The 56,534-nt window shown below is 58.0% G+C and carries 61 protein-coding genes (1 of these 61 cut by a window edge); 43 read left to right on the forward strand and 18 right to left on the reverse strand.

All coding sequences use genetic code 11. The annotated features are described in order from the left end of the window. The 8 genes from ACTF5F_RS05410 to ACTF5F_RS05445 form a co-directional block, all read left to right on the forward strand. Positions 1–494 (forward strand): undecaprenyl-diphosphate phosphatase (locus ACTF5F_RS05410; RefSeq protein ID WP_438955857.1); only part of this gene is annotated, 494 nt, incomplete at its 5' end. A gap of 148 nt (positions 495–642) precedes the next feature. Beyond that, positions 643–2,070: an NAD(P)-dependent oxidoreductase gene (locus ACTF5F_RS05415; RefSeq protein ID WP_438955858.1), complete on the forward strand. Its 1,428-nt coding sequence runs from the start codon at positions 643–645 to the stop codon at positions 2,068–2,070. A gap of 74 nt (positions 2,071–2,144) precedes the next feature. Beyond that, the gene (locus ACTF5F_RS05420) at positions 2,145–2,861 is read left to right on the forward strand and encodes a hypothetical protein (protein ID WP_438955859.1); all 717 of its coding nucleotides are present in this window, start codon (positions 2,145–2,147) and stop codon (positions 2,859–2,861) included. Next, positions 2,848–7,368: a glutamate synthase large subunit gene (gene gltB, locus ACTF5F_RS05425; protein WP_438955860.1), complete on the forward strand. Its 4,521-nt coding sequence runs from the start codon at positions 2,848–2,850 to the stop codon at positions 7,366–7,368. Before ACTF5F_RS05420 ends, gltB begins: the two co-directional genes overlap by 14 nt. 44 nt (positions 7,369–7,412) lie before the next feature. Further along, positions 7,413–8,150 (forward strand): monofunctional biosynthetic peptidoglycan transglycosylase, encoded by a 738-nt coding sequence (gene mtgA / locus ACTF5F_RS05430; RefSeq protein WP_438955861.1) that lies wholly within the window; start codon positions 7,413–7,415, stop codon positions 8,148–8,150. Between the two features lie 63 nt (positions 8,151–8,213). Then, on the forward strand, positions 8,214–8,879 hold the full coding sequence (gene fzlA / locus ACTF5F_RS05435; protein WP_438955862.1) for an FtsZ-binding protein FzlA: 666 nt from the start codon (positions 8,214–8,216) through the stop codon (positions 8,877–8,879). 63 nt (positions 8,880–8,942) lie between these two features. After that, positions 8,943–9,974: a tRNA epoxyqueuosine(34) reductase QueG gene (gene queG / locus ACTF5F_RS05440; protein WP_438955863.1), complete on the forward strand. Its 1,032-nt coding sequence runs from the start codon at positions 8,943–8,945 to the stop codon at positions 9,972–9,974. Further along, a complete protein-coding gene (locus tag ACTF5F_RS05445) occupies positions 9,971–10,909 on the forward strand; it encodes a PQQ-dependent sugar dehydrogenase (RefSeq protein WP_438955864.1) in 939 nt (312 codons plus the stop codon). Before queG ends, ACTF5F_RS05445 begins: the two co-directional genes overlap by 4 nt. 332 nt (positions 10,910–11,241) lie before the next feature. On the opposite strand, the gene ACTF5F_RS05450 is transcribed toward ACTF5F_RS05445, so the two are convergent. Next, positions 11,242–12,108, reverse strand: a complete 867-nt coding sequence (locus ACTF5F_RS05450; protein WP_438955865.1) for a branched-chain amino acid aminotransferase — start codon at positions 12,106–12,108, stop codon at positions 11,242–11,244. 142 nt (positions 12,109–12,250) lie between these two features. Here ACTF5F_RS05450 and ACTF5F_RS05455 point away from each other — a divergent pair, with 142 nt between their 5' ends. The 6 genes from ACTF5F_RS05455 to dxs all read left to right on the forward strand — a co-directional run bounded on the left by ACTF5F_RS05455 (position 12,251) and on the right by dxs (position 17,432). Further along, positions 12,251–12,757, forward strand: a complete 507-nt coding sequence (locus tag ACTF5F_RS05455) for a MarR family winged helix-turn-helix transcriptional regulator (RefSeq protein WP_438955866.1) — start codon at positions 12,251–12,253, stop codon at positions 12,755–12,757. After that, complete coding sequence (locus ACTF5F_RS05460; protein WP_438955867.1) at positions 12,754–13,455, forward strand: response regulator; 702 nt, start codon at positions 12,754–12,756, stop codon at positions 13,453–13,455. Before ACTF5F_RS05455 ends, ACTF5F_RS05460 begins: the two co-directional genes overlap by 4 nt. Positions 13,456–13,567: 112 nt before the next feature. Next, the gene (locus tag ACTF5F_RS05465) at positions 13,568–14,494 is read left to right on the forward strand and encodes a histone deacetylase family protein (RefSeq protein ID WP_438955868.1); all 927 of its coding nucleotides are present in this window, start codon (positions 13,568–13,570) and stop codon (positions 14,492–14,494) included. Beyond that, a complete protein-coding gene (locus tag ACTF5F_RS05470) occupies positions 14,491–14,730 on the forward strand; it encodes an exodeoxyribonuclease VII small subunit (protein WP_438955869.1) in 240 nt (79 codons plus the stop codon). Before ACTF5F_RS05465 ends, ACTF5F_RS05470 begins: the two co-directional genes overlap by 4 nt. Then, on the forward strand, positions 14,723–15,625 hold the full coding sequence (locus ACTF5F_RS05475) for a polyprenyl synthetase family protein (protein WP_438955870.1): 903 nt from the start codon (positions 14,723–14,725) through the stop codon (positions 15,623–15,625). Before ACTF5F_RS05470 ends, ACTF5F_RS05475 begins: the two co-directional genes overlap by 8 nt. Before the next feature lie 4 nt (positions 15,626–15,629). Then, positions 15,630–17,432: a 1-deoxy-D-xylulose-5-phosphate synthase gene (gene dxs / locus ACTF5F_RS05480; protein ID WP_438955871.1), complete on the forward strand. Its 1,803-nt coding sequence runs from the start codon at positions 15,630–15,632 to the stop codon at positions 17,430–17,432. Here the strand turns inward: dxs and ACTF5F_RS05485 are convergent. The 4 genes from ACTF5F_RS05485 to ACTF5F_RS05500 all read right to left on the reverse strand — a co-directional run bounded on the left by ACTF5F_RS05485 (position 17,419) and on the right by ACTF5F_RS05500 (position 19,470). Beyond that, positions 17,419–17,862 (reverse strand): hypothetical protein, encoded by a 444-nt coding sequence (locus ACTF5F_RS05485; RefSeq protein ID WP_438955872.1) that lies wholly within the window; start codon positions 17,860–17,862, stop codon positions 17,419–17,421. The genes dxs and ACTF5F_RS05485 overlap by 14 nt on opposite strands. Then, positions 17,859–18,266: a hypothetical protein gene (locus tag ACTF5F_RS05490; RefSeq protein WP_438955873.1), complete on the reverse strand. Its 408-nt coding sequence runs from the start codon at positions 18,264–18,266 to the stop codon at positions 17,859–17,861. Before ACTF5F_RS05490 ends, ACTF5F_RS05485 begins: the two co-directional genes overlap by 4 nt. Before the next feature lie 60 nt (positions 18,267–18,326). Then, entirely contained in the window at positions 18,327–18,644 is a 318-nt protein-coding gene (locus tag ACTF5F_RS05495; protein WP_438955874.1) for a hypothetical protein, read from the reverse strand. An 82-nt stretch (positions 18,645–18,726) separates the two neighbouring features. After that, on the reverse strand, positions 18,727–19,470 hold the full coding sequence (locus tag ACTF5F_RS05500) for an ion transporter (protein WP_438955942.1): 744 nt from the start codon (positions 19,468–19,470) through the stop codon (positions 18,727–18,729). A 336-nt stretch (positions 19,471–19,806) separates the two neighbouring features. On the opposite strand from ACTF5F_RS05500, the gene ACTF5F_RS05505 reads away from it, so the two are divergent. Continuing rightward, positions 19,807–20,289 carry a hypothetical protein gene (locus ACTF5F_RS05505; RefSeq protein WP_438955875.1) on the forward strand — a complete coding sequence of 161 codons (483 nt, stop codon included), beginning with the start codon at positions 19,807–19,809 and terminating at the stop codon, positions 20,287–20,289. On the opposite strand, the gene ACTF5F_RS05510 is transcribed toward ACTF5F_RS05505, so the two are convergent. Further along, positions 20,255–21,115, reverse strand: coding sequence for an SDR family oxidoreductase (locus tag ACTF5F_RS05510; RefSeq protein ID WP_438955876.1), 861 nt, complete (start codon positions 21,113–21,115; stop codon positions 20,255–20,257). The two genes, ACTF5F_RS05505 and ACTF5F_RS05510, sit on opposite strands and share 35 nt — an antisense overlap. Positions 21,116–21,306: 191 nt before the next feature. Here ACTF5F_RS05510 and ACTF5F_RS05515 point away from each other — a divergent pair, with 191 nt between their 5' ends. Then, entirely contained in the window at positions 21,307–21,798 is a 492-nt protein-coding gene (locus ACTF5F_RS05515; protein ID WP_438955877.1) for a class I SAM-dependent DNA methyltransferase, read from the forward strand. Between the two features lie 2 nt (positions 21,799–21,800). Here ACTF5F_RS05515 and ACTF5F_RS05520 read toward each other — a convergent pair whose 3' ends face one another. Then, the gene (locus ACTF5F_RS05520) at positions 21,801–22,550 is read right to left on the reverse strand and encodes a class II aldolase and adducin N-terminal domain-containing protein (RefSeq protein ID WP_438955878.1); all 750 of its coding nucleotides are present in this window, start codon (positions 22,548–22,550) and stop codon (positions 21,801–21,803) included. Positions 22,551–22,703: 153 nt separating this feature from the next. Between ACTF5F_RS05520 and ACTF5F_RS05525 the strand changes: the two genes are divergently transcribed. After that, positions 22,704–23,615: a Gfo/Idh/MocA family protein gene (locus ACTF5F_RS05525; protein ID WP_438955879.1), complete on the forward strand. Its 912-nt coding sequence runs from the start codon at positions 22,704–22,706 to the stop codon at positions 23,613–23,615. Here the strand turns inward: ACTF5F_RS05525 and ACTF5F_RS05530 are convergent. From ACTF5F_RS05530 to ACTF5F_RS05540, 3 genes are read right to left on the reverse strand one after another with little or no spacing between them, the layout of a single operon-like run. Then, a complete protein-coding gene (locus tag ACTF5F_RS05530; RefSeq protein WP_438955880.1) occupies positions 23,612–23,767 on the reverse strand; it encodes a hypothetical protein in 156 nt (51 codons plus the stop codon). The genes ACTF5F_RS05525 and ACTF5F_RS05530 overlap by 4 nt on opposite strands. 12 nt (positions 23,768–23,779) lie before the next feature. Then, positions 23,780–24,142, reverse strand: coding sequence for a hypothetical protein (locus ACTF5F_RS05535; protein ID WP_438955881.1), 363 nt, complete (start codon positions 24,140–24,142; stop codon positions 23,780–23,782). Continuing rightward, complete coding sequence (locus ACTF5F_RS05540) at positions 24,139–24,351, reverse strand: hypothetical protein (RefSeq protein ID WP_438955882.1); 213 nt, start codon at positions 24,349–24,351, stop codon at positions 24,139–24,141. Before ACTF5F_RS05540 ends, ACTF5F_RS05535 begins: the two co-directional genes overlap by 4 nt. Positions 24,352–24,511: 160 nt before the next feature. On the opposite strand from ACTF5F_RS05540, the gene ACTF5F_RS05545 reads away from it, so the two are divergent. From ACTF5F_RS05545 to ACTF5F_RS05565, 5 genes are all read left to right on the forward strand, one after another. Next, positions 24,512–26,518 carry a hydantoinase/oxoprolinase N-terminal domain-containing protein gene (locus ACTF5F_RS05545; protein WP_438955883.1) on the forward strand — a complete coding sequence of 669 codons (2,007 nt, stop codon included), beginning with the start codon at positions 24,512–24,514 and terminating at the stop codon, positions 26,516–26,518. Positions 26,519–26,600: 82 nt separating this feature from the next. Beyond that, entirely contained in the window at positions 26,601–27,209 is a 609-nt protein-coding gene (locus ACTF5F_RS05550; protein WP_438955884.1) for a CDP-alcohol phosphatidyltransferase family protein, read from the forward strand. A gap of 12 nt (positions 27,210–27,221) precedes the next feature. Continuing rightward, the gene (locus ACTF5F_RS05555) at positions 27,222–28,421 is read left to right on the forward strand and encodes an ABC transporter substrate-binding protein (RefSeq protein WP_438955885.1); all 1,200 of its coding nucleotides are present in this window, start codon (positions 27,222–27,224) and stop codon (positions 28,419–28,421) included. A 39-nt stretch (positions 28,422–28,460) separates the two neighbouring features. After that, positions 28,461–30,155 carry an ABC transporter permease gene (locus ACTF5F_RS05560; RefSeq protein ID WP_438955886.1) on the forward strand — a complete coding sequence of 565 codons (1,695 nt, stop codon included), beginning with the start codon at positions 28,461–28,463 and terminating at the stop codon, positions 30,153–30,155. Continuing rightward, entirely contained in the window at positions 30,148–30,807 is a 660-nt protein-coding gene (locus ACTF5F_RS05565; RefSeq protein WP_438955887.1) for an ATP-binding cassette domain-containing protein, read from the forward strand. The genes ACTF5F_RS05560 and ACTF5F_RS05565 overlap by 8 nt, the downstream gene beginning before the upstream one ends. Here the strand turns inward: ACTF5F_RS05565 and crtC are convergent. Beyond that, positions 30,767–31,642, reverse strand: a complete 876-nt coding sequence (gene crtC / locus ACTF5F_RS05570) for a carotenoid 1,2-hydratase (RefSeq protein ID WP_438955943.1) — start codon at positions 31,640–31,642, stop codon at positions 30,767–30,769. The genes ACTF5F_RS05565 and crtC overlap by 41 nt on opposite strands. Further along, on the reverse strand, positions 31,606–33,156 hold the full coding sequence (gene crtD, locus ACTF5F_RS05575) for a 1-hydroxycarotenoid 3,4-desaturase CrtD (protein ID WP_438955888.1): 1,551 nt from the start codon (positions 33,154–33,156) through the stop codon (positions 31,606–31,608). Before crtD ends, crtC begins: the two co-directional genes overlap by 37 nt. A gap of 105 nt (positions 33,157–33,261) precedes the next feature. Here crtD and ACTF5F_RS05580 point away from each other — a divergent pair, with 105 nt between their 5' ends. The 15 genes from ACTF5F_RS05580 (at position 33,262) to ACTF5F_RS05650 (ending at position 44,716) form a co-directional block, all read left to right on the forward strand. Next, complete coding sequence (locus tag ACTF5F_RS05580) at positions 33,262–34,143, forward strand: polyprenyl synthetase family protein (RefSeq protein WP_438955889.1); 882 nt, start codon at positions 33,262–33,264, stop codon at positions 34,141–34,143. Further along, complete coding sequence (locus ACTF5F_RS05585) at positions 34,143–35,273, forward strand: methyltransferase (RefSeq protein WP_438955890.1); 1,131 nt, start codon at positions 34,143–34,145, stop codon at positions 35,271–35,273. The genes ACTF5F_RS05580 and ACTF5F_RS05585 overlap by 1 nt, the downstream gene beginning before the upstream one ends. A gap of 113 nt (positions 35,274–35,386) precedes the next feature. Next, complete coding sequence (gene bchC, locus ACTF5F_RS05590) at positions 35,387–36,325, forward strand: chlorophyll synthesis pathway protein BchC (protein WP_438955891.1); 939 nt, start codon at positions 35,387–35,389, stop codon at positions 36,323–36,325. Continuing rightward, positions 36,322–37,329, forward strand: coding sequence for a chlorophyllide a reductase iron protein subunit X (locus tag ACTF5F_RS05595; RefSeq protein WP_438955892.1), 1,008 nt, complete (start codon positions 36,322–36,324; stop codon positions 37,327–37,329). The genes bchC and ACTF5F_RS05595 overlap by 4 nt, the downstream gene beginning before the upstream one ends. Beyond that, positions 37,316–38,896 (forward strand): chlorophyllide a reductase subunit Y, encoded by a 1,581-nt coding sequence (gene bchY, locus ACTF5F_RS05600; protein WP_438955893.1) that lies wholly within the window; start codon positions 37,316–37,318, stop codon positions 38,894–38,896. Before ACTF5F_RS05595 ends, bchY begins: the two co-directional genes overlap by 14 nt. Continuing rightward, on the forward strand, positions 38,896–40,356 hold the full coding sequence (gene bchZ, locus ACTF5F_RS05605; protein WP_438955894.1) for a chlorophyllide a reductase subunit Z: 1,461 nt from the start codon (positions 38,896–38,898) through the stop codon (positions 40,354–40,356). The genes bchY and bchZ overlap by 1 nt, the downstream gene beginning before the upstream one ends. Further along, positions 40,353–40,577 (forward strand): cytochrome PufQ, encoded by a 225-nt coding sequence (gene pufQ, locus ACTF5F_RS05610; RefSeq protein ID WP_438955895.1) that lies wholly within the window; start codon positions 40,353–40,355, stop codon positions 40,575–40,577. Before bchZ ends, pufQ begins: the two co-directional genes overlap by 4 nt. Positions 40,578–40,699: 122 nt before the next feature. Then, the gene (gene pufB, locus ACTF5F_RS05615) at positions 40,700–40,855 is read left to right on the forward strand and encodes a light-harvesting antenna LH1, beta subunit (RefSeq protein WP_438955896.1); all 156 of its coding nucleotides are present in this window, start codon (positions 40,700–40,702) and stop codon (positions 40,853–40,855) included. Between the two features lie 15 nt (positions 40,856–40,870). After that, positions 40,871–41,029, forward strand: coding sequence for a light-harvesting antenna LH1, alpha subunit (pufA, locus tag ACTF5F_RS05620; protein WP_438955897.1), 159 nt, complete (start codon positions 40,871–40,873; stop codon positions 41,027–41,029). A 106-nt stretch (positions 41,030–41,135) separates the two neighbouring features. Further along, positions 41,136–41,966 (forward strand): photosynthetic reaction center subunit L, encoded by an 831-nt coding sequence (gene pufL, locus ACTF5F_RS05625; protein WP_438955898.1) that lies wholly within the window; start codon positions 41,136–41,138, stop codon positions 41,964–41,966. A 14-nt stretch (positions 41,967–41,980) separates the two neighbouring features. Further along, the gene (gene pufM, locus ACTF5F_RS05630; protein ID WP_438955899.1) at positions 41,981–42,892 is read left to right on the forward strand and encodes a photosynthetic reaction center subunit M; all 912 of its coding nucleotides are present in this window, start codon (positions 41,981–41,983) and stop codon (positions 42,890–42,892) included. A 15-nt stretch (positions 42,893–42,907) separates the two neighbouring features. Continuing rightward, positions 42,908–43,144 carry an RC-LH1 core complex protein PufX gene (gene pufX / locus ACTF5F_RS05635; protein WP_438955900.1) on the forward strand — a complete coding sequence of 79 codons (237 nt, stop codon included), beginning with the start codon at positions 42,908–42,910 and terminating at the stop codon, positions 43,142–43,144. Positions 43,145–43,424: 280 nt separating this feature from the next. Then, positions 43,425–43,676, forward strand: a complete 252-nt coding sequence (locus tag ACTF5F_RS05640; protein WP_438955901.1) for a hypothetical protein — start codon at positions 43,425–43,427, stop codon at positions 43,674–43,676. Between the two features lie 275 nt (positions 43,677–43,951). After that, positions 43,952–44,278 (forward strand): hypothetical protein, encoded by a 327-nt coding sequence (locus tag ACTF5F_RS05645; protein WP_438955902.1) that lies wholly within the window; start codon positions 43,952–43,954, stop codon positions 44,276–44,278. Between the two features lie 123 nt (positions 44,279–44,401). Further along, positions 44,402–44,716, forward strand: coding sequence for a hypothetical protein (locus tag ACTF5F_RS05650; RefSeq protein WP_438955903.1), 315 nt, complete (start codon positions 44,402–44,404; stop codon positions 44,714–44,716). A 3-nt stretch (positions 44,717–44,719) separates the two neighbouring features. Here the strand turns inward: ACTF5F_RS05650 and idi are convergent, their stop codons facing one another. From idi to ubiE, 6 genes are all read right to left on the reverse strand, one after another. Next, entirely contained in the window at positions 44,720–45,256 is a 537-nt protein-coding gene (gene idi / locus ACTF5F_RS05655) for an isopentenyl-diphosphate Delta-isomerase (RefSeq protein ID WP_438955904.1), read from the reverse strand. Continuing rightward, entirely contained in the window at positions 45,253–46,434 is a 1,182-nt protein-coding gene (locus ACTF5F_RS05660; protein ID WP_438955905.1) for a geranylgeranyl diphosphate reductase, read from the reverse strand. Before ACTF5F_RS05660 ends, idi begins: the two co-directional genes overlap by 4 nt. A 3-nt stretch (positions 46,435–46,437) precedes the next feature. Beyond that, complete coding sequence (locus ACTF5F_RS05665; RefSeq protein ID WP_438955906.1) at positions 46,438–47,718, reverse strand: BCD family MFS transporter; 1,281 nt, start codon at positions 47,716–47,718, stop codon at positions 46,438–46,440. Position 47,719: 1 nt separating this feature from the next. After that, entirely contained in the window at positions 47,720–48,628 is a 909-nt protein-coding gene (gene chlG / locus ACTF5F_RS05670; RefSeq protein ID WP_438955907.1) for a chlorophyll synthase ChlG, read from the reverse strand. Positions 48,629–48,758: 130 nt separating this feature from the next. After that, entirely contained in the window at positions 48,759–50,291 is a 1,533-nt protein-coding gene (gene ubiB / locus ACTF5F_RS05675) for a 2-polyprenylphenol 6-hydroxylase (RefSeq protein ID WP_438955908.1), read from the reverse strand. 3 nt (positions 50,292–50,294) lie between these two features. After that, positions 50,295–51,044 (reverse strand): bifunctional demethylmenaquinone methyltransferase/2-methoxy-6-polyprenyl-1,4-benzoquinol methylase UbiE, encoded by a 750-nt coding sequence (gene ubiE, locus ACTF5F_RS05680; RefSeq protein WP_438955909.1) that lies wholly within the window; start codon positions 51,042–51,044, stop codon positions 50,295–50,297. 138 nt (positions 51,045–51,182) lie between these two features. Here ubiE and mutM point away from each other — a divergent pair, with 138 nt between their 5' ends. The 6 genes from mutM to recF all read left to right on the forward strand — a co-directional run. Continuing rightward, complete coding sequence (gene mutM / locus ACTF5F_RS05685; RefSeq protein ID WP_438955910.1) at positions 51,183–52,034, forward strand: bifunctional DNA-formamidopyrimidine glycosylase/DNA-(apurinic or apyrimidinic site) lyase; 852 nt, start codon at positions 51,183–51,185, stop codon at positions 52,032–52,034. Positions 52,035–52,096: 62 nt separating this feature from the next. After that, a complete protein-coding gene (locus ACTF5F_RS05690) occupies positions 52,097–52,873 on the forward strand; it encodes an enoyl-CoA hydratase (protein WP_438955911.1) in 777 nt (258 codons plus the stop codon). A gap of 147 nt (positions 52,874–53,020) precedes the next feature. Beyond that, complete coding sequence (gene rpsT / locus ACTF5F_RS05695) at positions 53,021–53,284, forward strand: 30S ribosomal protein S20 (protein ID WP_438955912.1); 264 nt, start codon at positions 53,021–53,023, stop codon at positions 53,282–53,284. 551 nt (positions 53,285–53,835) lie between these two features. Continuing rightward, positions 53,836–55,176 carry a chromosomal replication initiator protein DnaA gene (gene dnaA, locus ACTF5F_RS05700; protein ID WP_438955913.1) on the forward strand — a complete coding sequence of 447 codons (1,341 nt, stop codon included), beginning with the start codon at positions 53,836–53,838 and terminating at the stop codon, positions 55,174–55,176. A 130-nt stretch (positions 55,177–55,306) separates the two neighbouring features. Then, positions 55,307–56,425, forward strand: a complete 1,119-nt coding sequence (gene dnaN, locus ACTF5F_RS05705; RefSeq protein ID WP_438955914.1) for a DNA polymerase III subunit beta — start codon at positions 55,307–55,309, stop codon at positions 56,423–56,425. 71 nt (positions 56,426–56,496) lie between these two features. Beyond that, positions 56,497–56,534: the start of a DNA replication/repair protein RecF gene (gene recF / locus ACTF5F_RS05710; protein WP_438955915.1), read on the forward strand. It continues 1,078 nt past the right edge of the window; the window shows 38 of its 1,116 coding nt (coding positions 1–38); it begins with the start codon at positions 56,497–56,499; its stop codon lies beyond the right edge, outside the window.

A 56,534-nucleotide genomic window follows, 5' to 3' on the forward strand; every position in this document is an offset into this window, starting at 1 on the left:
TTATCAAAGAGACATTGTTCAACAGTCTGACCGCCATCGCGATTGTGCTGATTGTGGGTGGGGTGATCCTCTTGTTTATTGATCGGTTGAAGCTGACTGTCCGGCATGAGGATGCGATGCGGGTTCCTTTGAAAACGGCGTTCGCGATTGGCCTGTTTCAGTGTCTGGCATTGATGCCCGGCACGTCGCGCAGCGGGGCGACGATTGTGGGCGGAATGTTGATGGGGGTTAGCAAACGGGCGGCGGCAGAATTTTCGTTCTTCTTGACCATGCCGGTGATGTTTGGCGCCACGCTGATTGATCTGCTGAAGAATTGGGATGCGCTTAATTCATCCGCCCTTTGGTTGATCGCGGTTGGATTTTCCACGGCGTTTGTGACTGCGGTGATCGTTGTGCGCGCGGTTGTGGGCTTCATTTCGCAGAATGGCTACGCGCTCTTTGGCTGGTGGCGAATCGTGGCAGGCCTTGCAGCATTGGGGTATTTGCACTTATAAGTCAGCAATACTGACATAAAAATCGGTAAAATTTTGCTTTCTGTTTGTTGATAAATTGTATTTTTCATTAATAAGTCAGTATTACTGACTTTTCATCCCGAAGCCTTGCCGCTAGAAGGGGCGCTCACATCCAAAGCGGGGTCTGACTATGGCTGGTCAAAAAATGCTGAAGTTCACATCTGTTGGTCGCGACATGCCCGAAAAACGTGTGCCTGATCTACGCAAACAGGATTTCAACGAGATTTATGCCGAGTACGCCCGCGAAAAGGCAGCAGAGCAGGCCAGCCGCTGTTCGCAATGTGGCGTACCTTATTGCCAGTCGCATTGCCCGCTGCACAATAACATCCCCGACTGGCTGCGCCTGACCGCAGAGGGGCGTCTGCGCGAAGCCTATGAAGTCAGCCAAGCGACGAACACATTCCCAGAGATTTGTGGCCGTATCTGTCCGCAGGACCGCCTTTGCGAAGGCAACTGCGTGATCGAACAATCCGGCCACGGTACAGTCACCATCGGCTCCGTGGAGAAGTACATCACCGACACAGCGTTTGAGGAAGGCTGGGTTCAGCCCATCGCGCCTGGGGTTGAGCGTGCTGAAAGCGTTGGCATCATTGGCGCAGGTCCTGGCGGTTTGGCCGCAGCGGATCGTCTGCGTCGCCAAGGCGTCCAAGTCACGGTATATGATCGTTATGACCGCGGCGGCGGATTGCTGACCTACGGAATCCCGGGCTTCAAGCTGGAAAAAGACACTGTCATGCAGCGGATGCAGCAGTTGGAAGACGGAGGCGTGCAATTCGTTCTGAACTGTAACGTGGGCAAAGACCTGTCCTTTGACGCTATCCGTGGCAAGCATGATGCTGTTCTGATTTCCACTGGCGTCTACAAGTCCCGTGACCTGCCGGACGCGGATGCGGATGGGATCGTGCGCGCGATTGATTATCTGACCGCCAGCAACCGCAAGAGCTTTGGTGACGATGTGGAAGAGTTCGACAACGGCATGTTGAACGCTGAAGGCAAGCGTGTCGTCGTAATCGGTGGTGGCGACACCGCGATGGACTGCGTACGCACCGCGATCCGCCAAGGTGCGGAAAGTGTGAAGTGCTTGTATCGCCGCGACAAAGAGAACATGCCGGGCTCCCAGCGTGAGGTTGCCAACGCCGAAGAGGAAGGTGTCGAGTTCGTTTGGCTTACCGCCCCTGCTGGATTTGAAGGCGACCCTGTGACCGGTGTGACCGTCCAAAAGATGCGCTTGGGCCAACCAGACGCCACAGGCCGTCAGGCCCCAGAAGTCATCCCTGGTGCGGACTATGTTGAGGACGCGGACCTTGTGGTCAAAGCACTTGGGTTCGAGCCAGAAGACCTACCTGCGCTTTGGGGCGTCGAAGGTTTGGAAGTGACCCGCTGGGGTACGGTCAAAGCTGATTTCACCACCGGCCAGACAAGTCTCGACGGGGTGTTTGCGGCGGGTGATATCGTCCGCGGCGCGTCATTGGTTGTTTGGGCAATCAAAGATGGGCGCGACTGCGCAGACGCAATTATAGACTATTTAAGCAGCGCAAATGCGGTGGCTGCAGAATGAGTCGCAGAGCGTGCACAAAGCGTAAACCCAGCGTACATACGCATGTCATACAGCAATCTGCCGCTGGGGCAGTGATGCTGACCCTTTTGATGGCCATTGGCCTGACAGCGAAACCAGTCTTTGGTCAGTCCGCTGACACCTTCACACTGCCGTCTGGATGTTGGGCGTGGGTCACGGTTCAGGCCGCTGATTGCACTGTCGAGCATAACTTCGTCTGTGAAGGCGATCCTGACGGCCACAAGCAGCGGGTCATCCTTGATGAAGAAGGGATGGTCTATCTCGGCACGACGGACGACGAATCCCAGTGGCTCAACAGCTTTCACCCACGCTCCGCCCATTCTGAGCAACTGGAGCCGGAGCCGCGCGACCGTGCGTCTTTTACTGAGCTGTTGGAGAACGGTGTCGATACCTACGACTTCCGCACAATCTCCCCCGAGCTTGGCGTGACCCGCTTTGTGGGTCAGGACACGCTGACAGGCCGCACCGTTGTGATTGACGGGGTGGCGCTTGAAGAAACACAGTTCAACATCACCGCTTACAATCAAGATGGTGATGAGATTTGGTCGTCAGAAGGCAATGAATACATCCACCGCGACTGGCGGATTTTTCAAGCGGGGCCGAGCACGGTCACCTTGCCTGACGAGTCCTATCAAGAAGATGACAGCCCGGTGGAATATATGTTCCCCGGCGATCCCGGCTTTTTGTCGGTCAATCCAAAACATGGCTGCGGACTGACAATGTCCAACAGCCCCGTGACTGCCCTAGAGGAGTTTTTGAATGTCGATCTTTGATAACGCTTGGGTAGCTGCCGAACAGGCAAAACGCGACTGGATGGCTGAGAATAGCCTTTATCGCGATGAGGATGAGCATGCGTCCTGCGGTGTCGGTCTTGTGGTGTCCATTGATGGTACGCCGTCCCGTGCCGTGGTTGAAAATGGGATCGACGCGCTCAAGGCCGTTTGGCACCGTGGCGCGGTTGATGCCGATGGCAAAACAGGTGATGGCGCGGGTATCCACGTCCAAATTCCTGTGCCGTTCTTTTATGACCAAGTGCGCCGCACAGGGCATGAACCTGATGATGATAAGCTGATCGCGGTCGGTCAGATCTTCCTGCCGCGCATCGACTTTGGCGCGCAAGAGCAGAGTCGCACGATTGTGGAAACCGAAGTTCTCCGCATGGGGCACTACATCTACGGCTGGCGCCACGTGCCGGTTGAGAATGAGTGTCTTGGCGAAAAGGCCAATGCGACACGGCCAGAGATTGAGCAAATCCTGATCCGCTGTGAAAAGGATATGACCGAGGAAGAGTTTGAGCGTGAGCTTTACATCATTCGTCGCCGTATTGAGAAAGCGGCCGGTCGTGATCTTTATATTTGCTCTCTGTCTTGCCGGTCGATCATCTACAAAGGCATGATGCTGGCGGAGCAAGTGGCGATTTTCTATCCTGACCTGATGGACAAGCGCTTTGAAAGTGCGTTTGCGATTTACCACCAGCGCTATTCCACCAACACCTTCCCGCAGTGGTCGCTGGCGCAGCCTTTTCGCATGTTGGCCCACAATGGTGAAATCAACACGCTGAAAGGCAACGTCAACTGGATGCGCAGCCATGAAATCCGCATGGCATCTGGTGCATTTGGTGATGCGGCAGAAGATATCAAGCCGATCATTCCGGCTGGGGCGTCTGACTCGTCTGCTTTGGATTCCGTTTTCGAGGTGCTGGTCCGCGCAGGCCGCAGTGCGCCCATGGCAAAAACCATGATGGTGCCAGAGGCATGGTCCAAGCAAGGGTCTGACATGCCGCAGGCGTGGCATGACATGTACGGCTACTGCAACGCAGTGATGGAGCCGTGGGACGGTCCCGCTGCCTTGGCGATGACGGATGGTCGTTGGGTCTGCGGTGGTCTGGATCGGAACGGTCTGCGTCCGTTGCGCTACGTCGTGACAGGCGATGGCCTTTTGATCGCAGGGTCAGAGGTTGGCATGGTGCCGATTGACGAGGCGATTGCAGTTGAAAAGGGTGCCTTGGGTCCGGGTCAGCTGATCGCGGTTGATATGGAAGAGGGGAAGCTCTTCCACGATGAGGAACTCAAAGACAAGCTGGCCGCGTCGCAGCCGTTTGGTGAATGGGTGGGGCTGGTCACAGACCTAAACACGGTGCTGGATGATACGACAGAAGCAGCGGTATTCAGCGGTGTGGAACTGCGCAAGCGGCAGATCGCGGCGGGCTATTCCATGGAAGAGCTTGAACAGGTTCTGGCCCCAATGGCCGAGGACGGGAAAGAGATGATCGCGTCCATGGGCGACGACACGCCATCGGCCGTACTGTCCAAGACCTATCGCCCGCTAAGCCATTTCTTCCGCCAGAATTTCTCTCAGGTCACGAACCCGCCGATCGACAGCCTGCGCGAAAGCCGCGTGATGTCGCTGAAGACACGCTTTGGTAACTTGAAGAACGTGCTCGATGAAAGCAGCAGCCAGACGGAGATTCTGGTGCTCGACAGCCCGTTCGTGGGCAACGCCGAATTTGACGCGATGGTTGAGCAGTTCGGCGGCAGCGTTACTGTGATCGACTGTACTTTTGAAACCGGTGTAGGCGCGTTGAATGCTGGCTTGCAGCGGATCATGTCTGAGGCGGAAGATGCCGTACGGTCTGGCGCTGGGCATATTGTTCTGACCGATCAAGGTCAGTCTGAAATCCGGATCGCGATGCCAATGATCCTTGCGACCTCTGCGGTGCATTCTGGTCTGACGAAGAACGGTCTGCGAACCTTCTGTTCAATTAATGTACGGTCTGCGGAGTGTATTGATCCGCATTACTTTGCGGTTTTGATCGGCTGTGGTGCAACCACGGTGAACGCCTACCTCGCGCTCGATTCCATCGCAGATCGGGTGGAGCGTGGCTTGATAGATGGCACGCTCACCGATGCGATGCGTCGCTATCGGGCTGCCGTTGATGCGGGTCTGCTCAAGATCATGTCGAAGATGGGGATTTCGGTTCTGTCGTCCTATCGTGGAGGCCTGAACTTTGAAGCTGTCGGCCTGTCCCGCGCGATGGTGGCGGAATATTTCCCAGGCATGCAAAGCCGAATTTCCGGCATTGGTGTGAGCGGTATTCAGTCAAAGCTGGAAGACGTTCACGCACAAGGCTGGAAGAGTGGCACAGACATTCTGCCCATCGGCGGCTTTTACAAAGCGCGTCGATCTGGCGAAAAGCACGCTTGGGAAGCGCAGACCATGCATTTGATGCAAGCGGCCTGTAACAATGCGTCTTATGGGCTGTGGCAGCAGTATTCAAGAAAGATGCAAAACAACCCGCCGATCCACCTTCGGGACTTGTTGGCAATCAAACCCCTTGGCGTGCCTGTGCCGATTGAAGAGGTGGAAAGCATCACGTCGATCCGCAAGCGCTTCGTCACACCGGGCATGTCGCTGGGTGCATTGAGCCCTGAGGCGCATAAGACACTGAATGTCGCGATGAACCGCATTGGGGCGAAGTCTGATTCCGGCGAGGGTGGCGAAGATCCGGCGCACTTCCATCCAGAGCCAAACGGTGACAACCCATCTGCGAAGATCAAGCAGGTCGCCTCTGGCCGGTTTGGTGTGACCGCCGAATACCTCAACCAATGTGAAGAGCTTGAGATCAAAGTCGCCCAAGGTGCCAAGCCCGGTGAGGGCGGTCAGTTGCCCGGAATGAAGGTCACGGACCTCATTGCCCGCCTGCGTCATTCAACGAAAGGTGTAACGCTGATCTCACCACCGCCACACCACGATATCTATTCGATCGAGGATTTGGCGCAGCTCATCTACGATCTGAAGCAGATCAATCCGCGCTGTAAGGTGACGGTGAAGCTTGTTGCCTCCTCCGGCGTTGGCACAATTGCAGCTGGCGTGGCCAAGGCGAAAGCGGATGTGATCCTGATCTCCGGCCACAATGGTGGTACGGGTGCGTCCCCTGCGACGTCGATCAAATATGCGGGCCTGCCGTGGGAGATGGGACTGACAGAGGCGCATCAGGTTCTGGCAATGAACAACCTGCGGGAGCGTGTAACGCTTCGTACCGACGGTGGTTTGCGCACCGGTCGAGATATTGTCATGGCAGCGATGATGGGGGCCGAGGAATACGGCATCGGCACCGCTGCCCTGATTGCGATGGGCTGCATCATGGTGCGCCAGTGTCAATCGAACACATGCCCTGTTGGTGTCTGCACGCAAGACGAAAGCCTGCGGGCAAAGTTTGCTGGCAACGCCGACAAGGTTGTAAACCTCATCACCTTCTATGCCACCGAGGTACGTGAAATCCTTGCCGAACTCGGCGCGCGGTCGTTGGATGAGGTGATCGGCCGTGCTGATCTGTTGGCGCAGGTCAGCCGTGGCTCCGCCCATCTGGATGACCTCGACCTAAATCCGCTGCTTATCACGGTCGATGGTGCGTCCAAGATCAAATACGACCGTGACCGCCCACGCAACCCGGTGGATGACACTCTCGATGCGCAGATCGTCAAGGATGCGGAGCGCTTCCTGAAAGACGGCGAGAAGATGCAGTTGGATTATGCAGTGCAAAACACGCTGCGCACCATCGGCACACGTACGTCCAGCCATATCGTGCGCGAGCATGGGATGCGCAACGATCTCCAGCCCGATCACCTCACGGTCAAGCTGCGCGGGTCAGCCGGTCAGTCGCTTGGTGCCTTTGCGGTGCCGGGTCTGAAGCTGGAAGTGTCCGGTGATGCCAACGACTACGTCGGTAAGGGTTTGTCTGGCGGCATGATCGTTGTGCGCCCGCCAATGGCGAGCCCGCTTGTCGCGTCAGACAACACAATCATCGGCAACACCGTGCTTTACGGTGCGACGGATGGCTATCTCTTCGCGGCGGGTCGCGCGGGGGAGCGGTTCGCCGTTCGCAACTCAGGCGCGAAGGTTGTGATCGAAGGCTGCGGCACCAACGGCTGTGAATACATGACCGGCGGTGTGGCGGTGATCCTTGGCTCTATCGGGGCCAACTTTGGCGCAGGCATGACCGGCGGCATGGCGTATCTTTATGAACCAGAAGGCGCATCAGCTGAAATGGTGAATATGGAAACGCTCGTCATTTACCCAGTGACCGTAGATTACTGGATGGACCAGATGCGCGGCCTGATCGAGATGCATGCCAAGGAAACGGGTAGCCGCAAGGCCGGACGGATCCTACAGGATTGGGACATTGAAAAGCATAACTTCCTTCAGGTCTGCCCGAAGGAAATGCTGGCTCACATCCCGCATCCACTGAGCATTGAGGATGCAGCGATCCCTGCGGAATAATGTCGATGCTTGACCCCTTGATCGGTACGGCGGATTAAGGGGTCATGGCACGCAAGAAGACCTCAGCGAAGAAAACCAAGAAAAAACAGCCGCAACGCAGTCGCTTGAATGAAGCGATCCTGCGCGTGCGCCGTTGGTTTTGGCGGATCCTCTTTGGTGTGTTGGCGGTGGTCGTGCTGATCACTTTGGCCTACCGTTTCATCAACCCGCCCATCACACCTTATGCCTTTTCCGAAAGCCGCCGTTTGGGCGGGATCGAACATGAGTGGGTCGCGATGGAGGAGATTGCCCTCGTCATGGCTCGTTCTGCCGTCGCTGCAGAGGATGCAAATTTCTGTTTGCATTGGGGGCTGGATGTGACGGCGATTCAAGAGGCGCTGGATCAACGGGGATCACGCGGTGCGTCGACCATAAGTCAGCAAGTCGTCAAGAACGTTTACCTCTGGCATGGGCGGTCTTGGGTTCGCAAATCGATAGAAGCGATGTGGACCCCGCTGATGGAAGCGCTGTGGACCAAGCGCCGTATTCTAGAGGTGTATCTCAACGTTGCAGAGTTTGATGAAGGCGTATTTGGGGTTCAGGCCGCATCGCGACATTATTTTGGCGTGGACGCGGTGGATTTGTCCCCCACGCAAGCCGCGCGGTTGGCCGCACTCCTTCCATCGCCCAAAACGCGGTCTGCCTCCAACCCCTCTGCCGCAATTCGGCGACGTGCGGCCGCGATCGTAGATGGGGCGGCAACGATCCACTCAGATGGGCGGGTCGGCTGCTTTGAACGCTGATCCGAGGTTGAACCGCGCCCCGCTGAATGGCATTCAGGAGGCAACCACAGATCAGGTTTGCCGATGAATCGCCTTTTTCATTACCCGCTGTCCCCGTTTTCCCGCAAAGTGCGCCTGACCCTTGCGGAGAAGAAGATTGAGGTAGAGCTGGTGGAAGAACGGTACTGGGAAAAAGACGGCGATTTCCTGCTGCGCAATCCAGCAGGCAAGGTACCTGTCTTGCGAATGGGGTCGCGTACGATGTCCGACAGCACCGCGATTTGTGAGTATCTGGAGGAGGCACATCCAACACCCGCTCTCTTCCCACATGGGCCAGAGGCGCGGTACGAAGTGCGCCGTTTGGTCGGCTGGTTTGACGACAAGTTTTACCACGAAGTGACATCGAAGCTGTTGGGCGAACGGATGTTCCGCAAGGTGATGGGCACCGGCTATCCCGACAGCGCGAACGTGAAATCAGGGGCCAAGGCGATCAAGGCGCATCTGGATTACATGACGCAGCTCTTGGACCAGCGGCGGTGGCTGGCGGGCAATGACATGTCGATGGCTGATTTTGCTGCCGCGGCGCAGCTGTCCTGTCTTGATTACATTTCTGACGTGGATTGGAACCGGTCCGAGGTGGTCAAGGAATGGTACGCCAAGATCAAATCGCGCCCTGCGTTTCGGTCGCTTTTGGCCGATCAAGTGCCTGGCTTTCCGCAGCCGTCGCATTATGCTGATCTGGATTTCTAATCTGGCGCTCTGCCCCCGCAGCTGCGCCGCTCCCCCGGGATATTTTTGGCAAGAGAAAAGCCTTTGAAGGCGGCTTTGGTCGCGTACGCCCGTGAGGCTGGCTTTGCCAAAGTAGGTGTCTGTCGGCCGGATGCAGTGCCGCAAATTGCCGGGCGATTGCAGGCCTTCGTAGACGAAGGTCGACATGGTCAGATGGGCTGGATGGCGGAGCGGATGGCGTGGCGCGGTGATCCTGCAGCACTTTGGCCAAAGGCGCGATCGGTCATCATGCTGGCGGAACCCTATACCCCCGATCAAGACCCCATGGAGATTTTGGGCCATCCTGCAAAGGCTGCGATCAGTGTCTATGCGCAGGGCCGCGACTATCATGATGTGGTGAAAAAGCGCCTGAAAAACGTGGGGCGCTGGCTGATCGAGCAACGTCCGGGTGCGGAGATCAAGGTCTTTGTCGATACAGCACCTGTGATGGAGAAGCCCTTAGCGCAAGCAGCGGGGTTGGGCTGGCAAGGCAAGCACACTAACCTGTTGTCGCGCGATTTGGGGAATTGGTTTTTTCTAGGGGCGATCTTCACAACCGTCGAGTTGGAGCCGGATGCGCCGGAGGCAGAGCATTGTGGTTCGTGCCGCGCCTGTCTGGATATTTGTCCGACGGATGCGTTTCCGGCCCCGTTTCAATTGGATGCGCGTCGGTGCATTTCTTACCTGACGATCGAGCATAAGGGCCCCATTGATCAGGCGTTGCGCAAGGGTTTGGGCAACCGGATTTATGGCTGTGATGATTGTCTGGCCGTTTGTCCATGGAACAAGTTCGCTAAGGCGGGGCGCGATGCGAAACTGGTGGCGCGTGAGGACTTGCGCGCGCCGGATTTGCTGGAATTGGCCGCGCTTGATGATGCCGCGTTTCGGCGGTTTTTCTCCGGCAGTCCGATCAAACGGATCGGGCGGGATCGCTTTGTGCGCAATGTGGCCTATGCCTTGGGCAACTCAGGATTGGCGCAGGCGGGCCCCGTGTTGCAGCGGTTGATGGATGATCCGGACCCTGCCGTCGCCGAAGGTGCACGCTGGGCGTTGGAGCAATTGGAGGGCATGACATGAGATTTGCAACGGTGATCGCGGTGGCCCTGATGCCGCTCAGCACAATCGCGCAGGTGCAGCAAGGTGCGCCTAACGCGGACTTTGCGCCTGCCTTTGAAAACCAGACCCGCGCGCCCGCTTTGGCGGAGACGCCTTTGGACGTGACGGTTTTTGCCAAAGGTTTGCGGCGGCCTTGGGGGATTGCGCCTCTGCCCAGCGGACAGTTTCTGGTGACGGAGCGCGGCGGCGCGCTGCGTGTGTTGTCGGCGGATGGGTCGGTATCGGGGCCAATCTCTGGTATGCTAGATGTATTTGCCGATGGGCAGGGTGGGTTATTGGATGTGGCGATCTCCCCGCGGTTTTCGCAAGATCGGACGGTTTTCTGGACCTACTCCAAACCTGTGCGCGGGGGCGCGGTGACTGCGGCCGCGCGAGGGGCGCTCAGCAATGAAGGGCGGTTGACGGCGGTGCGCGATATCTTTGTGCAGTCAGACCCCAATCGGGGCGGGCAGCATTTTGGCAGCCGGATCATTCCAATGCGCGATGGTACCGTCTGGATCACCACCGGTGATCGGGGTGAAGGGGACAGTGGAACGATGCCGCAACAGTTGGACAGCATCGTTGGCAAGGTGATCCGCGTCACGGCTGACGGCGGTGTGCCGCAGGGTAACCGGTTTGTCGGGCAAGCGGGGGCGGAGGCGATCTGGTCCCTCGGTCATCGCAATATGCAGGGCGCTGCGATTGATGATCGTGGGCAGCTCTGGACGATCGAACATGGCCCGCGCGGTGGGGATGAGTTGAACCTGCCGCTGGCGGGGCGGAACTATGGCTGGCCGATTGTGTCATACGGCATCAATTACTCGGGCGATCCTTTGGGGTCGGGGGTTGCGGTGCTGTCGGGGACAGAGCAGCCGGTTTACTACTGGGACCCCGTGATCGCGCCTGCGGGACGTTGAGGTTTTGGCTGATGGGCGGGTTTTGCTGTTGGTGGACAGTGGGGAGATTCTGGCAATGAGGCCCGGGGGCTAGTTGAGGCTGGTTTTTAAGCAAGGCAGTGCACAGATCGAATTCAAGCTGAAGACGCCGGTCTAACACCTGCCCGACCCGGCGGGCTGGTGTTTTGGTCTCTGTTGATTTCCGAAATTCTATGGAGCGTGCTTTGCTGCCTTTCAGCTCCGTCGCATCTTTGTTGAGGCACCAGCCCACGGGCAGGGGTTAGACTGTCTGATGGTGTTATATTAGCTGAGGCTTGTGTATCTAACAAAAGCCGTCAGCCTCCTCCAAACCGCTAAGACCGCACCAACTTCTCATAGTCGTCCGCCACGTCCAGAACCATCTGGCCAACCTCGAAGTTGTAGTCGCCGATCTGGCCGACGGGGGTGACTTCGGCGGCGGTGCCGGTGAGCCAGCATTGCTGGAAGCTTTCCAGCTCTTCCGGCATGATGACCCGCTCGTGGACTTTGACCTGTTTGTCTTGCAGGCGGCTGATGACAGTTTGGCGGGTGAGGCCGTTGAGGAAGCAGTCGGCCTTGGGCGTGTGTACTTCACCGTCTTTGACAAAGAAGATGTTGGCGCCCGTGCATTCTGCAACATAGCCGCGCCAATCCATGAAGAGCGCGTCGGAGCAGCCTTTCGCTTCTGCCGCGTGTTTTGACGTGGTGCAGATCATATAAAGACCGGCAGCCTTGGCGTGCACAGGGATAGTTTCTGGCGACGGGCGTTTCCATTTGGCAATGTCGATCTTGGCGCCTTTGGTCTTGGCATCGCCATAGTAGTTGCCCCATTCCCACGCCGCGATGGCGAGGTGGACAGGGTTACGGGCGGAGGCGACACCCATGTCTTCGCCAGCGCCGCGCCAAGCAACCGCGCGCACATAGGCGTCGGTCAGGCCGTTGACTTGCAGAACCTCAGCTTTGGCGGCTTCAATCTCATCTACGGTGAAAGGAATCGCAAAATCCAACTCACCGGCAGAGAAGTGCAGACGTTCGGAGTGTTCGCGGCTCAAGAAGATCTTTCCGTTGTAGGCACGTTCGCCTTCAAACACGGAGGAGGCATAGTGCATCGCATGGCTCAACACATGCACGTTTGCCGATCTCCAATCGACCATTTGGCCGTCGAACCAAATCTTTCCATCGCGATCATCATATGCAGCCATCGGGCCTCTCCCATTCCATTTATTACTCATTTAGGTCCGAACCGGACATAAAATTACGCAAATCATCAGAATTGGTACCAATTCGATCTTGGAATGTCAACAACACTGACATATTCTTACGTCAATTATCGAAGAGACTTTCATGAACCAACCGACGGCCAAAACCTCCCCGCAAGCGTTGTTGTTTCTCACTGACGAGCAGTTGCGCATCGGTATCGAGGCGATGTTCTTTGCCTATCGGGGGTTTACCTCTGATCCGGACCGGATTTTGGCAGAGCAAGGCTATGGCCGTGCACATCACCGCGCCATTCATTTCATTCAGCGCAGCCCGGGGACGACAGTGAATAACCTGCTGACGATCTTGGGTGTGACAAAGCAATCGCTGAATCGTGTGTTGCGCACTTTGATCGAAGACGGTTTGGTGTCGAGCACTGTCGGGACGGTGGACCGGCGGGAGCGTCATTTGCATCTCACCGATGCAGGCGTGGCCTTGGAACGGCAGCTGTCGAATGCGCAGAGCGCGCGGATGCGCGATGCGTTCAGGCGGGCGGGGCCGGAAGCCGTTGCAGGATTTCGCACGGTGCTTGAGGCGATGATGGATGAGGATATTCGCGGCAGTTATGCGGCGCTGAGAGACAAAACAGAATGAATTCTGACGACGCACATTTGTTGATTGTGGATGATGATGAGCGCATTCGCAGGCTCTTACAAAAGTTTCTGATCCGCAGCGGGTTTTTGGTCAGCAGCGCACGGGATGCCGCCCATGCGCGGCGGATTTTGAGCGGTTTGGAGTTCGACCTCATCGTGCTCGATGTGATGATGCCGGGGGAGGATGGTCTGTCGCTCTGCCGTGATCTGCGCAGCAAGATGGAGACGCCGATCCTTTTGTTGACCGCAAAGGGGGAGACGGGCGACCGTATTCACGGTTTGGAGTCGGGGGCAGACGATTACCTCGCCAAGCCGTTTGAGCCGAAGGAGCTGTTGTTGCGGATCAATGCGATCCTGCGTCGCGTGCCGACGTCTGAACCAGCTGTCGTAGCACCCACTGTTCTGAACATGGGCGATATTCGCTATGACATTGCGCGGGGGGAGTTGTGGCAGGGCGATGATCTGGTCCGGCTCACTGCGACCGAAAGCCAGTTGATGCGCATCTTCTCCTCCGCCCCCGGGGAGGCGATGACACGCGCGCGCTTGGTTGAGGAGTTGGGCCGTTCCGGTGGGCAAACGCAGGAGCGGGCGGTCGACGTGCAGATCACCCGCCTCAGACGCAAGATCGAAGCAGACCCTAAGCAACCCCGCTATTTGCAGACCGTGCGCGGTGCGGGCTATATGCTCGCCCCTGATTGATCTGCCAAAAGGCGCGGCTACGCCGCACACCATTCATTTAGAGTGCCTTCGGCGAAGGTATTTTTTCGCGAAAGAGATTGTGTTTTGGCCTGCGTTCGGGCTTTGGTGAGGCATGTCTGTTTTACTAATCACCCATCCAGAGTGTTATGATCATGTGACCCCGCCGGGCCATCCTGAACAGGTGGCGCGGTTGGATGCTGTGTTGGGGTCTTTGAAGGACCTAGGCTTGCTGGAGGCGAAAGCACCGATGGTGGCGGAGGATGATCTTTTGCGGGTCCATACCGCCGCGCACATCAAGGCAATCCGCGATGCAGCGCCAGAGAGCGGCTGGCGGTCGCTTGATACGGACACTCACATGTCGGCCGGGACTTTGGCGGCTGCCTATCGTGCCGCCGGTGGCGTGATCCGCGCGGTGGATGCGGTCCTGGGTGGGGAGGCTGGCGCGGCCTTTGTGGCGATGCGGCCCCCGGGCCATCATGCCGAACAAGAGACCCCGATGGGGTTTTGCTTTTTTGGCAATGTCGCGCTTGGGGCGAAATATGCGCTCGACCATCATGGGTTAAAGCGCGTCGCGATTGTCGATTTTGATGTGCATCACGGGAACGGGACTCAAGCACTGGTCGAGGATGATCCTCGTATTCTGTTCTGTTCGTCGCATCAGTCCCCGCTTTGGCCAGGTAGCGGGGCGGCGCATGAGACGGGGCCACATGACACGATCCTGAATGTGCCCTTGCCGGGGGGTACGGCGTCGAAAGGGTTTCGCGATGCGATGGAGCGGTTTGTGTTGCCCCGTGTGGAGGCCTTCGCGCCAGAGCTCATCATGATTTCGGCTGGATTTGACGCCCACGCCGCCGATCCCTTAGCGGGGCTCAATCTAGTGGAGAGCGATTTTGCTTGGATCACGGGGCGCTTGTGTGATCTGGCGGAGAAAGACTGCGACGGGCGCGTGGTATCTGCGCTGGAAGGTGGCTATGATTTGGAAGCCTTGGGCGCGTCTACCCGAGCGCATGTGGAGATTCTGAAGGAGCGGAGCGGATGAGCGACACGAACGTGGATGAAATGAGTTTCGAAGATGCGATGCGCGAGCTTGAAGCGGTGGTGAGCCAGCTGGAGCGTGGCGATGTCGCCTTGGACCAGTCGATCGCGCTCTATGAGCGTGGCGCGGCTTTGAAAGCGCGCTGTGAGACGCAGTTGAAAGAAGCCGAGGAAAAGGTCGCCAAGATCACATTGGATGGTGAGGGGCAGCCAACCGGAACCGCCGCGCTTGATGGCTGACACGGCCCATCTTGAGACCCAGCTAGAGCGCGTGGGGCTGAGAGACGGCCGCACCCGTGTTGCCCGATTAGTGGAGGTGCGGGTCACAGCTTATACCGATGGGTTGCGCAACGGTTTGGGTGCGCCGATGAAACATGCGGTGGTGGGCGGCAAGATGCTGCGCGGGTTCTTTGTGTGTGAGACGGCGCGGCTGCACGGGATTGGTTATGGGCAGGCGGTCCCTGCTGCTGTGGCGATTGAATGCATCCACGCCTACAGCCTGGTGCATGACGATTTGCCCTGCATGGATGATGATGATCTGCGCCGTGGGTCACCGACCGTTCATGTGAAATGGGATGAGGCGACAGCGGTGCTGGTGGGCGATGCATTGCAGGCCTTTGCCTTTGAAGAAGTGGTGCGGTTTGACGGATCGGCGGAGGCGCGGCTGGCGTTAAGCCAATCCTTGGCGCAGGCCGCAGGTGCGGAAGGTATGGTGGGGGGGCAAGTGCTCGACATCGCGGCGGAAACGGCAGCGGTGCCATTGACGCTGGACCAGATCACGGAATTGCAGGCTGGTAAGACGGGGGCGTTGCTGACGTGGTCCTGTATGGCGGGCGCGCGGATGGCCGGGGCCGACGTGGCACCGTTTCAGACCTATGGCGATAAGATCGGCTTGGCCTTTCAGATCGCCGATGACGTTTTGGATGTTGTAGGGGATGCGGCAGAGGTGGGCAAGGCCACGCAGAAGGACGCGGATGCGGGCAAGGCCACGTTCGTATCGCTTCTTGGTTTGGCGGAGGCGAAGCGCCGTGCGCAGGCCCTTGTCGATGACGCCTGTGACGCTTTGGCGCCCTTTGGCGCGGATGCCAACACCTTGCGGGAGGCGGCGCAGTTTGTTGTAAGCCGCAGCAATTAAGAGGTTGTCCGCTGTGAACCGACCAGAGACCCGACATCTAGAGACAATTACCAGCCCTTCGGATTTGAAAGGGCTGACCGATACGCAATTGACGGAGCTTGCCAATGAGGTGCGGGCTGAAACGATTTCCATTGTGTCGGAAACAGGGGGCCACCTTGGGGCCGGGCTTGGGGTGGTGGAGCTGACCGTTGCACTTCATGCTGTGTTTGATGCGCCGGAGGACAAGATCATCTGGGATGTGTCCCACCAAAGCTATCCGCATAAGATCCTGACTGGACGCCGTGATCAGATGCGCAGCTTGCGCCAGAAGGACGGGATTAGCGGGTTTACGAAACGGGCGGAGTCCGTGTTTGACCCGTTTGGCGCTGCGCATTCCAGCACGTCGATTTCTGCTGCTTTGGGCTTTGCGATAGCGCGGAAGCTGGGCGGCGATGCGGGCGACGCGATTGCCGTCATAGGTGACGGCGCGATGAGCGCAGGGATGGCTTATGAAGCCTTCAATAATGCGGGCCATTTGAAGGAACGTCTGATCGTCATCCTCAACGACAACTCCATGTCGATTGCCCCGCCTGTGGGGGCAATGTCGGCCTATCTGGCAAAGTTGAGTGATGGCGAAACGGTTGACACGATCTTTGGTGCGCTAGGCTTTACCTACTACGGACCTGTGGACGGCCATGATCTGGGGCAGCTTCTGCCGCTCTTGCGCGACGTGAAAGCGGGCGCGGATGGGCCTGTCTTGATCCACGCGATCACTAGAAAGGGCAAAGGCTATCCACCGGCGGAGGCGGCGCAGGACAAGCTGCACGGTGTCGGGCAGTTTGATGTGCCAACGGGCAAGCAGCGGAAGGCTACGCCGAATGCGCCGAGCTATTCGTCGGTGTTTGCCGATGCGCTAATTGGGTTGGCGGAGGATGATGTCAAAATTTGTGCTGTGACCGCTGCGATGCCAGAGGGCACGGGCCTCGATCGGTTTATGGTGCGGTTTGCGGATCGGTGCTTTGATGTGGGGATTGCGGAACAGCACGCGGTGACATTCTCCGCCGCTTTGGCGGCAGGCGGTATGAAACCCTTTTGCGCAATCTATTCGACGTTCTTGCAGCGCGGGTTTGATCAGGTGGTGCATGATGTGGCGATCCAAGGATTGCCGGTGCGGTTTGCGATTGATCGTGCCGGGCTCGTTGGGGCCGATGGCGCGACTCATGCGGGCGCTTTTGACATCGCGTTTCTCTCTAACCTGCCTGGCATGGTGGTGATGGCCGCCGCAGATGAGGCGGAGTTGGTGCGCATGGTCGCAACAGCAGTGGCCCATGACGCTGGGCCGTCCGCCTTCCGGTTCCCCCGTGGTGAGGGGGTGGACGTAGAGATGCCAGAAATGGCTGAACCCTTGGAAATTGGCAAAGGCCGCATGATCCGAAAGGGGTCGCGGGTCGCGATCCTGTCGTTTGGCACGCGGTTGCAGGAGGTAGAAGCGGCTTGTGAGGCGCTGGCGGATCAGGGGATTATGCCGACCGTTGCCGACGCACGTTTCGCCAAGCCACTGGATCGGGACCTGATCCTTGCTCTCGCAGCGGACCACGAGGTGCTGATCACCGTGGAAGAAGGTGCTGTCGGTGGCTTCGGAAGCCACGTCGCGCAACTCCTGTCAGACGAAGGCGTGTTTGATACGGGTCTCAAGTTCCGCTCCATGGTCCTCCCCGACACCTTCATCGACCAAGCCAGCCCCCGAGACATGTACGCAGAGGCGGGGCTGACTGCGGCAGACATCGCTGCGAAAGTTTTGAAAGTCTTGGGCGCTACTTCTTGGTAAACACAGCGATGCGCCGGCACTTCATCGGTGACTTACGGATATCGACGTTGAAGTCGCCATACTCCGACATAAGGCGGATGAGTGCTGCGTCCGAGAAGACAAAGGTCTGATCGAACTTGGAGGTGCTTACGCCAATCAAAGCGTATCGGTTCAAGTCCGACGGGATGCGCTCCAGCCGAAGAAATTTTCGACCATAGAGCTTGGGATATTCAATGATGACCCGCTTCTTTGCCAACTGTGTTGAGCGTTCCAAGAAGCCGCGAATATCGGGCACGTGGTGCAAGACATTCAGCGCCAGCACATCGTCATGGGTGTCGATGTCGTCGCGTTCCAGAAAATTTCCGTATATGAACTCAGCCTTACTGTTCAGCAATTCGCCAAACTTCCGCGCAGTACTGAGCCGCCCTTCGCGGATGTCGATGCCAGTCATTTTTGCAGCGCCAAAACGTTCATACCAAAACAGCATGCCCCCTTCGCCCATCCGATATCGAGGACGGATGGTCCCTCCAAGGACTGGTCCCGAAAGATGTCAGAGCTCTGCCGTCGTGTGCCTTTGGTGTGCGCATAGTTGCCAGAGCTCTGCGAACCACGTGGCAAAAGAACGGACTGATACTCCGCCTCTGGCAGCGCGCAGGCCGCATCAATTTCCTCCTCCGACGGGATTGGAACGTATGTACCACGCAACGCCGCATAAACATAGCAACGGTCTGTTTTTGGCATCTCATCGGACGGATTGTCGTCGGAGTTGTATAGGATTTGGTAGGGTACCTTATAGCGTTCCAGCGCATCGAACAGTCGCTGATACATCGCGAAGAGGTTGACACTATCAAGCACCGTCGCCCAGAATTCCGACTTGTAGTTACCAGTCTGACTTAGCTCCTTCTCAGAGTCTGTTCATATGCTCGCACGGGACTTCAGCTGCGCAATTGATGCGATGATAACGATGGCCTGTTCAACCTGCCCTGACTTCAAACAGCGGGCCAACAATGTGTCGTCTAGAACATCCCACTCATTCAACGACTCCTTGCGATTTCGGCGGGCGCCGGCGAGGAACAGTAAGTTGTACTGTAGCAATGTCCCCTTTTCGGGAATGTTGCTTTTTCCAAGGAGCCAGTTTTTGGCGAATTGGAAGGCGGAACCCACCTCTCCATCATGGTTGCGGTCGATCCAAGTGGATTTGCCTGAGTTCGTCGGGTCGATGACTAACGTCACTAGATGACCAACCAGTAATTAAGGATGTCGTTCATGTTCCTTTAATAGGTGCAAGGTCTTGTCACGCGGTAACGGCACAAGGTTACTCTTGATCATCCAAACGCTTCTCAATCGCCTCCAGCTTCGCCAAAACCTCATCGCGGTAGGCGTCTGTGGCGGCGTTGTCCTCTTCGTGGTGGGCGTCTTGCATAGAGTTGACGATGAGACCGACGAGGAGGTTCACTACTGCGAAGGTCGTGACCATGATGAAGGGGACAAAAAAGGCCCAGGCGTAGGGGTAGACTTCCATCACGGGGCGGACGATGCCCATCGACCAGCTTTCCAGCGTCATGATCTGGAACAGCGAATAGGCAGAGCGGCCTAGGTCGCCGAACCAGTCCGGGAAATTTGCGCCGAAGAGCTTGGTCGCGATGACAGCACCGATATAGAAGATGATGCCCATCAGCATAAAGACGGACCCCATGCCGGGGAGGGCGGTGATGAAGCCTTCAACGACGCGGCGTAGGGACGGGGCCGCCGACATCACGCGCAGCACCCGCAGGATACGCAGTGCGCGGAGGACAGCAAAGCCTTCGCTCGTTGGAGCCAGCGCGATCCCGATGATCAGGAAATCAAAGATGTTCCAGCCATCGTGGAAAAATCTCAGCCGGTGCGCGTAGAGTTTGAGCGCAATCTCCACCACGAAGATCGTGAGGCAGATGGAGTCCAGTACTGTCAACAGGCCACCAATCCGCGACGTGATTGCGGGGGAGGTTTCCATCCCCAGAATGATCGCGTTGAAGATGATGACGCCGATGATGAAATTGCGCACTGCAGCGCGCGCCATAAACTCTTCAATGCGTGATTGCACGAGGGGCTCCTTCGGGTGACTGCTATGGGTGTCATATGCGAAGAGACGGACATCAAAGCAAGCGTTGATGTTAGTTAATGTTAGACGGACGGGGGTCTTCGGGCTAGCTTCCGCTCAAGGGATGAGGGAGCGAGGCAGAATGAGTTTAATCTTGTATAGATTTACCGCTGGATCGTGTTCCGGCTGGCGGCGGGCTATTGCCTGCGGACGATTATCTTTTCGGACTTTTCAAACTTTGGCGGCCCATTTCGGTTCCTGACCATTTGAGCGCTGTTCCTGTCGTTCTTCTGCGCCAGCCGAATGATGGCCTCGATGGAGGGGCGAAGCAGTCATAGGTCAGACGGGCTTGTCTCCGCCACGACGGTGATCAACGCGATGGTTGTTTTCCTTTATTGGCGACCGTTCTTGGACGATCCCAAATCTGTCACACGTGACGGCCAGATCGGGGAGCTTTATCTGGAGATTTGCCTGCACGGTGTCGGACCGCTTTTGCAGTGGATCGATGCGCTTTCTATCCATCGGTCTTATTGCAATCTGGTTTTGGCGGCGGCATGGCTTGTCGGACCGATCGCGCTCTACCTCACGTGGGGGGAGACGCTGGTGCAATGGAATAGCGGCTCACCCGTGGGCAGTGTCACCACTGGCATCCCCTATCCGTTCCTCAACAACATGGAACTGCCGGAGCGTTTGACGTTCTACGGTGTGAACATCGTGACGGCCTTGGTGTTGCTGTTGGTTTTCGCCGCGCTTGCGTGGCTGATTAAGCGCTTTCTTCCAGCGCCAGCAATGCCTTAAGCCCACTCCGATAGTCAGGGTATTTCAACACAACACCTAGCTCGTCTTTGATCTTGTCGTTCCGCACCTTTTTGCTTTCGGCGTAAAAGCTCTGGGCCATTGGTGTCATCTCTGCCGTTTCGAAATCCACCGCTTCGGGGAGGGGTAGGCCCAAAAGCTCTGCCGCGTATCCGATAACCTCTTGCGGTGGGGCAGGATCATCGTCGCAGAGGTTATACGCCGCACCCGGGTTCGGTTTGGCGATAGAGGCGGCGAGCACTTGCGCGATGTCATCGACATGGATGCGGCTAAAGACCTGTCCCTTCTTGATGATACGGCGGGCTGTGCCGGCGCGAACTTTGGAAAATGGCCCACGGCCTGGCCCATAGATCCCAGCCAGTCGGAAGATGTGTAGTGGCAGGTCAGGGATAGCGGCCCACTCTGCCTCTGCTTTCACCCGCGCAATGCCGCGTTTGGTGGCTGGCGTCAGGGGTGTGTCTTCATCCACCCAACCGCCGTTGTGATCACCGTAGACCCCAGTGGTCGACAGATAGCCCACCCATTCGAATTGCTTGGCGCGCTTCGTGATTTCGTCGCGTAGCTCTGCCAGAACGGGATCGCCCGCCTCTGTCGGAGCGGTTGAAATCAGAAGATGCGTCGCGGCATTAAGCGCAGGTGTCATATCGGCCCCGGGCCACACGCGCGGCTTCACCCCCGCCTGCATCAAACGGGGTAATTTTTCTTCTGACCGTGAGGTGCCGATGATCCGCCAGCCTTGCGGTTCCAATATCTTTGCCAATGCGGCGGCAGAGTAACCATGACCGAACGAAAGCAGTGTCTTTTCCATGCGCAACTTGGTGCCTGAGTGCTTGCCAAGGTGCAAGGGCGTGATACCGTCACCGTATGATCGACACACCTGACGTCAATTCTGCCTATCGGCTGTCCTCAAAGGAGGAGATCGAAGCGCTCTATTAGGAGTGGGCGACGAGCTATGACACGGCCTTTGGGCACGCGCAGGGCTATCAATCCCCGCGTGAGGTGGCGCTGGGCTTTGTGGCGTTGGGCGGTGCGGGTCCGGTGCTTGACGTGGGCGCAGGGACCGGGTTGGTGGCGGAGTTTTTGACCCGCGTTGTGATCGGCCCAATTGATGCGATTGATCTGTCGGCAGGAATGCTCGACGTTGCGCGCGACAAGTGCGTGTGCCGCGATCTGGTCGTGGCGGATGTGACGCAACCTTTGGACGCACCACTTGATCGTTACAATGGCGTCGTCAGTGCTGGCACTTTCACCTTGGGCCATGTTGGACCAGAGGGGTTGCAGCCATTGCTTGATGTGGCGGCGAAAGGGGCTGTCTTCGCGCTTTCTATTCAAAAGGCGCATTTTGAGACAGCGGGCTTTGAAGGCGCTCTGGATGCCTTGTCAGATCAGATCACGGACCTGAAACTGTGGGAATTTCGCATTTACGATGATCGCGCGGACGATGATCACCGCGATGATATCGCGTTCTTGCTGTCGTTCCGCAAAGTCTAAGGCTAATGCGCGTAATCTGAGCCTTCGGCGTCCAAGATGGCGCGCAGTTCGGCCAGATGCCGCTCGTCTTGGTCAGGATAGTCGTCCAATTCCTTAGCGGTCTTTTCGGCGATATCATCAGGGATCAAGCGCAGGGGTTGGCCGGTTTGCAAGGCACGGATGTAGGTCTCGCACGCGCGCTCGAAATAATAGAGCCTGTTGAACGTCTCCGCGATGGTTTTACCGATGATCAGGATGCCATGGTTGCCCATGATCATCACTCGCTTTTTGGGGTCGGCGAAGAGTGTGGCGCAGCGTTCGCCTTCTTCCTCAAACGCCAATCCACCGTAGTCGTCATCGATTACATAGCGGTTAAAAAAGGTGCAGCAATTTTGGTCGATCGGCGGCAGGCGGCTGTCTTTAAGGCTCGCCAGAACAGTGGCAAAGATTGAATGGACATGCATCGCGCAACGGGCATGCGGGACGAGCCGGTGCACCCCACCGTGCAGACCCCAAGCGGTGGGGTCAGGGGCGTCTGGTCCTTGTAGGGCGTCAGGATCATTGGCATCGACGGTGATCAGATCACTGGCTTTGATGCGGGCGAAATGCATCTGGTTGGGGTTCATCAAGAACCGCGTGCCGTCGTCGTTGATGGCAAAGCTGAAGTGATTGGCGACGCTTTCGTGGAGGTTCATCCGCGCGGTCCACCGAAAGGCGGCGGCAAGGTCTGCGCGTTCTTCCAGATGGGTCAAATTGTGCCGTGCCATGTTCATGTCAGGTCTCCAGTTTGTTTGCCCTCAGTCTGTGCTCTGATTGCGGCATCGTCTATCGCGTTTTGTCTAAGTGTTTCATTTTCTTGATGCTCCATTTGAGTTTGATGATCGCGATTGGGCGGTCTATGGATTTTGCAAGTGAGGGAGAGTGTCATGAGCACACCGATTTGTCTGGTTGGGATTGGTAAAATCGCCAAGGATCAGCATGTGCCAGCGTTGCAGGCCAGTGCCGATTGGACCTTGGCCGCGACGGTCAGTCGCGCCAGAACTGTGGATGGCGTGCCGTCCTACACCGACTTTGATGCGATGTTGGCGGAGCGGCCGGAGATCAAGGTGATCTCCCTCTGTTTGCCGCCAGTGCCGCGGTTTGAGTATGCGCGAAAAGCGCTGGCAGCGGGCCGTCATGTGATGCTGGAAAAGCCGCCTGGTGCGACTTTAGCAGAAGTTCAGACCTTGGAGCGGTTGGCCGAAGAGGCGGGTGTGACGCTGTTTGCGACGTGGCACAGCCGGATGGCCTGCGGTGTGGAAGATGCACGGTCTTGGCTGTCAAAGAAGACGGTCACGTCAGCCCACATCACGTGGAAAGAGGACGTGCGCCGCTGGCATCCCGGTCAGGATTGGGTGTTTGAACCGGGCGGGATGGGCGTGTTTGACCCAGGTATCAATGCATTGTCCATTTTGACGGAAATTTTACCCGATCCCGTGTTCATCCGCTCCGCCAAGTTGATGTTCCCTGCGAACCGACAAACCCCGATCGCCGCCAACCTCACGTTCAGCGACAATGTCACGGCGGAGTTTGATTGGCGTCAGGAAGGGCCGCAGACGTGGCAGATCAAGGTCACGACGGAGGAGGGGGAGATCATTCTTGACGATGGCGGCAGCACACTCACCATCGCCGGGGAGGCGATCGAAGTCGGCCCGAACCGCGAATATCCCGCGCTCTATGACCGGATGGCGAGCTTGGCGGCCTCGCAAACCAGCGATGTCGACCTCTCCCCCATGATCCATGTGTCGGATGCCTTCACCCTTGGCCATCGCACGACGGTTGAAGCATTTGAGTTCTAGCCATTTTCCGCATTGGCGGTTTGGTAGTCCGCGATGAATTTCTTCGCCACATCGCGAAGCGCCGCACCTGCAAGGTAGTTGGTGTTGGTGAAGTTCTGATTGATGCTCCCGCTCCACGTGGTGAGCTCCAGCTTGATCGACGGATCACGCACCAGCACCTCTTGTTACTTGAGGGAGATATTGGCGCGGAATGGCAGGATGCACCCTGCGTTGTCGCGGGTGAGGGACAGGCTGACGCTCAGCCGTCCGGCACCGGGTATCGCCAAGGCCTCCTCCTCTGTCAGAACGGGCATTACGTTGTTGGTCAGAAGATCGGTGAAACAGGCGGTGAAAGCCTCGCCAGCACTGTCGCCTGACACGCGGCTTGCGTCGAAATAAACACCCGGCAAACCCCGCAGCGCACCAACCTTATCCTGCACCTCCAGCACCTGGAGCTGAGGGATGACCGTTTCCGATGGCAGCTCCGACACGTCAGGACCGTCGAGCACATCGCGAACATTTTTGAGACGCGCCAGATCGCCGATCACCCCAAAAAGGCCGTCGTCTCATCGGCGTCCATCGCCATCAGATCCCACCGCTGGTCGATGGACCGTTCAATGCAATCGGACGCTGTTGCGCAGCCAGAGGGGACGATGTTGGTTTCCACCAGCAGCCACGTCTCTGCCCGCAGAGCGGCCAAGTTGGCGGATAGCGCCCAAAACCTAAATGCCAGTAACAACGTCCGCAGTTGAAGCATCCCATTCCCTCAGAGGTGACAGCACGGGGATAGGGGCAAATCCTTAATTTGGCGCAATCGGTGCCAGCGACGGCGGGATGATATGCGATGTCGGTTTTTGGTGTGACAGGGGCTGACAAGTTTGTAGGGTCGCCGCGAAACGCAAACGCGAAGGACGACTATGGCCATTCTTCTTGGTGTCGATACGGGCGGAACCTATACCGATGCCGTTCTGATCGACGATACGTCCGATACAGTCATCTCCAAAAGCAAATCCCTCACAACGCGCCCTAACCTTGCGCTGGGCGTGGGTCGCGTGATTGATGCGGTTCTGGCGGGGTCAAAGGTTGATGTCGCAGACATCGGCCTCGTCTCCCTCTCCACCACACTTGCCACAAACGCTTTGGTCGAAGGGCAGGGCGGTAAGGTGGCTTTGGTCTTTGTGGGGTTTGAAGAGGCGGAGCTTGATCGCGATGGCCTGCGGGAGGCTTTGGCCGGCGATCCGGTGATTTTCATGGCTGGCGGGCACGATCATTCGGGGACGGAAAAGGCATCGCCAGATCTGGACTCGTTGCGGCAGCAGTTGACGGGCTGGCCTGCGGGTATCACGGGGTTCGCAGTTGCGGCCCGTTTCGCCACCCGCAATCCTAGCCACGAAAAGGCGATCCGCGATGTTATCAGGGAGGCGACGGGAAAGCCGGTGACCTGTTCACACGAACTATCTTCCGCCCTTGGGGGGCCGAAGCGGGCGCTCACGGCGGTTTTGAATGCCCGCCTCATTGGGATGATCGACCGGTTGATCCAAGCCTGTGAGACGCACCTGTCCGGCATCGGCATCACCGCGCGGTTGATGGTGGTACGGGGCGATGGGGCGCTTATTTCGGCGGAACTGGCCAAGAAAAGGCCGATTGAGACTATCCTGAGTGGACCCGCCGCCTCGATCGAAGGCGCGCGGTGGCTGACGCAGGAAACGGATGCTTTGGTCAGCGATATTGGCGGCACAACGACGGACATTTGCTTGCTTAGGGACGGGCGTCCTCAGATTGATTCTAAGGGGGCACGTGTCGGCAAGTTTCGCACGATGATCGAAGCGGTCGCGATGCGGACGCATGGGCTTGGTGGCGACAGTGAGGTGCATGTGGAGCAGGGTCTGCGCCTTGGGCTGCGCCTCGGCCCGCGCCGGATCATGCCCATCTCCCTTCTGGCGCTGGATCACCCGGAGTTGGTGCATCAGCCATTGTCGAACGCGGTGAATACAGAACAGCCCTTGGTGGATGGTGGGCGGTTTGTTGTGCCGGTTTGGGCGGGGCCGGTGCCAGAGGGGCTCAACAAGCGCGAAGCGGCGATTGCCGAGCGGTTGCTGAACGGTCCGCAACGGTTGGCCCATGCCGCACCCTCACGGGTGGAGGCTCCGGCGCTTCGCCGTTTGGTGACACGCGGGTTGGTTATTGAAGCCGGAGTGACGACGTCTGATGCCGCGCATGTTTTGGGGTTGGTTGACACATGGGATGCGGCGGCGGCGCGGCTTGCTTTGACGATTTTTGCGCGGCAGCGAACGGGTGGTGGTGATCGTCTGGCAGAAACGCCAGAGGCAATGGCGCAGATGATCATTGATCAACTGGCGACACAGACGGTCGATTGTCTGCTGCAATCTGCTTTTGCTGAAGATCCATTCGACTTTAAGTTGCCGGTCGAGGATCTGTCTAACCACCCGCTGATTCATGCGGGACTGCGCGGGCACAAAGGGGTGGTAGAGACAAAGCTGAACCTCGCCGTGCCCGTCATTGGATTGGGGGCCTCGGCAGGCTCATATTATGGCGCGGTCGGTGATGCGCTGGGCACGCGGACGATTTTGCCTGAGCACTCTGACGTGGCGAACGCGATTGGGGCGGTTGTGGGCCATGTGACCATTCAAGCCAAAGGCAATCTGGAATCTGCTGGGGCGGGTCGGATCAACGCACACTTGAGCGCCGGTCCCAAAGGGTTCGCGGATGAAGCGACCGCCGTCGCTGCACTTGAGGCGGAGCTAAAGTCCAAAGCCTTGGCGGATGCCGAAGCCTCCGGCGTCGACGCCCCGCAGATCGTGGTGGAGATCGACCGCCAGACTGCCATGGTTGAGAATGCCGAGATGTTCATCAGCGCGACGGTCAGCGTCACCGCTCGTGGCCGTCCGCGCATCGCGAATTGACACAGGTCTCACGATCGCGTCATCCCGATTGCATGAAACGGGGCGCATCTGTCACAAGCCTGCAAAGACCAAAGGACCCGACGTGCTCGACAAACACGCCAGAAAGTTGATCGACCCACCGCTGAACCGCCTTGGACAGTGGATTGCAGGGGCTGGCTTGTCGGCAAATGATGTAACTTTGATTGGCTTGGGGCTTGGACTGTTCTCCGCTGCGCTGATTGCCTTGGGCCTCACAGGATTGGCGCTTGTCGTGCTTCTCCTCAGCCGCTTGGCTGATGGCCTTGATGGGGCGGTGGCCCGCGTGATGCAAAAGACTGACTTCGGCGGCTACCTCGATATCACGTGCGACTTTCTATTCTATGGCGCGATCCCGCTGGGGTTTGTCATCATGGACCCAGACAGCAACGCCATCGCGGGGGCTTTTTTGCTGCTGTCGTTTTACTTCAACGGCGCAAGCTTCCTCGGCTTTGCGATACTGGCCGAAATGTACGAGATGGACTCGATCGAACAGGGCCAAAAATCGCTCTACTATTCAAACGGGCTTCTGGAAGGGACGGAGACGATCGGCTTCTTTGTTCTGCTCTGCCTACTCCCTACACTTTTCGCACCGCTGGCATGGCTCTTTGGCGCGCTTTGCTTTGCGACCGCAATTCTGCGCATTTACGCTGCGCGGGACATTTTCACTGACTAAGGACATGAACATATGAAATATCTTGCCATTCTTGCGGCCTTTTTGACGCCTCTTCCCACACTGGCCGAAACCGATCCAGCGGATTGGGACGCTGTGACCGAAGCGGCCAAAGGCCAGACGGTGTATTGGAACGCTTGGGGCGGCTCTACCACGACCAACGACTTCATCGCATGGATCGGCAGCCGCGTGGCAGAAGACTATGGCGTGACGCTGGAACATGTGAAGCTATCCTCTACCGCTGACGCCGTGACCCGCGTGATCGCGGAAAAGGACTCGGGCGAGAATGACGATGGTGCCATCGACATGATCTGGATCAACGGTGCGAACTTCGCCGCCATGAAAGAGGCGGATTTGCTGTTTGGTCCCTTTGCTGAGCAGTTGCCGAATTGGCAGTTCGTGGATGTGGACGGCAAGACCGTTCAGACCGATTTCACCGTGCCGGTCGAGGGCTATGAAAGCCCTTGGGCGATGGCGCAGGTAGTTTTTGTTCATGACACGGCAGACATGCCGGAGCGTTTGGGCGACATGGTAGCCTTACAAGAGTGGGCCGCCAACAACCCAGGTCGGTTCACATATCCACAGCCGCCGGACTTCCTAGGCACGACATTTCTGAAGCAGGTTTTGGTCGATATTTTGCCTGACCCTTCTGTTCTGTCGCTGCCAGTGTCAGAAAACATCTATGCCGACGTCACAGCTCCGCTTTGGGCTTATCTTGATGAACTGACACCGAACCTGTGGCGTCAGGGCCGCTCTTATCCGGCCACTGGCACGGCGCAATTCCAATTGATTGCAGATGGCGAAGTTGATCTGGCGATTTCGTTTAGCCCGGGTGCAGCCTCCACCGCGATTTCAAATGATGAACTGCCACCGACCGTGCGCACTTTCGTTCTGGACAAAGGCACGATTGGAAACGCTTCCTTTGTGGCGATCCCCTATAACTCCGGCTCCAAAGAAGCGGCGATGGTTGTCGCCAACTTCCTGATGTCGCCAAAGGCGCAGGCCCGCGCTCAAGACCCAGGGGTTTTGGGCTATGGTACCGTGTTGAATATGGACGCCTTGAGCGCCGAAGACCGCGCCGCTTTTGACGCGCTAGAACTTGGCATCGCGACCCTGTCGCCTGCCGAACTCGGCACAGCACAGCCTGAGCCGCACCCAAGCTGGATGACCCGCGTCGCGGATGACTGGGTAGAGCGCTACGGCGTCGCGCAATAAAACATTGCCCCTGCCGGCGACGGTGGGGACTTTTCTGTTATGTTCCATCGCAAGGCCCTTCCCCTTCTGCCCGTCTTGACGGTGCTTGTGATGCTTGGCCCGCTGATTGCGGGGCTATGGGGCACGATCTTGCCAGCTTTTGGGCATTTGCCGTCGGCTGGATTGACCGGACCGAATGGCAGCGGATTCACGGCGCTTATGGACTGGCCCGGCTTTGGCAAAAGCGTGCAGTTGTCGGTTGTAACAGGCTTCGCCTCAACCCTCATCGCATTGGCCATTGTCATGCTTGTGGTCGCTGGTTGGTCCGGCACGCGGCCGTTCACGGCGCTGGAGCGGTTGTTGTCGCCGCTTCTGTCTGTTCCGCACGCAGCAGCCGCTTTTGGTCTGGCGTTCCTAATCGCCCCCTCCGGCTGGCTGTCGCGGCTCTTCTCCCCTTGGCTGACGGGGTGGGAGCGTCCGCCTGATTTGTTGATCCTTAACGACAGTCTTGGCCTCACGATGATCGCAGGTTTGGTCATCAAAGAGGTGCCTTTTCTTTTGCTAATGACCTTGGCCGCACTCGGACAAGCGCAATCGGCACAATCGCGGGGTGTCGCGGCAGCTTTGGGATATGGGCGCGTGACAGGGTGGTTGAAAACGGTCTTCCCGCGCATTTATGCGCAGATCAAACTGCCCGTCTACGTCGTCTTGGCCTACTCCATGTCTGTTGTAGATGTGGCGATCATTTTGGGGCCGAACACGCCAAGCACCCTGTCGGTTCAAATCGTCCGCTGGATGGCTGACCCTGACATTGCGATGCGGGTGCAATCGGCCTCTGCCGCATTGGTGCAACTGGCACTGGTGATTGGCGCGCTGCTCCTTTGGAGACTGGGGGAGCGGGCGGTCGCCGCCCTCGGCCACCGCTGGGTGATGAGAGGGCGACGCGGTAAGGCAGATCGTGTGGTTGCGGGGTTGGCTTTGGGCGCGGGTATGACCGCGGCGCTGGCGGTACTTTTGGGCCTCGTCGTTTTGCTGGTCTGGTCTTTCGCAGGCTTCTGGGGATTCCCCGATGCCTTGCCGCAAGCCTTCACGCTCAAAAGCTGGATGCGGCACAGCATGGGTGTGCTCGACGCGCTTTGGGAAACGGCGGTGATCGCGGTGCCGGTCACACTCGCGGCGTTGATGCTAACCATCGGGTGTTTGGAGGCCGAGTATCGCTATGGTCTGCGCCTTTCCCAGCGGGGGATATGGTTGCTTTATCTGCCGCTCTTGATGCCGCAAACCGCGTTCTTGCCCGGGCTTCAAACCTTCATGTTGTCACTTGGCGCGGACGTGGGCCGTGTGCCAGTGATGTTGGCGCATCTGGTATTTGTCCTGCCTTATGTCTTCCTTTCCTTGGCTGACCCGTTCCGCGCGTGGGACAGCCGGTTTGGAACCACTGCGGCCGCATTGTCGGCAAGCCCTGCCGGCGTCCTTTGGCGCGTTCGGCTGCCCATGCTCTTGCGCCCAATCCTGACTGCTGTGGCCGTGGGCCTTGTCGTGTCAGTCGGGCAGTATCTGGCGACACTGCTGATTGGCGGGGGCCGTGTGCAGACGCTGACGACAGAGGCGGTGGCGCTCTCTTCCGGCGGTGACAGGCGGGCGATTGGTGTCTACGGTTTGATGCAAACAGGGGCCGCGCTCATGCCATTTGCGCTTGCCCTAATGATCCCCGCGCTTCTTTGGCGCAACAGGCGAGGGCTGCGTTATGGCTAAGGGTTTGACGTTGAAGAACGTGGTTGTTCGCAAGGATGGGCACACGTTGGTTGCCGTCGATCACCACATCGCACCAGGGCAGGTGCTGACCCTGATGGGGCCGTCTGGGTCGGGCAAATCAACCTTGCTGTCCTACATCACCGGCACCCTAGCGCCCGCGTTTCGGGCCGAAGGGCGTGTGCTGCTGGATGGGGCTGACGTGACCGAAACGGCACCGCACAAGCGGCACATCGGCATCCTGTTTCAAGACGATCTTTTGTTCCCGCATCTCTCCGTCGGGGCAAACCTCGCCTTCGGCCTCGCCCCTGGTGGCAGCCGCGCGGAACGGGCGGAAAAGGTGGCAGAGGCGCTGATGGACGTGGGGCTAGACGGGTACGCTGACCGCGACCCTGCCACGCTCTCAGGTGGTCAAAAGGCGCGGGTCGCGCTTGTGCGGATGCTATTGTCAGAGCCGTCGGCGCTGTTGTTGGATGAAGCGTTCTCCCGCCTTGATGCGGGACGCCGTGCCCAAGTGCGCAGCTTTGTGTTTGACCGTGCGAAGGCCAAGAACCTGCCGGTTCTGATGGTCACACATGACGCCGATGATGCGGAGGCCGCAGGGGGCCATGTCATCAGTCTGGCCAGCGCCACCCCGCACGACGTGGCACCCTAACGGCCAGCATGGGCTTCAGCAGAGGTGACGCAAAGCGCCGCAGATCGAGCGCCTCATGCACGCCCAAAACATCTTCACCGTTCAAACGCGTGCGCACAGCCGATCGCGAATAGAACGGTGCATCCAGCATACTGAGGTGCTGCTTTGGCGTCGCGCCGGGGTCAGCGCGCGTCTCCCGACGGACTTGCCAAAGCGAGTTTTTGAATCGTGTGAGTGGCGGCGCCTCCACATGTTCTGCTGATCCGTCTTCGCCGAATGCGATGGCGGTTTCATACTGCGATCCATCGCGGCGGGTGACGTCATAGAATGCCGTGGCCCCGTCCGAATGCGGGAAACAGCCCCACGTCCAATAGTTGAAGTCCTGCTCCAACGCGCGGGTGCCAAAGTTGGCGTCAAAATACCCTTGCCCCGACCATTGCCAGCCCGACGCTTCAAGTTCGACAGTGATGTCCGACAAGGGCGCGAAGGGTCGCCAGACGTGTGTGCCGTCAGCGGCCAGCGGCAATTCCACATCCGTCACTGCGCGCGGCGTCACCGTGACCTGACCGCGCACGCGGCTGACCAAAGGCGGGCTGCTGATTTCATTGATGTCAAAGATTAGTCTTTCGCCGTCCCAGCGCATCTGGCTGGGTCCAACCTGAAACGTGTCGCGAGTGGTCCTCAATGCCTCGCGCCCGCGATCGGTCATCGTGAAACGCCCGCCGGGGCCGTAGGTGGCGACATTGATGCAGCAGTGATTATCGGGATCCTTGCGGCCAGACCACGCATACCAAGGCGAAAAGACCGAGCCGATAAAACTTATGATGGAGATCGCTTTGGTGCCGCAGCTGCTGATCCCGTCGACATACCACCACGCATACCCGTTTGGCGGGACGTCGAGGTGGAACTGAGGTCCGCCTTGATCGCCTCGACTGCGTGCCGGGCGGAGAGTGTGGCCATCGGTATCCCCGCGCCCGGATGTGCCCCGCCCCCCGTCAGGTAAAGGCCCGCCATGTCCGTTCGGGCCAGTGGCCGCTTCATCCCTGCCATGAGCCCTTGTGGGCTTCGCCCATAAAGCGACCCGAGGCTCGCCGGAAACAAGGCGTTGAAACCCGCCGGTGTTGTCAGCGTCGCGGGTTCCGGTCGCCTGTCGAAATGAAGGCCGAAGTTCCGAAGCCGGTTGAAGGTCTGTGTCTGACATGGATCTTTCTCCTCTCCGGCATCTATGCCGACAGGTGGTCCGTTCATGATGATTTCAAAGCGTTGCAGGGCGTCGCTTGCGAGGTTGCCGTGGTCTTGGGCGCAGACGTATAACGTTGCATCTGTGGGGTGGCGGCCCTGTTGCAGCGCGTCAAATTCTGCCTTTGGATCATGACCGAAGAACACGTTGTGATGGCTAAGCTCTACACCCGATGGTGCCGCAGCGAAGGCGTGAACATAGGCCGAAAGACTGCGCGGGTCTGTGCCGTCGGCCCCTACTGCGTTGGAGGCCGCGTGTCCCAAATCCCCCTGCACCAAAGCGCGGGGATCGCCGTTGAACACTACAATATCTGCCTCGATCTGACCGGCATCGGTTTGCAAGCCAGCCGCGCGACCGTTCTGCTGAATGATGCGCCGGATGGGTGTATTGTAATGGAACGTGGCCCCAAAGCTTTCGGCAAGTTTAGCGATGGCTTTGGCGAGCGTGTGAATGCCTCCTTTGACCGACCACACGCCACGCGCCTCCGCGCTCCAGATCAGCGACAGGATGGCGGGCGATTGATAGGGGGAGCCACCGACGTAGGTGGCGTAGCGCCCGAAAAGTTGCTGCAACTGCGGGGAGGCGAAGGATTGGCGGAGGGTCGAGGCCAAGGTCCGATGCGGGGACATCGCCGCAATCAGACGCGGGTTTTTCAACACGGTCGCCACCATCTGTGGGGTTTTGGGCGCGGCGTATTGCATCATCGGCGCGTCAAACGCATCAAAGAGCATCTGCGCGCGGGCGTCGAAGGCATCAAATTGAGCTGCGTCCTGTGCACCAAAAGTGTCGCGGATGTTTGCGATGTTTTCGTCACGGTCGGCGGTGAGGTCCAAAACCGTGCCATCATCCCAGAAATGCCGCGCCAAGGTATGAAGCTGTGTCAGTGTCACATGGTTATGAATGTCCGCGCCAACGTCCCGAAAAAGGGCCTCAAACACCGGCAACATGGTCAAAACCGTCGGTCCTGCATCCACCGGCCCAGCAGCAGAGGGCAGCGTGCGGATCTTGCCACCCGGCGCGTCATGCAGATCATAGACGGAGACATCGGCACCCCCTTGGGACAGCCGCAAAGCCGTGGCCAACCCTCCAATACCTGCACCAACAATTGCTATCCGTTTTCCTGCGATCACTGCGCACCTCCGGGCTGGAGTGTTGACTCGAATAGAGAAACTGTCCAGTCTAGTTTACATATGTAGTGTAAACATAAATACACAATATGGAATTTGGGAGGGCCGATGCGCATCTCTGATCGGATCGAAGCGGCGGTGGGCCGCGCTGTCCAAAGCGGACTGGGTGGCATGGCCCCTTCGCGGCTGTCGGCCACGCTGGATTATGCCGTGAACCCAGGTGGTGCCCGGATCAGGCCGACGATACTCACCTCTGTCGCGATGGCTTGTGGTGAAGACCGGCCAGAGCTGACAGACGTTGCGGGTGCCGCGCTGGAGTTGATGCATTGCGCCAGCTTGGTACATGATGATCTGCCGTGTTTTGACGATGCCGACATGCGGCGCGGCAAGCCGTCCATGCACCGTGCGTTTTCCGAGCCGCTCGCCGTGCTGTCGGGCGACAGCCTGATCATCCTCAGCTTCCATATCCTTGCCCGCGCGGCGCCCTTGGGCGCGGATCGTGCGGTGCAATTGATTGATGTCCTGTCCAATCGGTCCGGCATGCCCAACGGCATTTGCGCGGGCCAAGGGTGGGAGAGTGAGGCAAAGATTGACCTCAGCGCCTATCACAAATCCAAAACCGGCGCGCTCTTCATCGCGGCGACGCAGATGGGGGCGATTTGCGCCGGGCAAGGGGCGGAGCCTTGGGAAGACCTTGGCGATCAGATCGGGGAAGCCTTCCAAGTGGCCGATGATCTGCGTGACGCGCTTTGTGATGAGTGTACGCTCGGCAAGCCTGCGGGTCAGGACGACTTGCATGGGCGGCCTAACGCGGTCGCGACCTTTGGTGTCACGGGTGCGGTAAAGCGCTTTGATGACATCATCGCAGGTGCGATTGCGTCGATTCCCGCCTGCTCGGGTGAGGCGGCTTTGGCGCAAATGGTGCGCGCCTATGCCGACCGCTTGGTCCCCGCCAATGCACGCACGCATAACGTTGTCCCGGGTGAGTGATGACAGACTTGGAGTTGAGCGGACGCGCCGGTCCTGATCGGCCCAAATGGTCGTTGAACCGGCTGATCGCCTCTCCCACCTTCCAACGCCGCATGGCCTGTATCCCCCTAATTCGTGGGCTCGTCCGGCGAGATGGGGAAGAGATTTTTGATCTTGTGGCAGGGTTTTGCCATTCACAAATGCTGCATGCCTTGGTGAAGTTCGAGGTATTGGATCACCTGTTGAAAGGCCCCCGCACAGCGGCGGAGCTTGCGCTTTTCTGCCAGGCGCCGGAGCCGCGCGTGCGCATCATGATGGATGCGGCGGTGGCCTTGGGGCTGGTGCGCAAGAAAAAGGAGCGTTACCGCATCGCCCGCAAAGGCGCGGCCATTGTCGGCGTGCCCGGTCTGAAAGGGATGATCGCGCATCATGATGTGCTCTACCGTGACCTCGCCGATCCTGTCGCCTTCCTGCGGGGGGAGACGGAGCCGGAACTGGCGCAGTTCTGGCCGTATGTCTTTGGGGCTGATGGAGCTTCCGATCCAGAAACCGCGGCGACCTATTCCAAGTTGATGACCGACAGTCAATCGCTTGTCGCGGATGAGACGTTGTTGATGATCTCCCTCTCCGGTGTGGAGCATCTGATGGACATAGGTGGCGGGACGGGCGCGTTTCTGGCGGCGGCGGCGAAGGTCAATCCGACGATGGCGTTGACGCTGTTCGATCTGCCAGCGGTCGTGCCAGCGGCGAAAGACTTGGCGGCAGAACTGGGTACAACCGACCGCCTGACGATCGTACCGGGTTCTTTCCGAGACGATCCTTTGCCGCATGGGGCAGATATGATCAGTTTGGTGCGCGTGCTGTACGACCATGCGGATGAGACTGTGGCTGCTTTGTTGTCTAAGGTCATCGACACACTTCCGGCCGGTGGTCGCATCCTGATTTCGGAGCCGATGGCAGGGGGTGATACCCCTCAGCGGGCAGGGGATGCGTACTTCGCGTTCTACTGCCTAGCGATGAACACCGGCAAGGCGCGATCGGCTGATGAAATCGCATCTCTTCTGTCTCAAGCAGGTTTTGAGGCCATCCAAATGCCGCGCAGTCGGCGCCCCTTCGTCACGTCAGTTGTTACCGCTGTAAAGCCAGCCTGACAGTGAAAGCGTATTCACATGTTGACATAGTAAAGTGTCAAGTTAGACTGACATAGGACAGAATGTCGCACCTTGTCGCACCCTGGCAAGTCAGTGCATCGAGGGAGAAAACGTTGCAAACAAGGGCCGTTATCCTGAATGAACCCGGCGATATCCGGGTCGGTTCGGTGGGAATCACTGACCCGGGCGCAGACGATATTGTCGTCAAAGTTTGTCATTCCGGCATCTCAACAGGCACCGAAAAGCTGTTCTGGACCGGTGAAATGCCGCCCTTCCCCGGCATGGGCTACCCATTGATCCCCGGGTACGAATCCTTTGGAGAGGTCGTCTCGGCCAAGCCTGAAACGGGCTTTCAGGTGGGTGAGACCGTCTTTGTGCCGGGAGCGGATTGCTATGACGGTGCGTATGGCCTCTTTGGCGGCGCATCGCAGACCATCGTGACGCCTGCGTCGCGGGCCATGCGCATTGACGCGGGTCTCGGGTCCAGCGGGGCGCTTTTGGCGCTGGCTGCAACTGCGTGGCATGCCATGACCGGTCCGGGAAAAGAGCTTCCTGAACTCATCGTCGGTCACGGTGTACTTGGACGCTTGTTGGCGAGGCTAACAGTTATGTCCGGAGGGCCTGCGCCAACCGTTTGGGAGGTTGACCCACTGCGCATGTCAGGCGCAGACGGGTATGAAGTGCTGACATCAGAAACTGACGAACGCCGCGACTACCGATCCATCTACGATGCATCCGGCCGCACAGACATCCTGAACCAGCTTATTGGTCGGATGGCCAAGGGTGGGGAGATTGTCCTTGCTGGGTTCTACAAAGACCCGCTGCACTTCGCATTCCCGCCCGCGTTCATGAAAGAGACACGGATCCGTGTCGCTGCCGAATGGCAGCGCGAGGATATGAGCGCGATCCGGCTATCGGTCGAGAATGGCGTGCTCCGTCTTGACGATCTGATCACACACACAGCCCGGGCAGAGGATGCTGCGAAAGCCTATGAGACGGCCTTCACTGATCCCTCCTGCTTGAAAATGATTTTGAACTGGGGAACTGCATGAAGGACGAAGTGCCAAATCTGAAGGATTTCGATAAGCGCTTGCGCGACGAAGCGAAGATTGAGCCGACATTGGAAGTGCCGCAGGGCGAACCAACGTCTAAGACCCAGATCATCGCAATCTATGGCAAAGGCGGGATTGGGAAATCCTTCACGCTAGCCAACCTCAGCCACATGATGGCCGAACAGGGCAAGCGTGTTCTGTTGATCGGGTGTGACCCAAAGTCAGATACGACAAGCCTTCTCTTTGGGGGCAAGGCGTGCCCAACGATCATCGAAACCTCCGCGAAGAAAAAAATTGCAGGCGAAGAAGTTCAGATCGGCGACGTCTGCTTCAAGCGCGGCGGCGTTTTCGCGATGGAGCTTGGTGGGCCAGAGGTCGGTCGTGGCTGTGGTGGTCGCGGGATCATCCACGGGTTCGAACTGCTTGAAAAACTGGGCTTTCATGACTGGGATTTTGATTATGTACTCCTGGACTTCTTGGGCGATGTGGTTTGCGGTGGCTTTGGCTTGCCGATCGCGCGGGACATGGCGCAGAAGGTTATCCTTGTCGGCTCCAATGACCTGCAATCGCTTTATGTGGCGAACAACGTTTGTTCCGCTGTCGAATACTTCCGCAAGCTCGGTGGCAACGTCGGCGTCGCGGGCCTTGTGATCAACAAAGACGATAGCACGGGGGAGGCTCAGGCCTTTGCCAAGGCCGTTGATATTCCGGTTCTGGCGTCGATCCCAGCGGATGACGATCTGCGGAAGAAATCGGCCAACTACCAAATTGTCGGTACAAAGAAAAAGGGTCAGTGGGGCGATATGTTCGCGGGTCTGGCCGAAGCGGTCGCAGATGCGCCTCCTACCCATCCTACCGCTTTGGATCAAGATGGGCTGCTTGGACTCTTTGATGCCGAGGACACAGGCGCAAACTTCGTTCTGGAGCCTGCGACCGATGCCGACATGCGCGGCAAGAACGCGAAACCGAAAGAGTCGCTGGAGATCATTTATGACGACGCGTGAGGGTTTCGAAGTTGGCTATGACGCCAGCGGCGATCTCCAGATCATAGAAGGCGTCACGCCCGAAACCTCTGAAGCAGTGCATGAGACGGCTTTGGCTGGCGAGTGCACCGCCGGCGCGACGACAATGGAAGCCGCCGCGCGTGAAGCGGGGCAGTCTGAACTGCTTGACCAATTCGCCAAGGACTATCCGCAAGGACCCCACGATCAACCACAGAGCATGTGCCCTGCGTTCGGGTCTTTGCGCGTTGGCCTTCGCATGAAGCGGGTTGCAACGGTGCTGTCCGGATCCGCCTGCTGTGTCTATGGCCTGACCTTCGTGTCGCATTTCTATGGTGCGCGCCGGTCCGTTGGCTATGTGCCGTTCAATTCGGAAACGCTGGTTACAGGCAAGCTCTACGAAGACATCCGTGAGAGCGTGCATCAGATGGCGGACCCTGACCGCTATGACGCCATTGTGGTGACAAATCTTTGCGTACCGACCGCATCTGGCGTGCCGCTGCGTTTGTTGCCGAAAGAGATCAACGGCGTGCGCATCGTCGGTATCGACGTGCCAGGCTTTGGAGTGCCCACCCATGCAGAGGCGAAGGACGTGCTTGCAGGCGCAATGCTGGCCTATGCGCGGGAAGAGGCGGCCGCCGGTCCGGTGCAGGCTCCTGTGGGCGGCAAATCAGACCGCCCTACTGTTGCGCTGTTGGGTGAGATGTTCCCTGCCGATCCAATGATGATTGGTGCGATGCTTGGTCCGCTTGGTCTGGCCGCTGGCCCCGTGGTTCCAACCCGCGAATGGCGGGAGCTTTACGCCGCGCTCGATTGTGGTGGCGTTGCCGCGATCCATCCATTCTACACCTCTGCCGTGCGGGAATTCCAAGCGGCAGGTCGGCCCATCGTTGGCTCTGCACCAGTGGGCCACGATGGCACCGCCGACTGGCTTGCCCGCATTGGGGAGACATTCAACGTCCCCGCACCACAGGTCGCCGCCGCAAAAAATGCGTTCCTGCCCAAGATCAAAGAGGCGCTCGCTGCCGTGCCGATCAACGGCACAATGACGCTTTCAGGCTACGAAGGGTCAGAGCTGTTGGTCGCGCGTCTGCTGATCGAAAGCGGGGCGAACGTGCCTTACGTCGGCACCGCTTGCGCAAAATCCGAATGGTCGACGCATGACGCGGAATGGCTGGCGGCAAAGGGCGTGAAGGTCAAATTCCGCGCATCGCTCGAAGATGACATCTCCGCCGTTGATGCGATCAAGCCTGATGTGGCGATTGGCACGACACCGGTTGTGCAGCACGCGAAAGAGCATGGCATCCCATCGCTCTATTTCACCAATCTGATCTCTGCACGCCCGCTGATGGGTCCCGCCGGTGCAGGGTCATTGGGACAAGTTGTTTCTGCCGCAATCAACGGCAAGCAGAAGATGGACAAGATGCGCGCATTCTTTGAAGGCGTTGGCAACGAAGACACCGCAGGTGTCTGGGAAGGCGCGCCCAATCTGCGCCCTGACTTCCGCGCGCAGCATCAAAAGAAACTGGACAAGGCCAAGCGGGCCGCAGAAGCAGCGAGGATGATTTAGTGTTAATCACCGATCATGATCGCGCGGGCGGCTATTGGGGTGCGGTTTACGCCTTCTGCGCTGTGAAGGGCCTTCAGGTCGTCGTCGATGGTCCGGTCGGGTGCGAGAACCTGCCAGTCACCTCTGTCCTGCACTACACCGATGCGCTGCCACCGCATGAGTTGCCTATCGTCGTGACCGGGTTGTCAGAGACAGAGATGGGTGAAGGGACCGAGGACGCGATGAAGCGGGCTTGGGACACGCTTGATCCCGCCCTGCCAGCGGTTGTCGTCACCGGCTCTATTGCAGAGATGATTGGCGGCGGTGTCACACCACAAGGCACCAACATCCAACGCTTCTTGCCACGCACCATTGATGAGGATCAGTGGGAATGCGCCGACCGTGCGATGACGTGGATCTTCACCGAATTTGGCATGACCAAAGGTCGGATGCCGCCTGAGAAAAAGCGCGAAGAAGGCGCGAAGCCGCGCGTGAACATTCTTGGCCCGATGTATGGCACGTTCAACATGCCGTCTGACCTTACCGAAATCCGGCGTCTGGTCGAAGGCATTGGGGCAGAGGTCAACATGGTCATGCCGCTTGGCGCGCATTTGGCCGAGATGCGAAACCTTGTGAATGCTGACGTCAACATCTGCATGTACCGTGAGTTTGGCCGCGGCCTGGCGGAGGTGCTGGGCAAGCCGTACTTGCAAGCACCCTTTGGCATCGACAGCACAACGAAATTCCTGCGCAAGCTGGGTGAGCTTCTGGACCTTGATCCAGAATCATTCATCGAAAAGGAAAAGCATTCGACCATCAAACCTGTCTGGGATTTGTGGCGGTCTGTGACGCAGGATTTCTTTGCAACGGCCGAGTTTGCCGTCGTCGCAAATGAGACCTATACGCGCGGGCTGAAAAATTATCTTGAGAACGATCTGGGCTTCCCCTGTGCGCTGGCTGTCGCCCGCTGCCGTGGAAAGAAGACCAACAACGATGAAGTCCGCGAGGAAATTCACGCCAAGCGGCCGCTCATCATCTTTGGATCGATCAACGAGAAAATGTATCTGGCAGAAATGTCAGGGGGACACGGACCGTCGCCTTCCTTCATTCCGGCAAGTTTTCCGGGCGCGGCGATCCGACGTGCTTCGGGGACACCCTTCATGGGCTACGCCGGGGCGACATATGTCCTGCAAGAGGTGTGCAACGGGTTGTTTGACAGCCTGTTCCACATCCTGCCGCTCGCCTCTGAAATGGATGCGACCGATGCAACGCTCACACCGCTCCGCCGTGATTTCCCTTGGGATCCCGAGGCACAGGCGAAGCTTGATGAGATCGTGGCCAGCCACCCGATCCTCACCCGTATTTCAGCAGCGAAAAAGCTGCGGGATGCTGCGGAACGCGCAGCGCTCGATGCCGGCAACGACCGGGTTGTTTTGAAGACAGTCGAGACTTTGGAGTCCGGTTTGGGAGGACCATCATGACCGATTTTACAACGGACACACCACTCACACGGACGCGTACTGCACCGCCAAAGCGGGAATACAACGCGTATTTCGCGGTGATCTTTTTGGCCACGCTGCCACTCGTAATGCTGACGTGGTGCCTAAGCGCCGCGCGTCAGATGGCGCTCCCTGAAAAGGGTCCGTTCGCGCAAGCCTGGACACAGGCGCGCATCATTACGCCGCACATCTTCCATGGTTGATGTGCTGGCAAAAGCATTCGTCACTCCCCCCCGGGGTGACGGATTAGGGCAGGGGATGAGCCCCTGTCGTAACCCGGCCGCGGGGGGTACGCGGCGTCAGTTCATATATTTGGAGACAAAAAATGGCTGATAAATCTGACCTGTCTTTCACAGGTCTGACCGATGAACAGGCGCAGGAATTGCACGCTGTCTACATGAGCGGTCTGTGGGTCTTTACGATCATCGCAGTCGTCGCTCACGTGCTGACGTACATCAAACTGCCTTGGTTCGACTGGTAAGGAAGGAGATCGCACATGGCACAGTTCTACAAGATCTGGCTGGTCTTCGACCCTCGCCGCGTTTTCGTGGCACAGGGCGTTTTCCTGTTCCTGCTGGCAGCGATGATTCACCTCGTCCTGCTTAGCAATGATGGCACCAACTGGTTCAAAATGGCGTTCGACGCCGGCATGTAACCAGGCGCTGTCCTGAGACTCTGCTGCGGGCGGGCCCGCTCGCCCGCAGCACACCAAAGACTATTAACGGCAGGTCGTCGGACCTGTCCTGAAATGGAGTAGGAAGATGGCACAGCTCAGCTTCGAAAGAAAATACCGCGTCCGAGGCGGGACGCTGGTCGGCGGTGATCTGTTCGACTTCTGGGTGGGGCCATTTTACGTTGGCTTCTTCGGGGTTACGACGTTCTTTTTCGCCGTCCTAGGGACAATTCTGATCTTCTATGGTGCAAGCCAAGGACCAACTTGGAACCCATGGTTGATCTCGATCGACCCACCGCCACTTGAATATGGCCTTGGCATCGCCCCGTTGATGGAGGGCGGCCTGTGGCAGATCATCACCTTATGTGCGATTGGCGCCTTCGTCAGTTGGGCCTTACGAGAGGTTGAGATCTGTCGAAAGCTCGGGATGGGCTATCACGTACCGATTGCGTTTTCTGTCGCGATCTTGGCCTATGTCACGCTGGTCGTGATCCGGCCGGTGCTACTGGGCGCATGGGGGCACGCCTTCCCCTATGGCATCTTCAGCCATCTCGATTGGGTCAATAATGTGGGCTACGCCTACGGCAACTTCCACTATAACCCGGCGCATATGGTGGCGATCACGTTCTTCTTTACGACGTGTCTCGCACTTGCTCTGCACGGATCACTGGTCTTGTCGGCTGTGAACCCGGGCAAAGGCAAAACCATCGCGTCCCCTGATCACGAAGACACCTACTTCCGCGATTTGATCGGCTATTCGATCGGGCCACTCGGCATCCACCGCCTTGGTCTGTTCCTCGCTCTCAACGCAGGTTTGTGGTCCGCAATTTGTATCGTGATCTCTGGCACCATCTGGTTCGACGAATGGATCGTCTGGTGGGATTGGTACTATGAGCTGCCCTTCTGGGTAGACCTTTAAGGAGGATATGAACAATGGCTGAATATCAAAACATCTTCACCCAAGTTCAGGTCCAAGGTCCTGCTGAAATGGGTGTCAACGAGGAAGAGTTCCGCACAAAGAATGCCAGCTTCTCAAAGCTAGCAGGTGTGTTCGGCAACGCCCAACTCGGGCCTGTCTACCTCGGTAACATGGGGATGATCTCGCTCATCACGGGTCTGATCTGGTTTGTCATGGTCGGCATGTCCTTCTGGGCGCAGGCCGATTACAACCCAGCGATCTTCATGCGCGACCTCTTTTGGTTCTCGCTTGAGCCGCCATCCCCAGGCTATGGCCTGTCCATGCCGCCACTGGATGACGGTGGATACTATCTAATCGCGTCATTCTTCTTGCTGATCTCAGTGCTGACGTGGTGGGTGCGGACGTACCTGCGGGCCGAAGCGCTGGGCATGGGCAAACATGTGGCATGGGCCTTTGCCTCCGCCATCTGGTTGTTCCTCGTGCTGGGCCTGATCCGTCCGGTCCTGATCGGCGACTGGTCGGAAATGGTGCCATACGGTGTGTTCTCACACCTTGATTGGACGAACCTCTTCTCCATCAACCACGGAAACCTGTTCTACAATCCGTTCCACGCTTTGAGCATTGCGTTCCTGTATGGCTCTGCACTTCTCTTTGCGATGCACGGTGCGACGATCCTCGCCGTCAGCCGCTTCGGTGGTGAGCGTGAGATCGAACAGATCGTCGACCGCGGAACAGCCTCTGAACGGGCCGCACTGTTCTGGCGCTGGACCATGGGCTTCAACGCCACGATGGAAGGCATTCACCGCTGGGCGTGGTGGTTCGCCGTCCTAACTACCCTGACAGGTGGTATCGGCATCCTGCTGTCCGGCACTGTTGTCGACAACTGGTATGTCTGGGCACAGCAACACGGCTTCGCGCCGCTCTAGAGAGGAAAACAAGACATGAGTGACGACAATATCCTCGATCTAGAAGGCCGCACACGGCTCTCCGCGGACATCACATTGCTGATGTTGAAAGGGGCCGGCTACGCAGCCATCGCGGTTCTGGCAATCTGGTTCACCATCGCTGTTATTGCAGCCATCGGTCGCGCCCTGCCGGAGGAAAGCCGCCAAAACCCTGATCCGATCAACCGCTCATCTATCGAGCTGTTGGTCGAGCCGACCACCTACGTTGGCTAAAGAATTGGGTTGGGCATGGGTTGCCCAACCCTCCGTCATCGGGCCGCCCTCCCTGGTGGGTCCGATACCAGAAGGGTCCGTTGGACCTTTCTAGTTCCCTTCCTGTTGGCTACAGGAACTGGCGTCGTAGACTAGTCCAGCGGATTAGTTCTACGGCGTCAATTTTTATTTTCAGCCTAAAAGCATCATCAGCGGTTCCTTGCGACCGCTATTTCCCAGTTGTGGCAAGGGTTTGCCGCTTTCATAATGTTGCCCAAACGTCGTCACAAAGACACTACGAATGTCCGATTATTTCCCCCGTATTGGATTAAAATGCAGGGTCGAGATGCTTAAAGGGTTATTAAAAAGCACTAAGACGGTCTTAGATTCGACAGGGACTCAAGGCTCAGATACCACGGATACACCTCAGCAATTCCAGCATCTGGACCTGATTGTTGTGCCTCAATCCGCGATGGACGCGTTGCCCCAGAATCCGGACGCTCTGGTCGAAGCAGTCGTGGATTACGTCAATTTCCTGTTTCATGAAGTGTAGTTCAACCGTTTCGAAATCGCGCCCGAGGCCGTTCAGCATTACCACTGCACTACTACCTTGCGCAGGTCAAAGCAGGCGGTCACGCCAAGTTTGTCGCCGATGTCGAGGCTGTCATGGCCTATATCGTTGAAGATGTGCTGACAGGGCCCCAAGCGGTGGATGCAACGGCGCACCTTAGCCTTGCGCAAGAAATGGCAGATTAGATCGCTCAGAACCCTGATGCGGTTGAAAACCCCGCAGATGCCGAAGGCGCCATCGCTTCAGAGCTGTCCGCATTGTATACGCACTTTAGAGGGGCGGATGTTATCAAACCGTTGCGCCGCGCTCTTACGGCGTGGATTGTCGAGGTCGAAGTCATCCAAGTGGTTGATGATTGTATCATGCCGCGGGTGCTTGAGGGGATCAAACTCCTCAATCCAAAGTGCCACCAGCGCAAAGCAAAGACGCGGATCGCGACCCTGATGAACCAGTTGTCCAATCCGGTGATGCTGGGGTTGGGTATGGCGGGCGCAATCGCAACTGATCCTGCTCCGGTATTGTCGTTGCGGCGTGGCGCAGCCTGCGTCGTTGACGAGAACAGCGCGATGACATGGCAGGTGTAAACAGCGGATGAGCCCTATTTTGGCATCGCTGACGATGCCGGTGCCCAGCTGCGGGATTACGTTGTGTAAGCTTCCGAAGGCTCAGGCGAGGATCAGATTTCCGTCGGCCCCATCGTCAGTCGCTTGTCATCATCGCAGCTCAACGCCGCCAAACAGATTTGCGAGACGTTGAACGCAGCAATTGCGATTGAGGCACTTACATCGAAACTTCCAAAAGAAACCTCGGCTGAGTTTGCGTCCGTCCACAGTGCCAGCCCTGATGCCAAGGGTGTCCTCGGCACCTCTATCTTCATGATCGCAAACAAGGGCACGGCTGCCTTCAGCGCTGTCATTGACGAGAACGGTGCGAAACTTCTGGCAGAGCCAAGCCATGATCTGCTGGTGGAAATGCCGCGCGCTGAAATCTCTGACTACATCGACCAGCTTCAAGCGGTGTAAGCCTCAGGTGTTTTCCATTACACTGCCAAAGATCAAATTGGCGTGCTTGTCGAGGTAGATCCGAATCCACGGCGTGAACACATTTGGCGTGCTCTCCACCTCTTGCCGCAGGTCTGAATAATCGACCCAGCGGACGGCTTCGACCTCTTCGGGGTTCAAATCCATCGGCAGGGTGTCTGGCACCTCAGCCGTGAAGATCTCAACCACTTCATGCTCGATTAGCCCGTCGCCCACATCCGCGCGGTACTCCACTTGCCCGCGATAGGTCGGATCGACGTCTTTGATCCCAAGCTCTTCATCCAAGCGACGGTTGGCGCAAGCCAAATCCGCTTCATCCCACATCGGATGGGTGCAGCAAGTGTTCGCCCAAAGGCCTGGGGTGTGGTACTTGCTCAAAGCCCGCTGCTGGATCAGCGTCCGGCCTTTGTTCATCAGAAAGACGCTGATCGCCTTGTGGCGATAGCCCTTCTGATGTGCCAACAGCTTTTCCACTGGCGTCAGTTCACCATCCACCCACGCTGGGATCAAAATCTCACTCATGTGCGCAGCGGCGAGACGAGGCGCGTCAGATGCGCGAGATTTTTCAGTCCGATTTTCAAGTGCGCCATGGGACGGGCCTTTACGAGCTTTTTGTTCATATAGGCCTCAAACGTCAGTTTTTGAACGTCGATGTCATGGCAGAGGGATACAAAACGTTCGCGCCGTTCGTCTGAGCGGTAATAGGCGTTTTGCATCGCACCCAGCACGCGAAAGACCTGTCTGTGCTCTTTCATAAACAGCTTGCGGGCGAGCATCAAATCCTTTGCACGGCCTGACGCAAGTGTCGCAGCCGCCGCCGTGGCCGCCACGCGCCCACCGACCATCGCATAATAAATCCCCTCGCCAGAGGAGGGCGCAACAACGCCTGCGGCATCACCGGCGAGCACCACATCCTTGCCGTTGTCCCATCGGTCGAGCGGTTTCAGGGGGATCGGCGCGCCTTCTTTGCGGATGGTCTTGCACCCATCCAGGCCGGAGGCGACGCGCAGCGCGGCTGTTGCCTCTTTCAGATCGACGCCATCGACACCAGTGCCCATACCGACGCTGGCTGATTTGCCATGCGGGAAGACCCAGCCATAAAAATCGGGGCTAATCTCCCCATCATAGATCACGTCACAGCGCAGCGGATCATACAGTGTGGAGGGGTTGGGCGCTTCGATAATCTCATGATAGGCGATCACGTAGGGGATCGTGTCACCACCCGGCACCTCCGCACGGCCCACATCCGACCGCGCCCCATCAGCGCCGATGACAAGCTTAGTGCTCAAGCGCTGCTCATTGCCACTGATCTTGTCGCGGAATACGACATGCGTGCCATCCGCGTCCCGCTCGATCCGACGGAAGGTGCCGGTGTATCGATGCGCGCCCGCTTCCCTGGCACGGACCCGCAGGAACTCATCGAAATGCTCCCGATCCACCATGCCGACATAGCCATTCTCAATCGGGATATCGACGCTGCGCTGGGTGGGTGAAATCATCCGCGCGGTGTTGATCTTGGCCATAATCTGGCTGTCGGGAATAAAGAAATCACGGATCAATCGCGGGGGCACCGCGCCACCGCAAGGTTTGATCCGCCCCGCTTTGTCGATCATCGCAACCATGTGGCCAGACCGGGTGAGGTCTTCTGCAGCGGTGGTTCCAGACGGTCCACCGCCCACAACGACAACATCATAGATCATAGCTTATTCCCCCGGGACGATGGACGCCGACATGACTGGGCGATCCATTATTTTGGCCGCCATCAGGGCGGCGGCGATAAACAAGGTGGCTTCGAAAACGAAAACGCTGCCAAATGCTTGCGCGTCTGAGAGCGTGAGACGGAAGACATCTACAAGCGCCGCGCCCATCAAACCGCCAAAGCCTGCGGCAATTGCTTGCGCGGCGCCCCAAAGACCCATGCGCGTGCCTTCACGCTGTTCGCGCCCATGACCGGCCAGCGCCATCATTGATCCGATGGCCGCAACCGCGAACATGCCGTTAAAGAAGCCAAGCGTGATGGTCGCTGGCAGCAAGGGTGCACCGGGCCCTATGGGGCCAAGCAGGGCGATGACGCCCAGCGACAGCGCTGATCCAAGGCACCCCGCCATGACCCAACTGCGCAATGCGCCGATCTTCAGCCCTGTCGCCATGATCCCGACCGTCAGCATCCCGATGAAGACGCCGCCGTTTTGCGCACCAGATAGCGAAGTCGACTCCCCCGGCGTGAAGTTAAAGACAAGGCCCGCGTAAGGCTCCAATATCAATTCCTGCATGAAGTAGGCGGCCATCGACAAAAACACGAACAACGTAAAATTTCGGGCGTTCCGTTCTTGCCAGACGTCCTTCAACCCTTCGCGGAAGGGAGTCGGGTCCGGCTCCCGCACAGCGGTCACGCGGTTTTCGATCCCCGCAACGGCAAGGGTGGTGAGCGCTATGGCAATCAGGACCACTGCCGCAACGATGCGCAGCAACAGCGCGGGCGTATAAGGATCCAGCAAGCTGCCGACGATGCCTGCAGTCATCGCGATCCCGAAGATCATCATCAGCCACGTAATGGTGGCCGCCGCCGCGCGACGATGCGGGGCTGTGGCTGTGGCCAAAAGCGCCAACAATGACGTGCCGGACGCTCCAACACCCAAGCCAATCAGCGCATAAGCGATGACGGAGACGATCATCCCAAGCGCAAAGCTGCCTTCGAGAACCAAGACGCCGCAGCCCGCCAGAAACGCGCCCAGCGCCAGGGCACACATGCCGCCAATGATCCAGCGGGTACGTCGCCCGCCTGTGTCAGAGGCAAAGCCCCAATGCGGGCGGGTCATCTGGATGCCATAGTGCAGGGCGACCAATGCTCCGGGTAGAACGGCTGGCAAGGCCAGCTCGACCACCATCAGACGGTTCAGCGTCGATGTGGTGAGGACGACGATCGCGCCCAGTGCCATCTGCACCAGTCCCAATCGCATGATCTGTAGCCAGCTTAGCGTCATATTATCCTTCCATTGACCGCAGCGCGAAGGCCACGATCATCATGCCGCTGATGTAAAGAACGACGCCGGTACCATTGTACCAAGGCGCCTTGGCTTTCGGGTCGCGCAGCATCACTCGCATCGCGGCGAGTTGCGCGAATAGGACGGCCGCAATGCCCAGCGCGTGAAGCGGGCGATCCCAAAGCACGAGGCAGGCGATGACCACCACTTGCGGCACCGCCATGATCCAGCAGGCCCAAAGCGCAGCCCGCTCGGGGCCCAACGTGACAGGGAGGGAGGCGACACCCATTTGCTTGTCCCCTTCCAACGCCTTGAAGTCGTTTAAGGTCATGATCCCATGCGCGCCCAACCCGTAAAGGAGCGCGATCAGAAGGATGCTTGGCGCAGGTGCGCCCGCCGACAGAACTGCGGCCCCTGTGATCCAAGGCAGCGTTTCGTAACTCAGACCGACCACCCCCGGACCCCACCAGCCGGACCGCTTCAGCCGGACAGGTTCCGCCGAATAGGCCCAAGCGGCCAACACGGCGAGGACGGTGGCGATAAAGCCCCAAAGCCCCAGTTGCCAGCCCACGGCCAGCGACAGTACCGACATCCCAAGCGCAATCCAAAGCCCCCATCGCCCTGGAATGCGCCCAGACGGGATCGGTCTGTTTGGTTCGTTGATTGCGTCGACATGCCGGTCGCACCAGTCGTTCGCTGCTTGGCTCATGCCGCAGACAATTGGACCGGCGAGGACGATTCCCAATAATAAAAGCAACAGGTTAATGGAAAACGTAGCCCCAGATGACACCGCCCCGCAAAGATACGCCCACATCGGTGGGAACCACGTTATTGGCTTGATCAACGTGATTGCAGCGCGTGGCTCTGGCCAGCGCCGTTGGAGCTGTGGAATGTCTGACGTGACCGACATTCTGTAAGTCTAGATTGACACTATAAGAGTCTGCAAGTGTAAACATATGCGGACAGACCGGGGCTCTTGGTCGCACGGCAGCGGACCAAAGCTCCTTATCAAGTGTAATTCGGGTAATGCGTCAGCCGACCTACAAGAAGTGCTGCAAACCCAATGTCGCCCCAGCTGCGATCACGGCACCCAGACTGAACCAAGCCAACCGCGCCAAGCGCCGCTGCGGCTTTGGTGGTGGTGGTGGGTTGTTCCGACGGATTAGCGCCGCTTCTGCGATGGCGGGTAATTGCGGACCAAACCGCGACAGAACTATCAGCGTTTTGCCAAGGTCTTTCAACAAGGCTTTCGGCCCGATGCTTTCTTTGATGTAATTCTCCACAATCGGCTGCGCGACGTGCCAGATGTTCATGTGCGGGTCCAGTGACCGCGCGACGCCTTCGACCACAACCATCGTTCGTTGAAGCAGGATCAGCTCGGTCCGTGTTTCCATCCCGAAGCGTTCCGTCACTTCAAACAGGTAGGACAGCAACCGCCCCATCGAAATCCGGCTGGCGTCCATGCCAAAAATTGGCTCCCCCACCGCACGCAGGGCGCGGGCAAACTCATCCACATCCTGATCGGCTGGCACATAGCCCGCCTCAAAATGCACTTCGGCGACCCGCTTGTAGTCCTTGCGGATGAAGCCAAACAAAATCTCCGCATAGACGCGGCGGGTGTAGGCATCAATCCGGCCCATGATGCCAAAGTCATAGGCGATGATGTCGCCATTCTCCGCCACCTTCAGGTTGCCTTGGTGCATGTCGCCATGGAAATAGCCATCGCGCAGCGCGTGGTTGAGGAACATCTGCAAAACCCGCGCTGCCAGCGCGCGGCGGTCATGCCCCGCCGCGTCCAGCCCGTCATTGTCGCCAATGCTGATCCCTTCGGCCCAATCGAGCGTCATCACCCGACGGCTCGACAAACGCCACCGCACGTTCGGCACTTCGAAACCCGCGTCCTTGGAGGTGTTCGCCGCAAACTCAGACGCGGCGGAGCTTTCGAGCCGCAGGTCAAGTTCACCTAAGACCACGCCTTCGAAATGTTCGATCACATCCATCGGGCGCAAACGGCGCGACGCGGGGGAGAGAAGCTCAATCGCCCGCGCTGCGAAATAGAACGCATCCACATCCTTGCGAAACGCCCGCTCAATCCTGGGCCGCAAAATCTTTACAGCAACCGCATCATCGCTGTCGGCCACATGTGCCTTGTGCACCTGCGCCAATGACGCCGCCGCTACGGGTTCAGAGAAGGAGGTAAAAAGCTCCTCCACCGATTGACCCAACTCGCGCTTTACCTCGGCTTTCGCCGCTTTCATCGAAAACGGGGGCAGCTTGTCCTGCAACACGCGCAACTGCACGGCTAACTCATCGCCCACCACATCGGGGCGGGTTGAGAGAACCTGACCAAACTTGATGTAAGCGGGGCCAAGTGCGGTCAGCGCACGGGGCGCGGGGGGCATGGTCACATCACCTTTGAACCCCAGCCATTGAAACGGCCAGACCAGCGACCGGAAGGTGATGCGCAGCAAAGGTCCTGCATCAAACGCATCAAGCACGACTTTCATCGCGCCGGTCCGTTCCAACGTCGCGCCTGTTCGAATCAGGCGGATGATATTGTGTGGGCCGCGCAAGTCTTAGAGCTTCCACCCAGAGTGAAGGGCGGCAATGCCCATCGTCAGATTGCGGTACTTGGTGTTTTCGAACCCAGCGTCGCGGATCATGCCAAGGAACGTCTCTTGATCTGGGAACTTACGGATCGATTCCACCAGATACTGATAGCTGTTCGCGTCATTGGCGATCAGTTGCCCCATGCGCGGGATGACATTGAAGGAATAAAGGTCGTAGGCCTCTTGCATCATGTCATTAGGGATCTGGCTGAACTCCAACACCATCAACCGCCCGCCAGGTTTCAACACGCGGTAGGCTTCTTCCAATGCTTTCTGAGGTCGCGTCACATTCCGGATGCCAAAGCTGATCGTGTAGAAGTCATATGTGTTGTCCTCAAACGGCAGCACCATCGCGTCGCCCACAACCCATTCTAGACTGTCAGACAGGCTCGCCGCTTCTGCGCGCTTGCGCCCTTCGATCAGCATCGGTTCGGTTAGGTCGAGCACAGTCGCGTGCCCTGAACCCGCGCGTTTCAGAAAGCGGAAGGAAATGTCGCCCGTGCCGCCTGCCACGTCGAGCAGTTTTTGACCGGCCCGCGGGGCCAGCCAATCCATCATCGCATTCTTCCAGATTCGGTGGATGCCCACGGACATCACATCATTCATGATGTCATACTTATTGGCGACGGAACTGAAGACACCCTGCACACGGCCTGCCTTCTCCCCCTCGGGGACGGTTTCAAATCCGAAATGCGTTGTCTGGGATTCGTCGGTCATGGCGGCGGCTCACGTTCAGTTCTCATGGGTGAATTATACCTCTTACCCCAAAAGGACAAATGTCATTACGCCACAGGGTGTTGTAATTTCTATCGCCCGCGCTCTATTTCGGAGGGCACTGGAACATGAAGGGTCGCTATGCCGGAACTGCCAGAGGTGGAAACTGTCCGCAAAGGGCTCCTCCCCGCGATGGAGGGGGCGGTGATCGCGCAGGCGGATGTGAACCGCCCTGATCTGCGCTGGCCTTTCCCCGATCGGATGGCGGAGCGGCTGACAGGCGCGACCGTGAGGCAGTTGCGCCGTCGGTCGAAATACATCCTTGCTGATCTCAGCACCGATGAAACGCTCCTTATTCATCTGGGGATGTCGGGTCGTATGACCGTGTCCGGCGATCCGTTGGGACAGTTTCATCACAATCATCCTGCTGCGCAAAAGCACAATCATGTGGTGTTTCATATGGCCAACGGCACGCGCGTGACCTTCAACGACGCAAGGCGTTTTGGCGTGATGGACCTGATTCCGACCAAGGATCAGGACATCCATTGGTTACTCAAAGACATTGGCCCGGAACCGCTGGGCAATGATTTCCATGAGGCGCACCTGATTGAGCGTTTCAAAGGAAAGAACACGCCGGTGAAAACCGCCTTGCTAGACCAACGGATCGTCGCGGGCCTTGGCAATATATATGTGTGCGAGGTTCTGTTCCGCGCGGGTATCCACCCAGCTCGCAAGGCCAGTCGGATCAGTGCGGCGCGCGTGGCGTCGATGGTGCCGATCATCCGCGATGTGTTGAGCGAAGCGATCGAATCTGGTGGCTCCTCCCTGCGCGATTACCGCCAAGCAGATGGGGAGTTGGGTTATTTCCAGCACGGCTTTCGCGTCTACGATCAAGAGGGCGAAACCTGCGCAACTCCCTCCTGTGGCAAGGAAATACGCCGAATCGTTCAATCTGGTCGGTCCTCCTTTTTCTGTCCGCAATGCCAAAGATAGCTTGATCGCCGCCCCCGAATAGCGGCAGAAACCTTGCAACCGGGATTGCAAAAGGGTGCCTTATGGCTTTCGAAACGCTCAAAGTGGCCACTGATGATCACGTCACAACGATCACCTTGGACCGCCCCGATGCGCTCAATGCGTTGAACCAACAGTTGCTTCAGGAGCTCTGCACCGCATTGGAAGAGGCGGATGCGTCTTACAAAACCCGCTGCATTGTCATCACCGGATCGGAGAAGGCCTTTGCCGCTGGCGCCGACGTGACGGAGATGGCCGATCAAAGCTTTGTCGATATGTATCTGAGCGCGTTCTTTGAGCCTGAAATCATGCGCTTCAACCGCACCCGTAAGCCCATCATCGCGGCTGTTGCGGGCTACGCTTTGGGTGGTGGCTGTGAGTTGGCCATGATGTGCGACTTTATTATTGCCGCCGATACCGCCAAGTTTGGCCAGCCGGAAGTGAACCTGGGCGTGATCGCCGGTTTGGGTGGGACACAACGGTTGAGCCGCTATGTCGGCAAATCAAAAGCGATGGATATGAACCTGACCGGGCGCTTCATGGACGCGGAGGAGGCGGAGCGGTCCGGCCTTGTTAGCCGGGTGGTACCAGCCAAGAAACTTCGCGACGAAGCGCAGTTCGCGGCGGAGAAGATCGCGGAGAAATCACTGATCGCCACCATCGCCGCCAAGGATGCGGTGAACCGGTCTTATGAGACGACGCTTGCGGAAGGTCTCAACTATGAGCGCCGCTTGTTTCAATCGCTCTTTTCTACCGCTGACCAGACAGAAGGCATGGCCGCTTTTAAGGAAAAGCGCGAAGCAAATTTCCGAGACCGCTAAAAAACACTTCCCTTTGAGCATTGAACGGGCTAAGCGGCATTCAACATGCGCGTGATGCCCGCTTTGGCAGATTCGGCCGGTACAGAACCCGGTGGGCCATCAGGCGTATAATTTGATTTTTGATGGACCCGAACGAAAGACACGAACATGGCAAACACAGCTCAATCCAAGAAACGCGCACGTCAGAACGAAGCCCGCTATGCGGTTAACAAACAGCGCCGCTCCCGCATTCGCACATTCCTGCGTGCGGTCGAAGAAGCCATCGCATCAGGCGACAAGGACGCAGCAGCGGCCGCTTTGAAAGCTGCTCAGCCAGAAATCATGCGTGGCGTGACCAAAGGCGTAATGCACAAGAACACAGCGGCGCGAAAAATGTCGCGCCTGGCTGCGCGCGTCAAAGCCATCGGATAGTGATATTTCTGTCCCACAGCGGGACAGTCGCACAGAAAAGAGGCGGGTCAGCACGGCCCGCCTTTTTTGCATTTGCGGCATATCAAATAAGTTTTTGAGAAGTTTCAAAGGTCAAAGAGATTCTTTTTCTTCAAACACTGAGTCAAGTACGATGTTGTGTTGAAAGGTCCGCAAACCCCTTGTTAGGCTGATCCTGCGATTCACATCGTTCCGAGGGGATTTGAGGTGAGCTAGTCGGACATTTGGCCGGTTTTCTTCGGGAACTGAAACTGGCACAGGGGACGTTTGGCTATCACTTTCTACCGCTTGGGTGCTGCTCGCTTGTGTGATTTGGGAACTGAGTTTTGTTGGTAAGAGTAAGCCCCCATCTGCGACTGTTGTGGCGTGATGTTAGCCCGCTGCGGGCTAACAGAGCGTTGCGATCTTGTTAGTTTGACAAGGACGTCCGCTGAGTTTTTGCGTCGGCGACGCAATATTTTCGCGGCTCGAAGCATGTGAGCGCAACGGCAAAAGCCGTGAGATGAAGCTATAGGACGGGGCAAGGGCAAAAGATGACGACTGCTGTTTGGGGCAATGTACTTAAAGCACTTAAATTGGGAATGAGTGCGAACAGTTACAAAAACTGGATTGCTCCATTGGAACTGAAATCGCTAGACGACCGCGTCGCGACATTCGAAGTTCCAACAGGGTTTATCGGAAACTACGTCGAACAGAACTTCGGCGATCAAATCATCTATCAACTCAACCGTCATGAACAGGACGTTCAGCGTCTGAGTTTTGATGTGCCAAAAGGCCCTCTTTCCGCGTCCGCGCCTAAGAAAGCCAAAGCGAAGGCAAAATCCGTCAAGGATGCTGACAGCAGCCCAATCGACCCACGCTTTACCTTCGACAGCTTCGTTGTCGGTAAACCCAACGAACTGGCAAACGCTGCCGCCCGCCGCGTCGCTGAAGGTGGCCCTGTCACATTCAACCCGCTGTTCCTTTATGGTGGCGTCGGCTTGGGCAAGACCCACCTGATGCATGCCATCGCCAACGACCTCCGCGCCCGCCAGCCAGAGGCGAATGTGCTTTACCTCTCAGCAGAGCAGTTCATGTACCGTTTCATTACCGCGCTGCGCGAGCGCAAGATGATGGACTTCAAACAGCTCTTCCGCTCCGTTGATGTACTGATGGTCGACGATGTGCAGTTCATCGCGGGCAAAGACAGCACGCAGGAAGAGTTCTTTCACACGTTCAACGCGCTCGTGGATGCCAACAAGCAGATCATCATCTCTGCCGACCGCGCACCGGGTGAGATCAAAGATCTCGAAGATCGTATTCGCTCCCGCCTGCAGTGTGGGCTGGTCGTGGACCTGCACCCAACGGACTATGAATTGCGCCTCGGCGTGCTGCAGTCAAAGGTTGCGACACAGAAATCGCAGTACCCTGACCTTGTGATTGCGGACGGCGTTTTGGAATTCTTGGCGCATCGGATCACCTCCAACGTTCGCGTGCTTGAGGGCGCGCTGACCCGTCTTTTCGCCTTCGCAAGCCTCGTGGGTCGCGACATCACTCTGGAACTGACGCAAGACTGCTTGTCTGATGTCCTCAAAGCCTCTGATCGGAAGGTCACGGTTGAAGAAATCCAACGCAAGGTGAGCGAACATTTCAACATCCGCTTGTCTGACATGATCGGGCCAAAGCGTCTGCGCACCTTTGCGCGTCCGCGCCAAATGGCGATGTATCTGGCGAAACAGATGACCAGTCGCTCCCTGCCAGAAATTGGCCGCCGCTTCGGGGGCCGTGACCACACAACTGTGCTCCACGGCGTTAAACGCATCGAGGAATTGATGGTCACTGACAGCCAGATTGCTGACGATGTGGAACTGCTGCGTCGCGCGCTGGAAGAATAACAGCGCCGGGCGCTTGACCCTTCTGCTGCAGTCGCAGAAACTCTTTTTAAATAATGCTTGAGCCGGATGCAAAAACAGGTAGTTTTTGCATCCCTGCGGCGTGAGCCCCAACCAGTCGGAGCGTGGGACGATGAAGTTAAGTATTGAACGTGCAAGCCTTTTTAAGGGCGTGGCGCAAGCGCAATCCGTGGTCGAACGCCGCAACACGATCCCGATCCTCGCCAATGTGCTGATCGAGGCTGAAGGCGACACCGTTCAGTTCCGCGCGACCGATCTCGATATCGAAGTGGTCGACCGCGCCGCTGCACAGGTGGAGCGGGCAGGGGCCACCACCGTCTCCGCCGTGACGCTCAATGAAATCGTCCGCAAGCTGCCCGATGGCGCGCTTGTCACGCTGACCGAAGATGGCGCCTCTGGCCGTCTGACTATTGAGGCGGGTCGCTCCAATTTCTCCCTCGCAACGCTGCCAAAGGAAGACTTCCCCGTGATGGCATCATCGGAGTACGCGGCGAACTTCTCTGCCCCCGCACCGGTGCTGCGCCGCTTGTTCGATAAGTCCAAGTTTGCGATTTCGACGGAAGAGACACGCTATTATCTCAATGGAGTCTATATGCACGTCGCGGACAGTGATGGCGGCAAAGTTCTGCGCTGTGTGGCAACAGACGGCCACCGCTTGGCCCGCATTGATGCGGACCTGCCAGATGGCGCTGCGGATATGGCAGGCGTCATCGTGCCGCGCAAAACTGTCGGTGAACTGCGCAAGCTGCTCGATGATGACGAAATGCAGATTGCTGTATCGGTGAGCGAGACTAAGGTGCGCTTTGCCACGCCGGATATCACGCTGACATCAAAAGTCATCGATGGTACGTTCCCGGATTACACCCGCGTGATCCCACAGGGAAACACCCGCAAGCTTGAGGTCGACGCGTCCGAATTCGCCAAAGCTGTGGACCGTGTGGCGACCGTTTCCTCCGAGCGCTCCCGCGCCGTGAAGCTGGCGTTGGAAGAAGACAAGCTCGTCCTGTCTGTCAACGCACCGGACAGCGGCGCGGCTGAGGAAGAATTGGCCGTTGCTTACGGTGATGAGCGGCTCGATATTGGCTTTAACGCCAAATACTTGCTCGAAATTGCCAGTCAGGTGGATCGTGAGAATGCGGTCTTCCTTTTTAACTCATCCGGCGACCCGACATTGATGCGCGAAGGCAACGACACGAGCGCGGTATACGTGGTCATGCCGATGCGGGTCTGATCCCTTTCTTGCGACCGGCAGAGCCTCCGGCGGGGATATTTTTGGCAAGAGGAAGGTAGTGGAGAGCGCTTTTGAACGGACTTGCGCTGACCTCTTTGACGTTGTCTCA

Source organism: Cognatiyoonia sp., assembly GCF_965661665.1.
Taxonomy (GTDB): domain Bacteria; phylum Pseudomonadota; class Alphaproteobacteria; order Rhodobacterales; family Rhodobacteraceae; genus Cognatiyoonia.

Coding starts and splice junctions, on each gene's coding strand:
- ACTF5F_RS05415 (WP_438955858.1), top strand. CDS start 643: ATGGCTGGTCAAAAAATGCTGAAGTTCACATCTGTTGGTCGCGACATG.
- ACTF5F_RS05420 (WP_438955859.1), top strand. CDS start 2,145: ATGCTGACCCTTTTGATGGCCATTGGCCTGACAGCGAAACCAGTCTTT.
- gltB (WP_438955860.1), top strand. CDS start 2,848: ATGTCGATCTTTGATAACGCTTGGGTAGCTGCCGAACAGGCAAAACGC.
- mtgA (WP_438955861.1), top strand. CDS start 7,413: ATGGCACGCAAGAAGACCTCAGCGAAGAAAACCAAGAAAAAACAGCCG.
- fzlA (WP_438955862.1), top strand. CDS start 8,214: ATGAATCGCCTTTTTCATTACCCGCTGTCCCCGTTTTCCCGCAAAGTG.
- ACTF5F_RS05445 (WP_438955864.1), top strand. CDS start 9,971: ATGAGATTTGCAACGGTGATCGCGGTGGCCCTGATGCCGCTCAGCACA.
- ACTF5F_RS05450 (WP_438955865.1), bottom strand. CDS start 12,108: ATGGCTGCATATGATGATCGCGATGGAAAGATTTGGTTCGACGGCCAA.
- ACTF5F_RS05455 (WP_438955866.1), top strand. CDS start 12,251: ATGAACCAACCGACGGCCAAAACCTCCCCGCAAGCGTTGTTGTTTCTC.
- ACTF5F_RS05460 (WP_438955867.1), top strand. CDS start 12,754: ATGAATTCTGACGACGCACATTTGTTGATTGTGGATGATGATGAGCGC.
- ACTF5F_RS05465 (WP_438955868.1), top strand. CDS start 13,568: ATGTCTGTTTTACTAATCACCCATCCAGAGTGTTATGATCATGTGACC.
- ACTF5F_RS05470 (WP_438955869.1), top strand. CDS start 14,491: ATGAGCGACACGAACGTGGATGAAATGAGTTTCGAAGATGCGATGCGC.
- ACTF5F_RS05475 (WP_438955870.1), top strand. CDS start 14,723: ATGGCTGACACGGCCCATCTTGAGACCCAGCTAGAGCGCGTGGGGCTG.
- ACTF5F_RS05485 (WP_438955872.1), bottom strand. CDS start 17,862: ATGACTGGCATCGACATCCGCGAAGGGCGGCTCAGTACTGCGCGGAAG.
- ACTF5F_RS05500 (WP_438955942.1), bottom strand. CDS start 19,470: ATGGCGCGCGCTGCAGTGCGCAATTTCATCATCGGCGTCATCATCTTC.
- ACTF5F_RS05505 (WP_438955875.1), top strand. CDS start 19,807: ATGGAGGGGCGAAGCAGTCATAGGTCAGACGGGCTTGTCTCCGCCACG.
- ACTF5F_RS05510 (WP_438955876.1), bottom strand. CDS start 21,115: ATGGAAAAGACACTGCTTTCGTTCGGTCATGGTTACTCTGCCGCCGCA.
- ACTF5F_RS05520 (WP_438955878.1), bottom strand. CDS start 22,550: ATGAACATGGCACGGCACAATTTGACCCATCTGGAAGAACGCGCAGAC.
- ACTF5F_RS05525 (WP_438955879.1), top strand. CDS start 22,704: ATGAGCACACCGATTTGTCTGGTTGGGATTGGTAAAATCGCCAAGGAT.
- ACTF5F_RS05540 (WP_438955882.1), bottom strand. CDS start 24,351: ATGCTTCAACTGCGGACGTTGTTACTGGCATTTAGGTTTTGGGCGCTA.
- ACTF5F_RS05545 (WP_438955883.1), top strand. CDS start 24,512: ATGGCCATTCTTCTTGGTGTCGATACGGGCGGAACCTATACCGATGCC.
- ACTF5F_RS05555 (WP_438955885.1), top strand. CDS start 27,222: ATGAAATATCTTGCCATTCTTGCGGCCTTTTTGACGCCTCTTCCCACA.
- ACTF5F_RS05560 (WP_438955886.1), top strand. CDS start 28,461: ATGTTCCATCGCAAGGCCCTTCCCCTTCTGCCCGTCTTGACGGTGCTT.
- ACTF5F_RS05565 (WP_438955887.1), top strand. CDS start 30,148: ATGGCTAAGGGTTTGACGTTGAAGAACGTGGTTGTTCGCAAGGATGGG.
- ACTF5F_RS05580 (WP_438955889.1), top strand. CDS start 33,262: ATGCGCATCTCTGATCGGATCGAAGCGGCGGTGGGCCGCGCTGTCCAA.
- ACTF5F_RS05585 (WP_438955890.1), top strand. CDS start 34,143: ATGACAGACTTGGAGTTGAGCGGACGCGCCGGTCCTGATCGGCCCAAA.
- ACTF5F_RS05595 (WP_438955892.1), top strand. CDS start 36,322: ATGAAGGACGAAGTGCCAAATCTGAAGGATTTCGATAAGCGCTTGCGC.
- bchY (WP_438955893.1), top strand. CDS start 37,316: ATGACGACGCGTGAGGGTTTCGAAGTTGGCTATGACGCCAGCGGCGAT.
- pufQ (WP_438955895.1), top strand. CDS start 40,353: ATGACCGATTTTACAACGGACACACCACTCACACGGACGCGTACTGCA.
- pufB (WP_438955896.1), top strand. CDS start 40,700: ATGGCTGATAAATCTGACCTGTCTTTCACAGGTCTGACCGATGAACAG.
- pufA (WP_438955897.1), top strand. CDS start 40,871: ATGGCACAGTTCTACAAGATCTGGCTGGTCTTCGACCCTCGCCGCGTT.
- pufL (WP_438955898.1), top strand. CDS start 41,136: ATGGCACAGCTCAGCTTCGAAAGAAAATACCGCGTCCGAGGCGGGACG.
- pufM (WP_438955899.1), top strand. CDS start 41,981: ATGGCTGAATATCAAAACATCTTCACCCAAGTTCAGGTCCAAGGTCCT.
- pufX (WP_438955900.1), top strand. CDS start 42,908: ATGAGTGACGACAATATCCTCGATCTAGAAGGCCGCACACGGCTCTCC.
- ACTF5F_RS05640 (WP_438955901.1), top strand. CDS start 43,425: ATGTCCGATTATTTCCCCCGTATTGGATTAAAATGCAGGGTCGAGATG.
- idi (WP_438955904.1), bottom strand. CDS start 45,256: ATGAGTGAGATTTTGATCCCAGCGTGGGTGGATGGTGAACTGACGCCA.
- ACTF5F_RS05660 (WP_438955905.1), bottom strand. CDS start 46,434: ATGATCTATGATGTTGTCGTTGTGGGCGGTGGACCGTCTGGAACCACC.
- ACTF5F_RS05665 (WP_438955906.1), bottom strand. CDS start 47,718: ATGACGCTAAGCTGGCTACAGATCATGCGATTGGGACTGGTGCAGATG.
- chlG (WP_438955907.1), bottom strand. CDS start 48,628: ATGTCGGTCACGTCAGACATTCCACAGCTCCAACGGCGCTGGCCAGAG.
- ubiE (WP_438955909.1), bottom strand. CDS start 51,044: ATGACCGACGAATCCCAGACAACGCATTTCGGATTTGAAACCGTCCCC.
- mutM (WP_438955910.1), top strand. CDS start 51,183: ATGCCGGAACTGCCAGAGGTGGAAACTGTCCGCAAAGGGCTCCTCCCC.
- ACTF5F_RS05690 (WP_438955911.1), top strand. CDS start 52,097: ATGGCTTTCGAAACGCTCAAAGTGGCCACTGATGATCACGTCACAACG.
- rpsT (WP_438955912.1), top strand. CDS start 53,021: ATGGCAAACACAGCTCAATCCAAGAAACGCGCACGTCAGAACGAAGCC.
- dnaA (WP_438955913.1), top strand. CDS start 53,836: ATGACGACTGCTGTTTGGGGCAATGTACTTAAAGCACTTAAATTGGGA.
- dnaN (WP_438955914.1), top strand. CDS start 55,307: ATGAAGTTAAGTATTGAACGTGCAAGCCTTTTTAAGGGCGTGGCGCAA.